The sequence below is a fragment of the Escherichia sp. KTE172 genome (genome assembly GCF_000408845.1).
GTDB classification, from domain to species: Bacteria; Pseudomonadota; Gammaproteobacteria; order Enterobacterales; family Enterobacteriaceae; genus Escherichia; species Escherichia coli.
In genome coordinates this window covers 3,331,414-3,389,084 of the sequence record NZ_KE137316.1, presented here as the reverse complement: position 1 = coordinate 3,389,084, position 57,671 = coordinate 3,331,414, and the positions used below count along the sequence as shown (strand labels likewise).

Sequence of the window (57,671 nt, the reverse complement as noted above, 5' to 3'; positions counted from 1 at the left end):
ACAGAGTGAGACTCATGACAAACGTACATCCGCCAGAGGCACGGCCTTCATAAGAGCATGAAAGAATATCAACTTATTGAATTGGTAGGATTTTATTGGCCGGATAAGGCATTCACGCCGCATCCGGCACAAACAATCAAATATTACAGAACGATTAATCCACGTATTTCATCGCGACCCTTGAAGTCAGGCGCGTAATAAGTTCGTAAGCGCTCACTTTTGTCATTTCAGCGATACGTTCTACGGGCAAACCTTCGCCCCACAAAATGACCGGGTCCCCGGCTTTATCCTGCGCCTGTGGACCTAAGTCTACGCAGATCATATCCATCGCCACGCGCCCGACAATCGGCACTTCGCGACCGTTTACCAGCACTGGCGTACCGGACGGCGCGGCGCGCGGATAACCATCGCCATAGCCCATCGCGACTACGCCAAGACGGGTATCACGTTCGCTTACCCAGGTTCCACCATAACCAACAGGTTCTCCGGCTTTATGCTCACGCACGGCAATCAGGCTGGAGGTTAGTGACATCACTGGCTGACAGCCAAAATCGGCACCGGTGGAGCGATCTTCCAGCGGAGATACACCGTAAAGAATAATGCCCGGGCGCACCCAGTCAAAATGCGACTGTGGCCAGAGTAAAATGCCACCCGATGCGGCAATGGAACGTTGACCTGGTTTGCCTTCGCAAAAGGTATTAAAGATAGCGAGTTGTTTCTCGGTTGCGTCGCATTTTGGTTCATCCGCGCGCGCAAAATGGCTGACGATATTCACCGGCTGACGAACGTTTTTGCACTGGGTCAGGCGATGATAAAACGCCTCAGCCTGTTCCGGCCTTACGCCCAGACGGTGCATACCGGTATCGAGTTTCATCCAGACGGTAACCGGCTCGTCCAGGCTGGCCTCTTCCAGCGCAGCAAGCTGTTCTTCGTTATGCACGGCGGTATGAAAATGTTGCGCAGAAATCGTCGGTAGATCTCTGGCATCAAAAAAGCCTTCGAGTAACAGTACAGGTTTGGTGATTCCCCCCGCACGCAGTCGCAGAGCTTCTTCGAGACGGGCTACGCCAAAGGCGTCAGCATCGGGGAGCGTTCGCGCGGTCTCAAGAAGACCGTGACCATAAGCGTTCGCTTTCACCACCGCAACCATTTTACTGGCAGGAGCCAGTTCACGAAGACGTTGCAGGTTGTGTCGCAGAGCGCGGCGGTTAATCACAACAGTTGCCGCTTGCATTTGTGTTCCTTGATAAGTGTTTGCTTTAATTACCTAATTCATAAAATAATTATTATTCGTCGTCGTACTGCGGCCCCGCATAGTTGTCGAAGCGCGACCATTGACCGTTAAAGGTCAGGCGTACCGTCCCGATTGGGCCGTTACGTTGTTTACCGATAATAATTTCCGCGATGCCTTTTAAATCACTGTTTTCGTGATACACCTCATCACGATAGATAAACATGATCAAGTCCGCATCCTGCTCGATAGAGCCAGATTCACGCAGGTCGGAGTTGACCGGGCGTTTGTCGGCACGTTGTTCCAGAGAACGGTTCAACTGGGACAGCGCCACCACCGGCACGTTCAATTCTTTCGCCAGTGCTTTCAGCGAGCGGGAGATTTCTGCAATTTCCAGCGTACGGTTATCGGAAAGCGCCGGTACGCGCATCAGTTGCAGGTAGTCGATCATGATAAGCCCGATGCCGCCGTGTTCACGGGCAATACGGCGCGCGCGGGAACGCACTTCCGTTGGCGTCAGGCCGGAGGAGTCATCGATATAGATATTACGTTTTTCGAGCAAAATACCCATGGTGCCGGAAATGCGCGCCCAGTCTTCATCATCGAGCTGCCCGGTACGGATTTTAGTCTGGTCAACGCGCGACAGCGACGCCAGAGTACGCATCATAATCTGTTCTGATGGCATCTCCAGCGAGAAGATAAGTACCGGTTTATCCTGCAACATCGCCGCGTTTTCGACGAGGTTCATCGCAAATGTCGTTTTACCCATCGACGGACGCGCGGCGACGATGATCAAATCCGACGGCTGCAAGCCAGCGGTTTTTTTGTTGAGATCGTCATAACCGGTGTTTACCCCGGTAACGCCATCGTGTGGCTGCTGAAACAACTGCTCAATACGCGCCACGGTTGCGTCGAGCACATCGGCGATGTTCTTCGGGCCTTCGTCTTTGTTTGCACGACTTTCGGCAATTTTAAAGACGCGGGATTCAGCCAGGTCCAGCAGATCTTCGCTGGTGCGCCCCTGCGGATCAAAACCGGCTTCGGCAATCTCATTCGCAACCGAAATCATCTCGCGAACAACGGCACGTTCACGCACGATGTCCGCATAGGCACTGATGTTCGCTGCACTTGGCGTATTTTTTGACAACTCTGCCAGATAAGCAAAACCACCGACGCTATCGAGTTGCCCCTGGCGTTCCAGCGATTCCGCAAGGGTAATCAGATCGATAGGACTACCGCTTTCCTGCAAACGCGCCATTTCAGTAAAGATATGACGGTGTGGGCGGGTGTAAAAATCGTCTGCCACCACACGCTCGGCTACATCGTCCCAACGTTCGTTATCCAGCATTAAACCGCCCAACACCGACTGCTCCGCTTCGATCGAGTGCGGAGGCACTTTCAGCCCGGCAACTTGTGGATCGCGTTCGCGGGGTTCAGCCTGCTGTTTGTTGAAGGGTTTATTTCCTGCCATAGTGAATGGAGTTACCGAGATAAAGAATGGGTCGAAACTTTACCATATGAAGCAGACCCTGACGATACGTTCTGGAGGACACATGGCAACACGAATTGAATTTCACAAGCACGGTGGCCCGGAAGTACTTCAAGCCGTAGAGTTCACTCCTGCCGATCCGGCGGAGAATGAAATCCAGGTCGAAAATAAAGCCATCGGCATCAATTTTATCGACACGTATATCCGCAGCGGCCTTTACCCGCCGCCATCGCTACCCAGCGGATTAGGTACCGAAGCGGCAGGCATCGTGAGTAAAGTCGGCAGTGGTGTAAAGCATATTAAGGCAGGCGATCGTGTAGTCTATGCGCAGTCGGCGTTAGGCGCTTACAGCTCTGTGCATAACATTAATGCGGATAAAGCGGCGATTCTGCCTGCGGCAATTTCTTTTGAGCAAGCTGCGGCATCCTTCCTGAAAGGCTTAACGGTTTATTATCTGCTGCGCAAAACCTATGAAATTAAACCCGATGAGCAGTTCCTGTTCCACGCAGCGGCTGGCGGCGTTGGCTTAATTGCTTGCCAGTGGGCAAAAGCCCTTGGGGCGAAACTTATCGGCACCGTGGGAACCGCGCAAAAAGCGCAGAGTGCGCTAAAAGCGGGCGCATGGCAGGTTATTAACTATCGCGAAGAGAATCTGGTCGAGCGGTTAAAAGAGATCACCGGTGGCAAGAAAGTGAGCGTGGTGTACGATTCCGTGGGCAGAGACACCTGGGAGCGGTCGCTGGATTGCCTGCAACGCCGCGGCTTAATGGTCAGTTTTGGCAACTCATCAGGTGCGGTTACCGGTGTGAACTTAGGCATTCTCAATCAGAAAGGCTCGTTGTATGTGACACGCCCTTCCCTGCAAGGCTATATCACCACGCGGGAGGAATTAACCGAGGCCAGTAATGAACTGTTCTCTTTGATTGCCAGCGGTGTGATTAAGGTCGATGTCGCCGAGCAGCAGAAATATCCGCTGAAGGATGCGCAGCGTGCGCATGAGATTCTGGAAAGCCGGGCGACGCAAGGTTCCAGCCTGTTGATTCCATAAAAGAAATAGGGCTTCCACCTGGGAAGCCCTTTCTTTTTATAGTTCGGCTGTATGTAGGGTACAGCACGATGAATCTGTTAGAGGCGCAATAGTGACAGATTTGATTATCAATTCCTATTTTGTTCTAAGGATAAAACCTTAGGTTGTGATCATCCGCACAATCCCTTAGTAACGCCAGCGGTCATAACGCTGATATTTCGGCACTTTTGGTGCTTTAATCGCCTTAATAACCCACACCACCGCAATCGCCAGGAGTAACCACGGCAGCAACTTAATCATCAATGCCAGCATACCGCCGAGGAACATAATGGCCGTCGCCACAACCAGCACGGCGATAATGCCCAGCAACGAAACGCCGGTGACCATCAACATGACAAAAAAGCCAATCACAAAAAGTAGTTCCAGCATGATGCTCTCCCAAATATGAAATCTCTTGCTGGCATTACAAGAATCATGCCAAAAATAATCTATTGATTTAACAGCAAAACGCCCCGCGACGGTGCGCAGGGCGTGGTGAATTTGACTATTTTTTGGTGAAAAGTTAACGCTTATCCGCCACCAGTTTGAGCGCGTGTTCCAGCACATTAATGTCTGCACCCGCTTTATGGGCATTTTCACTTAAATAACGCCGCCACTGCCGCGCGCCAGGAATACCCTGGAACAAGCCCAGCATATGCCGGGTAATATGGCCAAGATACGTCCCCTGGCTGAGTTCACGCTCAATGTACGGATACATGGCGCGCACTACCGCCACCGGATCGGCATCGGTATCCGAGGAACCAAAGATCTCTCGGTCTACCGCCGCCAGAATACCCGGATTCTGATACGCTTCGCGCCCGACCATCACGCCATCCATATGTTGCAAATGCGCTTTAGCCTCTTCCAGCGACTTGATGCCACCGTTAATCGACATTGTCAGATGCGGAAAGTCACGCTTCAGTTGATACACACGCGGATAATCGAGCGGCGGGATTTCACGGTTTTCTTTCGGGCTTAACCCCGAAAGCCAGGCTTTACGTGCGTGGATGATGAACATCTCACACTCGCCTTTGCCGGAAACGGTGTTGATGAAATCGCAGAGAAATTCATAGCTGTCCTGGTCGTCGATGCCAATACGCGTTTTCACCGTCACCGGAATCGACACCACATCGCGCATCGCTTTCACGCAGTCGGCAACCAGCTGCGCATTACCCATCAGACACGCCCCAAACATGCCGTTCTGCACCCGGTCAGACGGGCAGCCGACATTCAGGTTGATCTCATCATATCCGCGCGCTTCTGCCAGCTTTGCACACTGCGCCAGCGCCGCCGGATCGCTACCGCCCAGTTGCAATGCTACCGGATGTTCTTCTTCACTGTACGCCAGGTAATCACCTTTACCGTGAATAATCGCCCCTGTAGTCACCATTTCGGTATACAGCAACGTATTGCGGGAAAGCAGACGCAAGAAATAGCGGCAATGTCTGTCCGTCCAGTCGAGCATTGGTGCAACGCTAAACCGACCACTCCAGTGAACGTCAGTTTTTTCAGGCATTGCGCTGGTTTGGTTGATTTTTTGCATTTCAGAATTACCGTGCATTTTCAAATGTAGAGATTATTTTATCGATATATCATGGGGTTATGTTATTCAGCATCACTGTTCAGGAGGCTCAATAGCGGGGTACTATACCATAACAACAGGAAGCGCCTGTCTCATTGCAAAAGAAAATTGAGATCCTCTCAAGGCATGAAGTTCTCACGAAGTGATGGAAATAATCTTATTAGCCGTTAGCTTTGTTAAGGCCAATGATAAACAATCCAGGTTCGACGATAAATAAAAATCACACATTAAACTACGGTGATATCTCTCCCTGCTAATAGCACTGATAGAGAAAAAAAGAACCCAATAAGCATTGGGTCCTTTTATATAATGCCTTCCATACTATCGAAGAACTTCACATATTATTTCTCCGATTTAACCCCGAATAAATCATAAATTAATTTAGAAGTGTCTGTAAGTATTTTAATCTTTTCCTTTGAGTTTGGGTCAAACGACTTAGCAAAGTCAATTAATTTCGGTGCAGCATCTCGCATTTTGCTTAAAATATCAGGTTCGAGCTTTCCTTCATTCACCAGAAGTGACATTTTATCCAGATAGTCATCAAAATTCATTTCTCCCCCATCTGCCAGACGCTTCATCTCTCCCAGGTACTTCTTCATATCACGTTGAGATAATTCTTCAAACTGAGCTGTCAGATAGTTCTCATTATATTCATTAATCTTCACTCTTTCTGCTCCTGCTAAATCTACGTAGGCACTAGAATATGAAAGTGAAATTAACAGCGAAGCGAATAATTTTAAGCTGTTGTCATCATATTCCTGACATGCATTAACAAACGTTAAAAAACCAGAACCTATTGCTTGCAAATGTATATTCGCTAAAGGTTCATTATCTTTAGATTCCTCATAAAAAAGCTGAACCGTGGAGGGAAGGCCATTCTTAGTTTCTACGTCAAAAGTACATCGTTCTATGGGCGTCGCATCTTTATTATCCTCGGGATTACATATACTATTAATCGCGAAATGAAAAATAGCCCGGTCAACAACTGATGCAATAAATTCACGATCGTTTAATTCCTCATCAGTACAATCTCCAATATACTCATTGACACACATTTTGAGATCATTTATTTGCTTAATTAACGTCACATTTTTTTCACGTGCAGTCCATAAATTATGAGTGATTCTTTGAATAAACAAATCTATTTTTGCAATAATTATATCCCGATGACGCATCGCTGAATAATCAATAGATTTACCATATATACTATTTACTTTACCTTTGATTGCATCTTCATTATCGAATTGATTTGAATTGAGTGTTTTATTAAAGTATCCAGTTGCACCGGGTATTATCTTCAACATGATTCATCTACCTTTTTTGTCGTACCGTGTCCTCCTTATAATTCTTTTGCCATCTGCTCACTATCAAAAATCGCTCATAATTTCTGAAGTACAGGTATGCGATCAAACCCAGCTAAATAAATAGCGAGTTATCTTGAAGCAATTTATTTAAAAATGAATTATTAATTATTATCGTGTAGATAATGGTACTACCAGGCAACACAACACCTTACCGACAAATCAAAAAATCAACATTACGGCAACATTAAGGGTTCTCGGTGTTTTTCCTGGAACATGGTAAAGTAAGGACATTCTTAACCCCCACTTTGAGGTGCCCGATGGAAAAGACCACAACGCAGGAGTTATTAGCGCAGGCTGAAAAAATCTGTGCGCAGCGTAATGTGCGCCTGACCCCACAGCGCCTGGAAGTGTTGCGCCTGATGAGTCTGCAGGATGGCGCTATCAGCGCTTATGATCTGCTTGATTTGCTGCGCGAAGCTGAACCGCAAGCCAAGCCGCCAACGGTTTATCGCGCGCTGGATTTTCTGCTTGAGCAAGGTTTTGTGCATAAGGTGGAATCCACCAACAGTTATGTGCTCTGTCATCTGTTCGACCAGCCCACTCATACTTCAGCCATGTTTATTTGCGATCGCTGCGGCGCAGTGAAAGAAGAGTGTGCAGAAGGCGTGGAAGACATTATGCATACGCTGGCGGCCAAAATGGGGTTTGCCCTGCGGCATAATGTGATTGAAGCACATGGACTCTGTGCGGCATGCGTGGAAGTGGAAGCGTGTCGTCATCCTGAACAGTGCCAGCATGATCACTCTGTACAGGTGAAAAAGAAATCACGTTAAGAGGGCGTACATCCTTGTACACGTCGGGCAGGAGGGATTAATTACCAGCGATACTCATTGCGGGTTTCCCAATCCACGACCTCTTTTTCTGCCTGATCTTTCTGATAACCATAACGTTCCTGGATTTTACCGACCAGTTGATCACGTTTACCTTCAATGATCGTCATATCATCATCGGTCAGTTTGCCCCATTGCTCTTTCACTTTACCTTTAAACTGTTTCCAGTTACCGCCGGCTTCATCTTTATTCATAATCAAGACCTCATCGTTAGGTTGTGAATGAGAGTACGTTCACTTTTCTTCTGAACGTGAGATTAAGTGTAGTCAGCAATTTGGCTTAGGATTATTTATTCAGAATTTTTAACCGTCACGTTGCGGCAAACCAGGTACCGTTGCGCCAGTGACGCCGCCAGATAGCCGCCAGAGAAAGCCCGCGCAAAGCCAGAAAGACGGTTAATGCCAGCCACAAACCATGATTACCCAGCCACGGCAGCGTAAGGAGCGTCAGCGCAAAACCTGCGGCGGCCACCGCCATACTGTTACGCATTTCGGCGGCGCGCGTTGCACCTATAAACATGCCGTCGAGCAGATAACACCAGACGCCGACCAACGGCAAAATCACCTGCCAGATAAGATAGCGGTCGGCCAGCTGCTGAATCTGGGTTAACGACGTCAGCAATGCAATGATGTGTTCCCCTGCCAGCAAATAAACCACCGAAAACAGTAACGCTACAATCCCCGACTGGCGGCACGCTGCCCGCCAGACATCCAGTAACTGGCTACCGTCGCGCGCACCGTACGCCTGACCAGAATGTGCTTCAACCGCGTAGGCAAAACCATCCAGCGCATAGGCGGTAAAGGTGAGTAACGTCATCAGAACCGCGTTAACAGCGATAATGTCACTCCCCAGTCGCGCGCCAAGTACGGTGATCGCGCCGAAACAGAGTTGCAACAACAGCGAGCGCAGCATGATATCGCGGTTAAGCGCCAGCAAGCGACGGAAGTTTCCTCGCCAGGCAGTTTTCAGCATTTCGCCGGAGATTCCGCGTAGTTTGAGGATTTTACGCACCATTAGCAGACCAATCAGCAATGTTGCATATTCCGCAATAACCGTCGCCAGCGCCGCGCCCTGCACGTTCATATGCAGCCCCATCACCAGCCAGACATCCAGCACAATGTTGAGGATATTGCCGACCACTAACAAAATTACTGGTGCACGGGCATATTGCACGCCGAGTAACCAACCAAGTAATACCAGATTCGCCAGCGACGCCGGTGCGCTTAACCAGCGGATTTCAAGAAAGCGCCGCGCCTGTTCTAGCACCGCTTCGCTGCCGCCAACAATATGCAGCGCCAGATCGATAATCGGCGTACGCAGCAGCGCAATTAACGCCCCGGCCCCCAACGCCAACAGCAACGGTTGCACCAGCGCACGGGCTAATGCCTGAGGATTTTTGGCACCATAAGCCTGCGCAGTCAGCCCGGTAGTGCTCATGCGCAAAAAAAGCAACAGCATAAAGAGAAAGCTGGTCGCCGTTGCACCAACCGCCACGCCGCCCAAATAAACCGGGCTATCAAGATGACCAATTACCGCCGTATCGACCAGTCCCAGCAACGGAACGGTGATATTGGAGAAAATCATGGGTAAGGCGAGATGCCAGAGTGCTTTATCAGATGAAGTGAGGAATGCCATGCAGACAAGCCTGATGAAGAGAGATGAAAAACAAACCGCGACGCCAGGCGGCATCGCGGTCTCAGAGATATGTTACAGCCAGTCGCCGTTGCGAATAACTCCAACCGCCAGCCCTTCAATGGTGAAGCTCTGCTGACGAAGGTCAACGACAATTGGTTTAAACTCGCTATTTTCTGGCAACAGTTCGACTTTATTGCCCTGTTTTTTCAGGCGCTTAACAGTAACCTCGTCATCAATACGTGCGACAACGACCTGACCGTTACGTACATCCTGAGTTTTATGCACTGCCAGCAAGTCGCCATCCATAATGCCGATATCTTTCATCGACATCCCGCTGACGCGCAGCAGGAAATCAGCATTCGGCTTGAATAAGGAAGGATCGACCTGATAATGACCTTCAATATGCTGTTGCGCCAGAAGCGGTTCACCGGCAGCCACACGACCTACCAGCGGCAACCCTTCTTCCTCTTCCTGCAACAGACGAATCCCGCGTGATGCGCCGGAAACAATTTCAATAACGCCTTTGCGTGCCAGCGCCTTCAGATGTTCTTCAGCCGCGTTTGGGGAACGGAACCCCAAACGCTGCGCGATTTCCGCACGCGTCGGCGGCATACCTGTCTGGCTGATGTGATCACGGATGAGATCAAACACCTCTTGTTGCCTGGCCGTTAACGCTTTCATTCCGCCCCCTGGGTGTATATACAGTTATGCTGTGAGTATATACAGCAAAAGGCGATTTTGGAACCATAAACTGCACAATAAACCAGAGATTTATCGAAATCTGGAAGGGTTATCCAAAATGCGACCATAACAGGATGCACCAGGTAATCACGGCGACGATAATCGCAATCAGCACCGCGGCGGATCCCATATCTTTAGCGCGTCCGGATAGCTCATGGTATTCAGAGCCAATTCGGTCAACCACTGCTTCGATGGCGCTATTGAGGATTTCCACAATCATCACCAGCATCACGGAGCTGATAAGCAGCACGCGGGTAATTGCGTCCACATCCAGCCAGCAGGCGATGACCACCGCCAACAATACCGCTACGCCTTCCTGACGGAATGCCGCTTCGTTGATCCATGCAGCGCGTAAACCTTTCCAGGAATAGCCAGCAGCTTTGATAATTCGGGTGAGTCCAGTGGTATTATTGGCCATTGAAAGAACCTTTTTACATTATGAGCGTCAATATCAGTGTACCGTTAAATCCGATGATTCGGGTTTGCGTAACGCCGCGCGAAACATGAGCGGATACCACAGAATTTCCCATGACTTTCTGCTATCCTTGCCGCGCATTTGCATTATTAACCAGAGGCTTTACATCGTTTATGTCCGGCTGGCCACGAATTTACTACAAATTACTGAATTTACCATTAAGCATCCTGGTAAAAAGCAAGTCTATTCCGGCAGATCCTGCCCCGGAACTGGGGCTGGATACTTCTCGTCCAATTATGTACGTTTTACCGTACAACTCGAAAGCAGATTTGCTGACGTTGCGCGCCCAGTGTCTGGCTCATGACTTGCCTGACCCGTTAGAGCCGCTGGAAATCGACGGCACGCTACTGCCGCGCTATGTGTTCATTCACGGCGGGCCGCGTGTATTCACCTATTACACGCCGAAAGAAGAGTCTATTAAGCTGTTCCACGACTATCTCGATTTGCACCGTAGCAACCCAAATCTGGATGTGCAGATGGTGCCAGTATCGGTGATGTTTGGTCGCGCGCCGGGGCGTGAAAAAGGCGAAGTAAACCCGCCACTGCGTATGCTTAACGGCGTACAGAAATTTTTCGCCGTACTGTGGCTCGGTCGCGACAGTTTTGTGCGTTTCTCACCGTCAGTTTCGCTGCGCCGTATGGCGGATGAACACGGCACGGATAAAACTATCGCGCAAAAACTGGCGCGCGTGGCGCGTATGCACTTTGCCCGTCAACGTCTGGCTGCCGTAGGCCCACGTTTGCCTGCTCGTCAGGATCTGTTTAATAAGCTGCTCGCCTCCCGCGCCATTGCCAAAGCGGTAGAAGATGAAGCGCGCAGCAAAAAAATCTCCCATGAAAAAGCGCAGCAGAACGCGATTGCACTGATGGAAGAGATTGCGGCGAATTTCTCTTACGAGATGATTCGCCTGACTGACCGTATTCTGGGCTTCACCTGGAACCGACTTTACCAGGGTATCAACGTCCATAACGCCGAGCGCGTTCGCCAGTTGGCCCACGACGGTCATGAGCTGGTGTATGTGCCTTGCCACCGCAGTCACATGGACTACCTGCTGCTTTCTTACGTGCTGTATCACCAGGGGCTGGTGCCGCCGCATATCGCCGCCGGGATCAACCTGAACTTCTGGCCGGCCGGGCCGATTTTCCGCCGTCTGGGTGCGTTCTTTATTCGCCGTACGTTTAAAGGCAATAAGCTCTATTCCACCGTTTTCCGTGAGTATCTCGGCGAACTGTTCAGCCGTGGTTATTCCGTCGAGTACTTCGTAGAAGGCGGTCGTTCCCGTACGGGGCGTTTGCTGGATCCGAAAACCGGTACGCTGTCGATGACCATTCAGGCGATGCTGCGTGGCGGCACGCGTCCGATTACGCTGATTCCGATCTATATCGGTTATGAGCACGTCATGGAAGTGGGTACTTACGCCAAAGAACTGCGCGGCGCGACGAAAGAGAAAGAGAGCCTGCCGCAGATGCTGCGCGGTTTAAGCAAGCTGCGTAATCTCGGTCAGGGTTACGTCAACTTCGGTGAACCAATGCCGTTGATGACCTACCTTAACCAGCACGTACCAGACTGGCGTGAATCTATCGATCCCATCGAAGCGGTGCGTCCGGCCTGGTTAACGCCGACGGTCAATAATATTGCTGCCGATCTGATGGTACGCATTAACAACGCAGGCGCGGCAAACGCCATGAACCTGTGCTGTACTGCGCTACTGGCGTCACGTCAGCGCTCACTCACCCGCGAGCAGTTAACCGAGCAACTCAACTGCTACCTGGATCTGATGCGCAACGTACCTTACTCCACGGACTCTACCGTTCCTTCAGCCAGCGCCAGCGAGCTTATCGATCACGCGCTGCAAATGAACAAGTTTGAAGTTGAGAAAGACACTATCGGCGACATCATCATTCTGCCGCGCGAGCAAGCGGTGCTGATGACCTACTATCGCAACAACATTGCGCATATGTTGGTGCTGCCTTCGCTGATGGCGGCAATTGTCACCCAGCATCGCCACATCTCCCGCGACGTATTGATGGAGCACGTCAATGTGCTTTACCCAATGCTGAAAGCGGAACTGTTCCTGCGCTGGGATCGCGACGAGTTACCGGACGTTATTGATGCGCTGGCAAATGAGATGCAACGTCAGGGGCTGATTACCCTGCAAGATGATGAGTTGCATATCAACCCGGCGCATTCTCGCACGCTACAGCTGCTGGCCGCAGGCGCGCGCGAAACGCTGCAACGTTATGCCATCACTTTTTGGCTGTTGAGCGCCAACCCGTCGATCAACCGCGGTACGCTGGAGAAAGAGAGCCGCACCGTCGCGCAACGTCTCTCCGTGCTGCACGGTATCAACGCGCCGGAGTTCTTCGACAAGGCGGTGTTCAGTTCTCTGGTGCTGACACTGCGTGATGAAGGGTATATCAGCGATAGCGGCGACGCCGAACCGGCAGAAACGATGAAGGTGTATCAGTTGCTGGCGGAGTTGATTACATCAGACGTGCGTTTGACGATTGAGAGTGCGACGCAGGGCGAAGGGTAATCAGTGAGAATTGCCGGATGCGGCGCAAACGCCTTATTCGGCCTACCATGATCTGCAAATTCAATAAATTGCGATATGTTGTGTAGGTCTGAGAAGCGCAGCGCATCAGGCAGCCCAGAAGAAAGCCGGATGATCATCCGGCTTTTTTACATCATCAGAAATGCCAGTAACTCATTGCCAGCCCTAAAAACAGTACCAGACCAACATAGTTATTATTCATAAACGCTTTAAAGCAGGCTTCACGCTCGCGGTTGGCAATCAGTTTTTGTTGATAAACAAACAGCGCGCCAGCCACCAGAATTGACCAGTAATATCCCCAGCCTAAGCCATTTAACTCACCGATAATCGCCATCAACGCCAGTACGCCAATCTGCAATATACCAATAATCAATTTATCGTATTGGCCGAACAGGATTGCGGTGGATTTAATGCCAATCTTCACATCATCATCGCGGTCAACCATCGCATACTGCGTGTCGTATGCCACCGCCCAGAGAATATTGGCGAGGAACATTAACCAGCAACTCAATGGCACCGACTCACTCACAGCAGCAAAAGCCATTGGAATCGACCAGCCAAACGCCGCGCCCAGCACCACTTGCGGTAGATGGGTATACCGCTTCATAAACGGGTACACCCACGCCAGCGCTAGCGCGGCAATCGACAACAGAATGGTCATCGTATTCAGCGTCAGCACCAGTAAAAACGAAATCAGTACCAGCACGACAAACAGCGCGCGCGCCTCTTTCTCCGTTACCGCGCCGCTGGGAAGCGGTCGGTTCGCCGTGCGCTTAACATGACCATCAAACTTGCGGTCAGCATAATCATTCACCACGCAACCAGCAGCGCGCATCAGCCAGACACCCGCGACAAACACCGCCAGGATCCAGAGCTGGGGAACGCCCGGTGTCGCCACCCACAACGCCCATAATGTTGGCCAGAGCAGCAGTAACGCGCCAATTGGCTTATCCGTACGCATTAAGCGATGAAACGCCAGCAGCTTATTCTGCGTCAGACTCCACTCCATATTTTTTTCCTCTTAGTACAACGGTGACGCCGGTAAAAACAGTTCTGTTAGCAACAGCGGTTTACCGCTTAATCGCAGGCGGGAACGTCGCCCCCACAGTCCGGCATCACGGCCTATCTCAATAAAGTCCCGGGTTAATGTCGATGATGTGAACAGATAGCGTCCTAACGGCGTTTTACCCAATTTTTGTAACGCCAGCTCCGGCCCGCTTAACGTTGACACAGGAACGACGGTACGACCGGCAAGCCACGGTTCACCATCGGCACATAACAAAATTTCACGTAACCAGTAACGAGACTCTTTCGGCAGCAGCGGCAGTTCTTCGGGGATTTCATTCTGCTCGACAAACCCTTCGCGGATCATCGTCACGCTCACCGTTTTTCCCTGCTGTTCAAAACGTTTTGTCATGGAATCTTCCAGCAACAGCCAGTCGAGCAGTTGCGTATCCAGGGCAGGGATCTCTTTAAAATAGCGCAGCGCACGCAGTTGCGTTAACGCGGGGTGTGACATGCCGAACTCTCCGTTACATAACGTAAAGGCATTGTATCGCAGAAAAGTGTTTACGGGAGATGTAAAGCAAATTAAGTGATCTAATGCGCAACAAAAACGCAACAATCGCATGAAGTGGTAAAACGCTGTTGAACCTTACGCTTTGCCGATGCCCGTGCTGGCGAGGGCAACCATAGGGACATCACCGCCCAGGATGCCAGGAACGATGATGTTTTCCTTTACTTAAATACCTTTATTCTTTATACGATTAGCTCGCCAACTCGCAGTAAAAATTGGGAAAAGCGCATGTTTATCCTGAGATTTAGAGCCGAAAAGTGTTTCCGGAGTAAGATTAACAGGCAACATCTCATGTCTGGATTTGTAGATATACGTGGAATTCCAATTGGTATCTTTTGTAGGATTCAACATATCATGTAAGCGCTGGGAGCTTACCACCATAACTGGCCCATCATAGACAGAGGAGAACAGGATAAAGATATTATCGTTTCGTGTTAATTCATTCGTGTTAAAGGTTCTTAAATTATCTTCAACTTCTATAAATAAAGGTGAAACATCATCACTACGAATCCACTCTTTATAAAGATGCCAGGCATTTTCTTTGATCGTATCATTCGTTGATCGTAGAGCCTGATCGATAAGTTGGATAAAAAAATTGTTATTTTGATCAATCAGCCATTTATTCATATTAAATCTGTTAATAAAATCGATCATCTGTTGGGTATCGAAATTCATCTTACTGAATCGATTTTGACGCATAAAATTATCGAACTTGTTATCTTCATCAGGATGGATATAACTACGTATAATTGGATCTTTTATATAAGGACAATGGCTAAATATTTTCTTCATATTCTCAATAAAGTTTTTATTAACAATATTAAGAATTTTTAATTGCATCACCAGTTTTACTGCCAGAACGGATTTCAATATCGCTGGATCATCTGGCAATGTATCAATCATTTTTATAATGTTATTGATATAACCATCGAGATATTCATTTCCAAATATATCTGAGTAATCAATAGATAATACCATTCGTTGTGTAACGCTGTCTTTAAAATTCCCTGTCGATATTCGCACATGATCAAACACGACAGCTGTCAAATTCGATTTAATAAATGATATTTCTTTGTCAGAAAGAAATTCTGCTCTGGTGAAGTGCGAAGCATAAAGATAACAATTATTGAACTTTGAATTTCTAATCTGACATTCACGAAAATTACTATGAGTAAGCTGGCTCCGCGAGAAGTCAACTGTATCAAGAATACTTTGGCTAAAATCGACATATTCGCCACTCGCTTTGATAAAAATCACATTGTGTAAACGTCGACATTTAAATATGACATTATCAACTGTTGCAGTAGTAAAATTGCAATCCCCTATTTCTTTACATTCGAATGTTACATGTTGTAGATTTGACGATAAAAAAGACACCTTCGAAATAACGTCACCTTTAAAATGACAACTTGTTAAATCCAAATCAGACAGGTCAGTATACCCCTGCGCATCTTTATCCATCAGAAAATCACAAGCACATTCTATTTCTTCATTTCTATAGAATTTTACGCTTATAATATCATTACTGATTGAGACTTCACGAAACATATTTATTGCATGATTTTTTTCGTTCCGTTGTTTTATATTTAAAAATATATCACTAATATAAATAAAGTTATCTCTATTTAAACCTGGCACCCCATTAAAATTACGTAGTAAATCAAGATCTAATTTATTATTTCCTTGCACCACATCATGTTTTATCAAAGAGTTATTGCCGTCAAACTTTGAGATATGACCTAACATAAAACCTCTGCATTACAGAAATGAAATAACTGGAAAAAGTAGCCTGAGCGTCCAGACACTACCGGCGAAAGGAAAAGAATCTCTGATAATGCATTGAGATAATGGATATTCTTAGTGAAGAAGAAGTGAAGTACTATAAAAAATCGCTCATATCCCTGGAATGAAGCATAAAAAAAGGTGCGCCAGGAGACGCACCAGTTGTTGCAAAATCAGCACTGTGGGGCGTAATTACCCCTTGCCTTTTACACTGCTGATAAAGGTGGAACGGGCAGATGTTGACCCCAGGCGTTCAGCTTCATCAAGCAGTTTTAACGCCTTATCAACATCACCTTTCGCGACAGCGTTTTTGATCGCGGTATTAAAATAACTTTCCGTGTCATTGAGCATCGGCTCGCTTTTCTTCACCGGTGCCGGAGCGGGTGCAGCCACAGCTGGTGCCGCCGTGTTGCCTACCGTAACCGGAGCTGGAGCGGAAGAACCAAATAGTGGCCCGACCAACACGCTGGAACTGGAGTTCGTTTTGACTTTCAGTTTCAGTAAGCCATCGGTGGTATGACGAGCAACCGGGTCAGGAATATCCGGGATCGAGTTACCGACGCCTTTGGCATAGGCTTTAGCCGGGTCGAGCAGTTGGGTCGTCTGCTGGAGATCTTTTTCCGTGGTAAAGACCAGAACATAAAGTTTTTGCTGCCCCAACGCCGGTGTCAGGCGCATAACGCCTTCCAGACGATCTGCACTCATCACGCCTGGTTCCTGGTAGGTGAAATAACTGCTGGGGAAGAAGGCTGATGGGGTCATATTCTGATCAAGAATCAGCACGTTCGGCGCAAATACGCTAGTTTGTTTGTTCACTTCGCTGGTCAGCGTTAGGGTCAGTTCGCCAATGTTTGCCGGGACGCTGTACGCAGCAACCGGACCACTGATGCCGGGAACGTTCAGTTGTTGGCCGCCAGTCGCCAGTTGGGTGGTCTGGGTTTTAGATTGATCGACCGGTGTCCAGGTGAGTTGTTGCAGCGCGGCAGATGGAATGGCTGGCGCGTCGCTGGTGTTTTGCGGTACGTAGTTAACATCGGCAAGGCTGATTCCAGGCGCGCTTGCCAGCAACCCTGCTGATAAACAGAGGGCGATGAGACTTTTATTCATTTTCATTGTTTCACCTCAAAATCTGGAGCTCAGCGGTAGCCAGGCAATAGCGCGCTAAACCCGATAATCAGAGGGGCTTTCGCCCCTTTCAGATAATGACAACCTGTTTTATGCCGGATGCGGCGTAAACGCCTTATCCGGCCCAGGTTTTGCTATTACCACCAGATTTCCATCTGGGCACCGAAGGTCCACTCGTCGCTGTCACCACGGCCGAAGCTGCCGCCGTTGAAATCAGCAGGAACGGCTTTGCCGTAGTTCGGGTTAACCTTGCTATCGCCGTTGTAGTCATAACCCCATTTCTCATCCCACTTGGCGTAGGTTGCGAAGACACGAATAGCCGGGCGTGACCAGATGCTGTCGCCAGCCTGCCATTGTTGTGCAAGGGTAATTTTGTACTGATTGTTCTTGTCGCCGGTGCGCTGGGATTCGACGTTGTCGTAGCCGATTTCCATCACGGTGCTCATGATTGGCGTCCACTTGTACATCGGGCGAATACCGACGGTCCACCACTTGGTGCCGTTGTCGTTATCCCAGTTGATATCCTGGTACATACCCACGTACATCATGTCCCAGTTGTCGCCCATGGAGATCGCTCCGTGGTCGAGGATACGCAGCATGTGACCGTTGTTGTTGATATTGTAGGCAAATTTTTCGTTATCAAACGCGACGCCAGAACCCTGCGACAGACCTTTACCCTGCGAGGTCATCGAGTCAGTAGCGTACTGAACAACAAACTTGTTAAAGCCCTTCAGGACACTCTGAGTATGTTCAGCAGTGAATAACCAGCCGTCTTTCGATGCGCCATCAACCAGACGATAGTTATCACGCAGGTTGGCACGACCGTAGTCGACACCCAGTTCTAATGTGCCGCCCGGGTTGATTTCCATCTGCGCTAAACGCACATCGAAAACGTCGTTCGCGGTTTCGTTGGTATAGTCATAAATATTGTTGCTGGCGAAAGAGGAAGAACCACCTGCTTCAGAGGAGCGGGTTGCTGCCAGAGAGAGTTTACCGAAGCCAACATCGATGTTTTCCAGACCGGCACCAGGACCAGAAATATCCCAGTAGTAGAAGTCGATCATATGAACGTCATGACGTTGGTAGAAGCGCTTACCTGCCCAGATGGTGGAGCCTGGCAGCCATTCGATCAGGTTTTTACCCTGCACGTTTGCTTCACGGAAGGCCGGATCGGTAGCTTCCCAGTCATTCTGTTGTGCGACGGAATAGGCCACGTTAGTGTCGAAATAGAAGCTCTTATCGCCCTCTTTCCACACTTCCTGACCCAATTTTAATTCAGCATAAGTTTCACATTCGTTGCCAAGACGGTATTTACTTTGAGCACCGGTAGTCTGGAAACACTGTTGTTCACCGCCGCTACCTGTCCAGCCAATACCGGAACGTGCATAGCCGTGGAAATCAACAGCCATTGCCTGAGCAGACATTACGCCCGCTGCGACGGCAACCGCCAGAGGAAGTTTGCGCAGAGTAATCATCATTCTATCTCCTGAGTCATTGCTTTTCTTTTTTCACATCACCTGTGACAGGCTTTGTGTGTTTTGTGGGGTGCTTAAACGCCCGGCTCCTTATGCAGTCGACGACATGCAGTGCCATCCTCACGGAACAGATGGCAACGCTCTGGCGGCAGGCCGATAGCGAATGTGGCACCTTCTTCTACCAACACCACGTCGTTCTGGCGGTACACCAGGTTTTGACGAATGGAAGGGATCTGGATATGGATTTGGGTTTCGTTGCCGAGTTGCTCGACGACCTGAACTTCACCCTCAAGGATGACGTCAGCGATATCACTTGGCAGTAGATGTTCCGGGCGAATACCCAGCGACATATTGGCTCCAACCTGGACATCACGGCTTTCAACCGGCAGCCAGACTTGCTGACGATTTGGCATCGGCAGCTCCACCTGCACTTGATCGATTGCAGTGGCGGTCACTTTTACCGGCAGGAAGTTCATCTTTGGCGAACCGATAAATCCGGCGACAAAACGGTCTGCCGGATAGTGGTACAGCTCCAGCGGTTTCCCAACCTGCGCCACGCGACCAGCGTCCAGCACCACGATTTTGTCGGCCAGCGTCATCGCTTCGACCTGATCGTGGGTGACGTAAATCATTGTGCGGCCCAGGCGTTTATGCAGACGGGAGATTTCGATACGCATTTGCACACGCAGTGCAGCATCGAGGTTGGAGAGCGGTTCATCGAGCAAAAATACGCTTGGCTCGGCCACCAGCGTACGGCCAATCGCCACACGCTGACGCTGACCACCGGAGAGCGCTTTCGGTTTGCGATCCAGCAAATGCGCCAGTTGTAGCACTTCCGCCACCTGGTTGACGCGTTGGTTAATCACCTCTTTTTTTGCGCCTGCCAGTTTCAGGCCAAATGACATGTTTTCTGCTACTGACAGGTGGGGATAGAGCGCGTAAGACTGAAACACCATACCAACGCCGCGTTCTGCTGGCGGAGTGTCATTCATCCGTTTCTCACCGATGAACAGGTCGCCGCTGGTGATCGTCTCAAGCCCGGCAATCATGCGCAGTAAAGTCGATTTACCGCAGCCAGACGGTCCGACAAACACCACGAATTCACCTTCATGGATATCGAGATTGATATCTTTCGATACCACGACCTCGCCCCAGGCTTTCGTTACATTTTGCAGCTGTACGCTCGCCATGCCCTTCTCCCTTTGTAACAACCTGTCATCGACAGCAACATTCATGATGGGCTGACTATGCGTCATCAGGAGATGGCTTAAATCCTCCACCCCCTGGCTTTTTTATGGGGGAGGAGGCGGGAGGATGAGAACGCGGCTTCTGTGAACTAAACCGAGGTCATGTAAGGAATTTCGTGATGTTGCTTGCAAAAATCGTGGCGATTTTATGTGCGCATCTCCACATTACCGCCAATTCTGTAACAGAGATCACACAAAGCAACGGTGGGGCGTAGGGGCAAGGAGGATGGAAAGAGGTTGCTGTATAAAGAAACTAGAGTCCGTTTAGGTGTTTTCACGAGCACTTCACCAACAAGGACCATAGATTATGAAAATAAAAACAGGTGCACGCATCCTCGCATTATCCGCATTAACGACGATGATGTTTTCCGCCTCGGCTCTCGCCAAAATCGAAGAAGGTAAACTGGTAATCTGGATTAACGGCGATAAAGGCTATAACGGTCTCGCTGAAGTCGGTAAGAAATTCGAGAAAGATACCGGAATTAAAGTCACCGTTGAGCATCCGGATAAACTGGAAGAGAAATTCCCTCAGGTTGCGGCAACTGGCGATGGCCCTGACATTATCTTCTGGGCGCACGACCGCTTTGGTGGCTACGCTCAATCTGGCCTGTTGGCTGAAATCACCCCGGACAAAGCGTTCCAGGACAAGCTGTATCCGTTTACCTGGGATGCCGTACGTTACAACGGCAAGCTGATTGCTTACCCGATCGCTGTTGAAGCGTTATCGCTGATTTATAACAAAGATCTGCTGCCGAACCCGCCAAAAACCTGGGAAGAGATCCCGGCGCTGGATAAAGAACTGAAAGCGAAAGGCAAGAGCGCGCTGATGTTCAACCTGCAAGAACCGTACTTCACCTGGCCGCTGATTGCTGCTGACGGGGGTTATGCGTTCAAGTATGAAAACGGCAAGTACGACATTAAAGACGTGGGCGTGGATAACGCTGGCGCGAAAGCGGGTCTGACCTTCCTGGTTGACCTGATTAAAAACAAACACATGAATGCAGACACCGATTACTCCATCGCAGAAGCTGCCTTTAATAAAGGCGAAACAGCGATGACCATCAACGGCCCGTGGGCATGGTCCAACATCGACACCAGCAAAGTGAATTATGGTGTAACGGTACTGCCGACCTTCAAGGGTCATCCATCCAAACCGTTCGTTGGCGTGCTGAGCGCAGGTATTAACGCCGCCAGTCCGAACAAAGAGCTGGCGAAAGAGTTCCTTGAAAACTATCTGCTGACTGACGAAGGTCTGGAAGCGGTTAATAAAGATAAACCGCTGGGTGCCGTAGCGCTGAAGTCTTACGAGGAAGAGTTGGCGAAAGATCCACGCATTGCTGCCACCATGGAAAACGCCCAGAAAGGTGAAATCATGCCAAACATCCCGCAGATGTCCGCTTTCTGGTATGCCGTACGTACTGCGGTGATCAACGCCGCCAGCGGTCGTCAGACTGTCGATGAAGCCCTGAAAGACGCGCAGACTCGTATCACCAAGTAATGCTGTGAAATGCCGGATGCGGCGTGAACGCCTTGTCCGGCCTACAAAACTGAAACGCATGTAGGCCTGATAAGACGCATCAGTGTCGCATCAGGCAGTTGTTGTCGGATAAGGCGTGAAAGCCTTATCCGTCCTGGAATGAGGAAGAACCCCATGGATGTCATTAAAAAGAAACATTGGTGGCAAAGCGACGCGCTGAAATGGTCAGTGCTAGGTCTGCTCGGCCTGCTGGTGGGTTACCTTGTTGTTTTAATGTACGCACAAGGGGAATACCTGTTCGCCATTACCACGCTGATATTGAGTTCAGCGGGGCTGTATATTTTCGCCAATCGTAAAGCCTACGCCTGGCGCTATGTTTACCCGGGAATGGCTGGAATGGGATTATTCGTCCTCTTCCCTTTGGTCTGCACCATCGCCATTGCCTTCACCAACTACAGCAGCACTAACCAGCTGACTTTTGAACGTGCGCAGGAAGTGTTGTTAGATCGCTCCTGGCAAGCAGGCAAAACCTATAATTTTGGTCTTTACCCGGCGGGCGATGAGTGGCAACTGGCGCTCAGCGACGGCGAAACCGGCAAAAATTACCTCTCCGACGCGTTTAAATTTGGCGGCGAGCAAAAACTGCAACTGAAAGAAACGACCGCCCAGCCCGAAGGCGAACGCGCGAATCTCCGCGTGATTACCCAGAATCGTCAGGCGCTGAGTGACATTACCGCCATTCTGCCGGATGGCAACAAAGTGATGATGAGCTCCCTGCGCCAGTTTTCTGGCACGCAGCCGCTCTACACACTCGACGGTGACGGTACGTTGACGAATAATCAGAGCGGTGTGAAATATCGTCCGAATAACCAAATTGGCTTTTACCAGTCCATTACCGCCGACGGCAACTGGGGCGATGAAAAGCTAAGCCCCGGTTATACCGTGACCACCGGCTGGAAAAACTTTACCCGCGTCTTCACCGACGAAGGCATTCAGAAACCGTTCCTCGCCATTTTCGTCTGGACCGTGGTGTTCTCGCTGATCACTGTCTTTTTAACGGTGGCGGTCGGCATGGTTCTGGCGTGTCTGGTGCAGTGGGAAGCGTTGCGCGGCAAAGCGGTCTATCGCGTCCTGCTGATTCTGCCCTATGCGGTGCCATCGTTCATTTCAATCTTGATTTTCAAAGGGTTGTTTAACCAGAGCTTCGGTGAGATCAACATGATGTTGAGTGCGCTGTTTGGCGTGAAGCCCGCCTGGTTCAGCGATCCGACCACCGCCCGCACGATGCTGATTATCGTCAACACCTGGCTGGGTTATCCGTACATGATGATCCTCTGCATGGGCTTGCTGAAAGCGATTCCGGACGATTTGTATGAAGCCTCAGCAATGGATGGCGCAGGTCCATTCCAGAACTTCTTTAAGATTACGCTACCGCTGCTGATTAAACCGCTGACGCCGCTGATGATCGCCAGCTTTGCCTTTAACTTTAACAACTTCGTGCTGATTCAACTGTTAACCAACGGCGGTCCGGATCGTCTTGGCACGACCACGCCAGCCGGTTATACCGACCTGCTTGTTAACTACACCTACCGCATCGCTTTTGAAGGCGGCGGGGGTCAGGACTTCGGTCTGGCGGCAGCAATTGCCACGCTGATCTTCCTGCTGGTGGGTGCGCTGGCGATAGTGAACCTGAAAGCCACGCGAATGAAGTTTGATTAAGGGAGATAACAAAAATGGCAATGGTCCAACCGAAATCGCAAAAAGCACGTTTGTTTATTACTCACCTGCTACTGCTACTTTTTATCGCGGCGATTATGTTCCCGCTGCTGATGGTCGTCGCTATCTCACTGCGCCAGGGGAACTTTGCGACCGGCAGCCTGATCCCGGAGCAAATCTCCTGGGATCACTGGAAACTGGCATTAGGTTTTAGCGTGGAACAGGCTGATGGTCGCGTTACACCGCCGCCGTTTCCGGTACTGCTATGGCTGTGGAACTCGGTAAAGGTCGCCGGGATTTCCGCGATTGGCATTGTGGCGCTCTCCACCACCTGCGCCTACGCTTTCGCCCGTATGCGCTTTCCAGGCAAAGCGACGCTGCTGAAAGGAATGCTGATTTTCCAGATGTTCCCGGCAGTACTTTCACTGGTCGCGTTGTATGCGTTGTTTGATCGTCTGGGTGAGTACATTCCATTCATTGGCCTGAATACTCACGGCGGCGTAATTTTCGCGTATCTGGGTGGGATTGCGCTGCATGTCTGGACCATCAAAGGCTATTTCGAAACCATCGACAGTTCGCTGGAAGAAGCGGCGGCGCTGGATGGTGCGACACCGTGGCAGGCCTTTCGCCTTGTCCTGTTGCCGCTGTCAGTACCGATTCTGGCGGTGGTGTTCATCCTGTCGTTTATCGCTGCCATTACTGAAGTTCCGGTCGCGTCGCTGTTACTGCGTGACGTAAACAGCTACACCCTGGCCGTGGGGATGCAGCAATACCTCAACCCGCAAAACTACCTGTGGGGTGACTTTGCTGCCGCTGCCGTGATGTCTGCTTTACCGATCACCATCGTCTTCTTGCTGGCTCAACGCTGGCTGGTCAACGGCCTGACGGCAGGTGGTGTGAAAGGTTAAAGATGTTGTTCTGCCAATGTTATGCCGCTGCACCCTCAACTTACGTTATCCCAACTTGTGACTGTTATTCGGCGCTCCACGGAGCGCCTTTTTTTACTCCCGCTTCAGCCGTTTCGAATTACACAGCCACAGGGTGATCACCAGCAACAGGATCGCTGCCGAGTAGATCAACACATCCAGTGGCGATTTATGATCGACGATGATCAAGCGCACAATGGCGGTGATCCCAATATAGACAAAGTAACGTAGCGGGAAGTGAAAACCGGACTGAAAGTATTTCACAATCAGCGCGATAAATTCGAAATAGAGAAAGTAAACCACCAGCCCTTCTACCAGCTCATATTTACTGGTTTGTTCTGGCGCGAACAGCACATCAGCCAGATGTACCGTTTCTTTGCCGAGGAAGACAACCAAAATCAGGCCGAGGCACAACAGGCCAAGATTGAGTACGGTCTGCAAAATGGTGGAGATAAACTCCACGCACGGACGAGAGAGTGACGTCATAGCAGTACCTCCTTCACAGTGGCGAGCTTCCTGTATAACGCAAAAATGTGACGGAGATCTATATTTTTTGTGTATGTTTTGTTCAACCTGGATTAAGTGGCATCTCCCATCAACATCGTATCTGGCAAAACACACTGTCCAAAAAATCACCCATTCAGGTGATTCCCAGCCACCAGCAATGCGCGAAAAATCGACAATGTTCCTCTGGAACAAATGAAACGTAACCTGATAAAGGTGGTAAAAATGAAGCCTTATTTTGCTGCTTTGATGTTATCAGTCTCTGCTCTTCCTGCTTATGCTGGTCCGCTCGGTACTGCTGATAAAACCGACCTACCGCAAAGCAATGTCTCCAGCCCAATGATGGCCCAGTCGCTCAGGCAACCAGACCTGCAACCAATATCGACGGACAGGAAGACAGAATGTTTTCGCCTTTACACACCAGATCGCAAACCGGGGGTGAACTGCGTTCCTGATGGCTCGACAGGCCATTAAGAATGAGGGTGCCAGTGAGTGCGAAAACTGGCACCTTTTCCATGACTTAGCGGAAATTGACGCTACGGTCGCTGGTCATGTCATACAACTGGAACTTACGCCCAAGTTGCTGACCACCGTCACGCGTCAGCGGCGTCCAGCCAATTGCCGCACGGCTGCGTGTCGGGCCAGACGAGAAGAGATCCAGCGGTACAGAGACATACACGCCTTTGGTGAAGTCCCCTTCGCCGTACTCCTCTTTCGAAACATTCGTGATCGTGGCATAGCCACCCACCACCACGCCGCTATCAAAGCGTTTGGCGATCTCCAGCGTGCCGCCTTTATCCCCAGCCAGATACTGCCCGACGCTGGCTTTAACTAACACATCCTGAGCGAAAGATGGCGTCCAGTAGGCGGTCAGATGTCCGGTTTTCACGCTGTAGTCGGTGAATTTCATCATATCTTTTGCACTACGCCAGTCGCGCTGTTTAACGTAGTTGGCATCCACACCAAACGCCCAGTTGCTGTCCAGCGGGCGATACAACACTTCTGCCCCCGCACCGCCAAACATGGTTTCGAGATAACCTCCGTAGACCTGGCCGTAGAAGCCGTTACCCAGATGCTGGAAGTAGTTGGCTTGCAGGTTATTCACATAGACATCGTTCTGCACATACTCGCGCACATGGGTACGAACGCGCGGTAAGTGCGAGTCCTGCGGTGGATTAGTGTAGTTAAACTTGTCGTAGTTGTTGGCAAGATTTGCAAAAAGGCTTCCAGTGGTCAGCAGATGGTCCGTCAGCCACAAATCTGCCGTTCCCATCACGCCCAGCTGATACATGTAAAAGTTTTCCGGGCCACCGACCGACTGGTTCAGCACCGGATCGATATGGAAATCAAAGCGTGATTTGTCGATATACCAGCCCTGCTCGGTGGACTGCGGAACCACTGGCTCGACGCGTTTTTGCGCCAGCGTCGTTTCGTGGCCCAACGGCTCTCCGGCGAGATGATTTTTCAGGCTGGCGACATCGGTTTCCGTCGTCACCTGCGGCATGTTAAGGCGATTTTCCGTAATGCGGATCGTTTTGATCCCATCCGGCAGATCGTTCATCACGATCCGATTAGCACGGATGATCCCTTCACGCGAATCACGATATTTCACCTGCTCGCCGGTGACATACAGCGTATCGCCTTTCGCCTGGATCTGTGGATCGGCAAGTCCGGCATTGTATTTCAACAGCGTTAACTGATTCGCCACCACCGAATGCTGCAAAATGGCATCCTGCGGCTGCGGTTGATATTGCGGGCGGGCGTTATCGTTGTAAGACGGGCGCAGATCGTTAAAGTTGGTGCGCAACGTAACGCCAAACATAAAGGTGTTGCCACGTTCATAGCTAAGGTTAACGTCGGCCCAATCGGTAACGCGATAAATCGCCCCGACGTTAAACTTACTTTTTTGCTCCAGCTTCCCGGCAAAATCCTGCTGATAATTATTACCTTCATACTCCAGTTTCAGGCGCAGCGGTTGCCAGGGCGTCTGGTATTCCACGCCGCCAAACAGTGAGGCAGGACCGTGGAACATCTGGCTACCGTCGATAGATCCCGCCTGTTTGTAGCTGTTATCGCGATAGCAATATTTATCACTGGCTGAACAGAGCGGATTTTTCACATTACCGCTGGTGCCCAGATATCCCCATCCCAGGCCGAGCGTAAAATCGAACGGCCCCCAGGCTTTGCTGGCAACAAGATATTCCGCATCAAACAGCCCCGTACCGCCGATATCCCGCGCACCAACCGCCACTTGCGGCAGCCAGTAACTCTCTTCCCACAAACGCAGTTTGAGATCGAAGGCTTTATCTTTATACGTTTGATCGCCAGAGAATGCTTCGACGCTGCTGTACTGCCGGGTGCGCACGTCGGTGTAGCGCAGCGTTGTTTCCAGCCACGGGAAGAGTTGCACTGAAGCTGAGTAATAACGGTACTGATCGTTATCGCGATAGTTCAGGCTCAGCTCCCCTTCCCGTGCCATACGTGCGGTGGGCGTTTGTAATAATCCTACGCCACCGAAATCCGACTGCGACGGACCAATGGGCGCAGGATATGTTTCGCCGTAGCAAGCTGTGCTAATGCCCAGCGCCAGTAAGCTAAGCAGATGTCTTTTTTTCATTATTGAGGTATCCGCTGCGTCAGAGTCTGAAGAATGTCGGCGTTAAGGGCATCAGGCGTCTCACTCCAGACGGAGTCCGCGAGGCCAACATAAATAATGCTGCCGGGCATCGGCTCTACGTGACGCTTGTTCCAGTAAGCCACCGGCGCTTTTTGCGTGCGTCCGTCCGGGTAAACCACCCACGCGTAGCTGCGATCCGCACCGCTAAGCAGGTTCTGCCCGGAGAGATAGCTCGCCACGTCGCGACCTGGAGTGAATGGCTGCTTGCCAGGACGGCTGATAAGCCCGAACAACGTGACCGTGGACGGCGGTGGTCCGACCCACAGCGTGTAGTTGCCCTGCAACGGCGGGTTACCGCGTTCGGCAACGCGGACGATATCGGGATCAAGATTGATTTTTTGCCTGCCCGTCACTTTCAACGCCTGAATTTGCTGGCGTAAGGCGTTAATCGCAGCGGCATCGTCGGCGCTGGAATCTGCGCCCTGTTCTGCCAGCCGTGTCAGCAACGCCTGCTGCTGACGCAATGCTGCCGCCGTTGCCAGCTCTTCGCTAATCACCGCACCGGGCCACCAACTGTTTGCCAGCCGCGGTTGGCCTACCAGATCGATTAAATGCTCTGCCCCCGTCAGCGTTTTGGCCTCACTGCTGCCATTGCTGAATACCTTGACGGTTCCCGCCGCGAAGACCGATGACGCCCCCACACTCAAAATCAATGCGACAATAGTTTGTTTAATCATTGTTTTGCCGCCTTGATGAGAGTGGTTTTCACCGGGAAATAATCCGCGCCGAGATACTGTTCCGACTGGCGAATTTGCCCTTCGCTGTCGATCCAATAGCGGTTATGCCAGCGCGCCTGGTCGGTGGAGACGTCTTCGTCCAGCACGCGAACCGGAGTTTCATCGCTGCCGACTTTGACGGTATCGGTGCCATCCCATTTGAAGACTGAGCGTGCGGTGGCGTAGCGTACCTGCTGGTACTCGGTCCAGCCCATCGTGCGCGTCCATGTTGCACCATCAACAATTTGTGCGGGTTTAATCAGCGGGTCGGCGGCAAGGTTATTCACGTCAATCAGGTTGTCGCCGCCAAGCAAAGTCTTCACCAGACGACCATGTTGTGTGACGAGAGTGGCCTGATCCTGAGTGACCCATTTTTGTTGTCCGTCTTCAGCAAAGGCCAGCACCACAAACAATTGCGGCCCGCCATTAAGCTGCATGTACTGGCTGGCGTAGGGCATATTTTGAATATCATCGTCCGTCAGCTGTACGCCTGGCGTGCCGAACAGACTGTCCCACAGCGAATTGCCCAGCTCTTTAGTCGTGGCTGAACAGGCCTGTAATAGCAGGCAGATAAGAATGAGTGCAGGTCGCTTCACGACTCTTCTCCAGAGGGGCAGAATAACCACACCGGAGTGTGGTTATGGTAAATCCCTTCATACTTCAAGCCACAGATGCAATGACTCGAATTATTTTGGGGATACATACTTTATTACTGGGTACTGGTGGTCGTGGTTGTTGTGGTCCCGGTATTAGAACCATCACCGCCACCGGTTGCCGCGAGCGCGACACCCACCGCCGAGCTTACGGTGCTGACGCTGGTCGCGGAGGAACTCCCCGCCGAAACCGACGTTGCTGCCGACCCTGCCGCTTCGCCCACCTGTACAGGTGCAGCCCACGCAGAAGTCGCCGCAAGCGCAGATATGGCAAAAATGCCATACAGAACTTTTTTCATAACAATTTCCCTTCATTGAATGAATGGAGATTTACCCAAAAACATTTCGGGCGGGATCGAGTATACACAACTAAAGCATGCGAATTACGGTGTGGGGAATTAGCGATGGGGTTTTAGGATAATTGGAATGAATATCAAATATAAGTTTCAACTTATATATAAATAAGATTAAAAATCAAAAAGTTAAAATAGAATTAAAAATAATCAATCTACGTATTTTCCGAAATCAATCACGATTAAAAATTTATTTTAGGATTAACCTCACGGCATGATTTCCGTTAAATCACAGACAAGGGGATTTATCTGATAAAAAAATGCCGACATAACGTCGGCATTGTTATTAAGGTTATTTAATCAATCGTGCTATGTATTAATTGCCGAATACGATGTACATATCGGCATCGGTTGCCGGATGCGGCGTGAACGCCTTATCCGGCCTACATAGCGGCATCAGGCATGAACGATGATTAACCGCGCCACGCTTTATAGCGGTTAATCAGACCATTGGTCGAGCTATCGTGGCTGCTGATTTCTTTATCATCTTTCAGCTCTGGCAGAATACGGTTCGCCAGTTGTTTACCCAGCTCCACGCCCCACTGGTCGAAGGTGAAGATGTTCAGGATCACGCCCTGAGTAAAGATTTTGTGCTCATACAGCGCAATCAACGCACCCAGGCTGAACGGAGTGATTTCGCGCAGCAGGATAGAGTTGGTCGGGCGGTTACCTTCGAACACTTTGAACGGCACCACGTAGTCAAGGGTTGCCGGATCTTTACCCTGATCGCGATATTCCTGCTCAACCACTTCGCGGGATTTACCAAACGCCAGCGCTTCGGTCTGAGCGAAGAAGTTAGACAGCAGTTTCTGGTGATGATCAGAGAGCGGGTTATGGGTGATAGCCGGAGCGATGAAATCGCACGGTACAATTTTGGTTCCCTGGTGGATCAGCTGGTAGAACGCGTGCTGACCGTTAGTACCTGGTTCACCCCAGATAATCGGGCCAGTCTGGTAATCCACAACGTTACCGTTACGGTCAACATACTTACCGTTGGACTCCATATTGCCCTGCTGGAAGTACGCCGCGAAACGGTGCATATACTGGTCATACGGCAGAATCGCTTCAGTTTCCGCACCAAAGAAATTGTTGTACCAGATGCCAATCAGCGCCAGCAGTACAGGCAGGTTTTTCTCGGCAGGCGTGGTGGAGAAATGCTTGTCCATCGCGTGTGCGCCAGAAAGCAGTTCAACAAAATTATCAAAGCCGATGGAGAGAACAATCGACAGGCCAATCGCTGACCACAAAGAGTAACGACCGCCGACCCAGTCCCAGAACTCGAACATGTTGGCAGTATCAATACCAAACTCGCCAACGGCTTTGGCATTGGTGGAAAGCGCCGCAAAGTGTTTCGCAACGTGTTTTTCATCACCAGCCGCTTTCAGGAACCAGTCACGCGCACTATGGGCGTTGGTCATGGTTTCCTGAGTGGTGAAGGTTTTAGAGGCTACCAGGAACAACGTGGTTTCCGAGTTTACTTTTTTCAGCACTTCAGCGATGTGAGTCCCATCGACGTTAGAAACAAAGTGCATGTTCAGGTGATTTTTGTACGGACGCAGTGCTTCGGTCACCATGTACGGGCCGAGGTCAGAACCGCCGATCCCGATGTTCACTACGTCAGTGATTGCTTTGCCGGTATAACCCTTCCACTCACCGGAGATAATCGCTTCCGAGAAGGTTTTCATCTTCTCCAGCACCGCGTTGACTTCTGGCATTACGTCTTTGCCATCAACCAGAATCGGGGTATTGCTACGGTTACGCAGCGCTACGTGCAGCACGGCGCGGTTTTCAGTGCGGTTGATCTTCTCGCCAGAGAACATCGACTTAATCGCGCCCGCCAGATCGCACTCTTTCGCCAGATCTTGTAATTTCGCCAGCGTCTCTTCAGTGATGCGGTTTTTGGAGTAATCCACCAGCATCTGATCGTCGAAGGTTGCGGAGAACTTAGAAAAACGATCGCCGTCTTTAGCAAAAAGATCGGCGATCGTAACGTCTTTCATTTCATCGAAGTGTTTCTGTAGTGCCTGCCAGGCAGCGGTCTGCGTTGGATTGATGTTTTTCATTAGCAATACTCTTCTGATTTTGAGAATTGTGACTTTGGAAGATTGTAGCGCCAGTCACAGAAAAATGTGATGGTTTTAGTGCCGTTAGCGTAATGTTGAGTGTAAACCCTTAGCGCAGTGAAGCATTTATTAGCTGAACTACTGACCGCCAGGAGTGGATGAAAAATCCGCATGACCCCATCGTTGACAACCGCCCCGCTCACCCTTTATTTATAAATGTACTACCTGCGCTAGCGCAGGCCAGAAGAGGCGCGTTGCCCAAGTAACGGTGTTGGAGGAGCCAGTCCTGTGATAACACCTGAGGGGGTGCATCGCCGAGGTGATTGAACGGCTGGCCACGTTCATCATCGGCTACAGGGGCTGAATCCCCTGGGTTGTCACCAGAAGCGTTCGCAGTCGGGCGTTTCGCAAGTGGTGGAGCACTTCTGGGTGAAAATAGTAGCGAAGTATCGCTCTGCGCCCACCCGTCTTCCGCTCTTCCCTTGTGCCAAGGCTGAAAATGGATCCCCTGACACGAGGTAGTTATGTCTGAAATTGTTGTCTCCAAATTTGGCGGTACCAGCGTAGCTGATTTTGACGCCATGAACCGCAGCGCTGATATTGTGCTTTCTGATGCCAACGTGCGTTTAGTTGTCCTCTCGGCTTCTGCTGGTATCACTAATCTGCTGGTCGCTTTAGCTGAAGGACTGGAACCTGGCGAGCGATTCGAAAAACTCGACGCAATCCGCAATATCCAGTTTGCCATTCTGGAACGTCTGCGTTACCCGAACGTTATCCGTGAAGAGATTGAACGTCTGCTGGAGAACATTACTGTTCTGGCAGAAGCGGCGGCGCTGGCAACGTCTCCGGCGCTGACAGATGAACTGGTCAGCCACGGAGAGCTGATGTCGACCCTGCTGTTTGTTGAGATCCTGCGCGAACGCGATGTTCAGGCACAGTGGTTTGATGTACGTAAAGTGATGCGTACCAACGACCGATTTGGTCGTGCAGAGCCAGATGTAGCCGCGCTGGCGGAACTGGCCGCGCTGCAGCTGCTCCCACGCCTCAATGAAGGCTTAGTGATCACCCAGGGATTTATCGGTAGCGAAAATAAAGGTCGGACAACGACGCTTGGCCGTGGAGGCAGCGATTATACGGCAGCCTTGCTGGCGGAGGCTTTACACGCATCTCGTGTTGATATCTGGACCGACGTCCCGGGTATCTACACCACCGATCCACGCGTGGTTTCCGCAGCAAAGCGCATTGATGAAATCGCGTTTGCCGAAGCGGCAGAGATGGCAACTTTTGGTGCAAAAGTACTGCATCCGGCAACGTTGCTACCCGCAGTACGTAGCGATATCCCGGTCTTTGTCGGCTCCAGCAAAGACCCACGCGCAGGTGGTACGCTGGTGTGCAATAAAACTGAAAATCCGCCGCTATTCCGCGCGCTGGCGCTTCGTCGCAATCAGACTCTGCTCACTTTGCACAGCCTGAATATGCTGCATTCTCGCGGTTTCCTCGCGGAAGTTTTCGGCATCCTCGCGCGGCATAATATTTCGGTAGACTTAATCACCACGTCAGAAGTGAGCGTGGCATTAACCCTTGATACCACCGGTTCAACCTCCACTGGCGATACCTTGCTGACGCAATCTCTGCTGATGGAGCTGTCTGCACTATGCCGGGTAGAAGTGGAGGAAGGTCTGGCGCTGGTCGCGTTGATTGGCAATGACCTGTCAAAAGCCTGCGGCGTTGGCAAAGAGGTATTCGGCGTACTGGAACCGTTCAACATTCGCATGATTTGTTACGGCGCATCCAGCCATAACCTGTGCTTCCTGGTGCCCGGCGAAGATGCCGAGCAGGTGGTGCAGAAGCTGCATTTTAATTTGTTTGAGTAAACACAGTATGGCCCGGAAGCTATATTTCGGGCCGTATTGTTTTTCTTGTCATTATGCTTATCAATAAACGAGCCTGTACTCTGTTAACCAGCGTCTTTATCGGAGAATAATTGCCTTTAATTTTTTATCTGCATCTCTAACTAATTAGAGAAAGAGATAAATAGTTAAGAGAAGGCAAAATGAATATTATCAGTTCTGCTCGCAAACGAATTCCCGTACACTGAACTCTCTGGCTAACTGAGGGCACCAGCATGGCACTCCCCCGTATTACCCAAAAAGAGATGACTGAACGCGAGCAGCGTGAACTAAAAACATTGCTGGATCGCGCGCGGATTGCGCATGGTCGCGTGTTGACTAATTCGGAAACCAACAGCATTAAAAAAGAGTACATCGATAAGCTGATGGTTGAGCGTGAAGCAGCAGCAAAAAAAGCCCGCCAATTGAAGAAAAAGCAGGCTTATAAACCGGATCCTGAAGCGTCATTTAGCTGGTCAGCAAATACGTCGACGCGCGGCAGGCGCTGATTAACGCCCCTTCTTTTTACGCCCCGGCGAGGTAAAACGCTTACCGTTGGACGCCGGGCGACCGCCTTTTTCCGCCGTTTTTTCCATCTTAACGACTGGACGTTTGATGCCTACAGTTTTCGGTTTGGCCTTCGCTTTAGGTTTTGCCTCGGAAGAGGAATTTTCAATGAGCTTAAAGAGGTCGATTAACTCATCGTCAGTTAAATCACGCCATTCCCCCAGCGGAATGCCGCTTAAGCTAACGTTCATGATGCGCGTACGTTCCAGCTTTTTCACTTCATAGCCAAAGTACTCGCACATGCGACGAATCTGACGATTCAGCCCCTGCACCAGGGTAATGCGGAAGACAAACGGCGCTTCTTTTTTGACTTTGCACTTTTTCGTCACCGTCCCGAGGATCGGCACCCCCGCCCCCATACCACGAATAAATTCATCGGTAATCGGTTTATCGACCGTCACCAGATACTCTTTCTCATGATCGTTACCCGCACGGAGGATCTTATTCACCAGATCGCCGTGATTGGTGAGGAAAATCAGCCCCTGGGAGTCTTTATCCAGGCGGCCAATCGGGAACACGCGTTTGCTGTGGTTAACGAAATCGACAATGTTATCGCGCTCGCCATCTTCGGTGGTGCTGACAATACCGACGGGCTTGTTCAGGGCGATAAGTACCAAATCTTCGGCTTCCCGAGGCTCAATCAACTGACCGTTTACTTTCACAACGTCGCCGGGTTTCACCTGATCGCCAATGGTGGCTCGCTTGCCATTAAGGAACACATTGCCTTGCTCGATATAGCGATCCGCTTCGCGGCGTGAGCAAATTCCGCTTTCGCTGATGTATTTATTTAAACGGACTGATGAGTCGGGCAGCATAAATTCTCCTGTAAAACGCGGAATATACCGTACCTCTTAGCGGGGAAAAACAGGGTTATGCGGCAACGTCGAAATTAAATGTGATCTGCCACGCCTTTTATCACAAAAGTGTCTCCGGAAGTACGATGCAAATTTGCCTGGCAAAATAAGGATAATCAACATATTACGAATCGCTGCACACCTGTGCTGATGACTACTACGCAGAGAAACAAATGTGCAAGAGAAAGCGCTATTTCTCCCCATGCAAAGAGTGAAAAATCGCTTTGAAAGGCCATCATGATGGGGTTATATCAGATCAAGCGGTGAGAAAGCGTATTTGCACAAATGTGCAGAACCAGGAGGCGGCAATGGAAAACAGTGACGATATCCGTTTGATTGTGAAGATTGCCCAACTCTATTACGAACAGGATATGACGCAGGCGCAAATCGCGCGCGAACTGGGTATTTACCGCACCACCATCAGCCGCTTGCTTAAACGAGGCCGCGATCAGGGAATTGTCACCATCGCCATCAACTATGACTACAACGAAAATCTCTGGCTGGAGCAGCAACTGAAGCAAAAGTTTGGCCTGAAAGACGTTGTGGTGGTGTCGGGAAATGATGAGGATGAAGAGACTCAACTGGCGATGATGGGGTTACACGGCGCGCAACTGCTGGATCGCTTGCTGGAACCTGGCGATATTGTCGGTTTTTCCTGGGGTCGCGCGGTGAGCGCACTGGTTGAAAACTTGCCGCAGGCGGGGCAATCGCGGCAGTTAATCTGCGTACCAATTATTGGCGGACCGTCCGGTAAACTCGAAAGCCGCTATCATGTAAACACATTAACCTACAGCGCGGCAGCGAAGCTGAAAGGGGAATCGCATCTCGCGGATTTTCCGGCTCTGCTGGATAACCCATTAATTCGTAATGGGATCATGCAGTCTCAGCACTTTAAAACCATCTCTGCCTACTGGGATAATCTGGATGTCGCCCTGGTGGGAATTGGCTCACCGGCCATTCGCGACGGCGCTAACTGGCATGCGTTTTATGGTGGTGAAGAGAGTGACGACCTGAATGCCCGCCAGGTTGCTGGCGATATTTGCTCGCGCTTTTTTGATATTCACGGCGCAATGGTTGAAACGAATATGAGTGAAAAAACACTCTCTATCGAAATGAATAAATTAAAGCAGGCACGATATTCCATTGGCATTGCCATGAGTGAAGAAAAATACAGCGGAATAGTTGGTGCACTGCGTGGAAAATATATTAATTGTCTGGTAACGAATAGCAGCACAGCTGAACTATTACTGAAATAAAAATCTTCCCGATGTTTACCGTAATAAAAATTACGGCGGGTCCCTATTATCTAAAAACAGGAGTCTGTTATGCAAACGTGGTTAAATTTGCAGGATAAAATCATTATCGTCACCGGCGGCGCATCCGGTATAGGTCTGGCGATTGTAGAGGAATTATTAGCACAAGGCGCGAATGTACAGATGGTCGATATTCACGGTGGCGATGGACAATATGAAGGTCATAAAGGCTATCAGTTTTGGCCGACCGATATTTCCAGCGCCAAAGAGGTAAATCATACGGTAGCAGAAATTATCCAGCGTTTTGGTCGCATCGACGGTCTGGTTAACAACGCCGGGGTCAATTTTCCGCGTCTGCTGGTCGATGAGAAAGCGCCTGCCGGGCAGTATGAACTCAACGAAGCTGCATTCGAAAAAATGGTCAATATCAACCAGAAAGGCGTTTTTCTGATGTCGCAGGCGGTGGCGCGACAGATGGTCAAACAACACGATGGCGTGATTGTGAATGTTTCCTCAGAAAGTGGGCTGGAAGGCTCAGAAGGCCAAAGCTGTTACGCCGCGACCAAAGCCGCGCTTAATAGCTTCACGCGATCCTGGTCGAAAGAATTGGGTAAACACGGTATCCGTGTAGTCGGTATCGCGCCGGGGATTCTGGAAAAAACCGGGCTACGCACGCCGGAATATGAAGAAGCGCTGGCGTGGACGCGAAATATCACCGTCGAGCAGCTGCGTGAAGGCTATACCAAAAACGCCATTCCTATTGGGCGCGCCGGAAGATTAGCAGAAGTCGCTGATTTTGTTTGTTATCTGTTGTCTGAACGCGCCAGCTATATCACCGGAGTAACCACTAACATTGCGGGCGGCAAAACGCGCGGCTAAGGAGGCTTTATGGTCAACGCCATTTTTTGTGCCCACGGCAAATTAGCTTGCGCCATGCTGGAATCGGTTCAGATGGTTTACGGCGACGCCCATGTTGAGGCAGTGGAATTTGTACCCGGTGAGAACGCCAATGACATTGTGGCAAAGCTGGAAAAGTTAGTGAGCATTCACAATCAAGACGAATGGCTGATTGCCGTGGACTTACAGTGCGGCAGCCCGTGGAATGCGGCAGCGATGCTTGCGATGCGCAATCCTCGTCTGCGGGTAATCAGCGGCCTTTCTCTGCCGCTGGCGCTCGAACTGGTTGATAACCAGGACAGCATGAATGTTGATGAACTGTGTGAACACCTGACGCAAATCGCAAAGCAATCCTGCGTCGTCTGGAGACAGGTGGCAACGGCAGAGGAGGATTTCTGATGAACATTACGCTCGCCCGCATTGATGACCGCCTGATCCACGGTCAGGTCACTACCGTCTGGTCGAAAGTGGCTAACGCCCAGCGCATTATTATCTGCAATGACGAAGTTTATAACGATGAAGTTCGCCGGACATTATTGCGTCAGGCTGCGCCACCGGGAATGAAGGTTAACGTGGTCAATATTGAAAAAGCCGTCGCGGTTTATCACAACCCGCAATATCAGGACGAAACCGTTTTTTATCTTTTCACTCGCCCACAGGATGCCTTAGCGATGGTTCGCCAGGGGGTAAAAATAGACACCCTGAATATTGGCGGCATGGCCTGGCGGCCCGGTAAAAAACAGTTAACCAAAGCGGTTTCATTAGATGATGATGATATTAACGCATTTCATGAGTTAAATAATCTTGGCGTCATACTGGATTTACGCGTCGTAGCGTCAGATCCCTCAATCAATATTATCGACAAAATAAACGAACAGTTAATCGCAAATTAAATAATAGCGCCTGTGTACATATGCTTTAACAGGCAGGGATGACGACACTTAAAAGGTGACAAATCATGGAAATAAGTACCCTACAAATCATTGCTATATTTCTTTTTTCCTGTATTGCCGGAATGGGCAGCGTGCTGGATGAATTTCAGACTCATCGCCCGTTAATTGCCTGTACGGTGATTGGTTTAATTCTCGGTGATTTAAAAACCGGAATAATACTCGGTGGTACGCTGGAATTGATAGCTCTCGGCTGGATGAACGTCGGCGCGGCGCAATCTCCGGATTCTGCACTCGCCAGCATAATCTCCGCCATTCTGGTTATCGTTGGTCAGCAAAGCATCGCCACCGGAATCGCCATCGCGTTGCCTGTGGCTGCGGCAGGCCAGGTGCTGACGGTGTTTGCCCGTACCATCACCGTAGTGTTCCAGCACGCGGCGGATAAAGCAGCGGAAGAGGCGCGGTTTCGCACTCTCGATATTCTGCATGTCTCCGCGCTTGGCGTGCAGGCGCTGCGCGTTGCTATTCCGGCACTGATTGTCTCGCTGTTCGTCAGCGCCGATATGGTCAGCAATATGTTAAACGCCATTCCCGAATTTGTGACCCGAGGACTGCAAATTGCTGGCGGTTTTATCGTGGTGGTCGGTTACGCCATGGTGCTACGTATGATGGGCGTGAAATATTTGATGCCTTTCTTTTTCCTCGGTTTCCTCGCAGGTGGCTACCTCGATCTCAGTCTGCTGGCGTTCGGTGGCGTCGGCGTGATCATGGCCCTGCTCTACATCCAGCTAAATCCACAGTGGCGTAAAGCTGAACCTCAACTCCAGGCCACCGCCTCCACCGCCCTTGACCAACTTGACGATTAACGGAGCCATCATGGAACAGAGAAAAATTACACGCAGCGATCTGGTGAGCATGTTTCTGCGCTCCAACCTGCAACAGGCGTCCTTTAACTTTGAACGTATTCATGGGCTGGGTTTTTGCTACGACATGATCCCCGCCATCAAGCGACTTTACCCATTAAAAGAGGATCAGGTTGCGGCGCTCAGGCGACACCTGGTGTTCTTCAATACCACGCCAGCCGTATGTGGCCCGGTCATCGGCGTCACTGCCGCCATGGAAGAGGCGCGGGCCAACGGCGCGGAAATTGATGACGGTACCATTAACGGCATCAAAGTCGGTCTGATGGGACCATTGGCAGGAGTTGGCGATCCACTGGTCTGGGGAACGCTGCGCCCGATTACCGCCGCGCTCGGCGCATCTCTGGCACTTTCGGGCAACATTCTCGGCCCGCTTCTGTTTTTCTTTATTTTCAATGCGGTGCGTCTGGCGATGAAGTGGTATGGCCTACAGCTCGGCTTTCGCAAAGGGGTGAATATCGTCAGCGATATGGGCGGGAATGTGCTGCAAAAACTCACCGAAGGCGCGTCGATTCTCGGACTGTTTGTGATGGGCGTGCTGGTGACCAAATGGACGTCAATCAACGTACCGTTGGTGGTTTCACAAACGCATGCCGCCGATGGCTCCACCGTCACCATGACCGTGCAGAACATTCTCGACCAACTTTGCCCTGGTTTGCTGGCGCTCGGTCTGACGCTACTGATGGTTCGTCTGCTCAACAAAAAAATTAACCCGGTATGGCTGATTTTCGCCCTGTTTGGCTTAGGGATTATCGGCAATGCGCTGGGCTTCCTGTCCTGATTCTTCGCCCCGGCACGACTGCCGGGGCCATCGCTCAACATGAGGTGGTTTATGAAAACAACAGCTCTGCGTCTTTATGGTAAACGTGATTTACGCCTGGAAACCTTTGATCTTCCTGAAATGCAGGAGGATGAAATCCTCGCGACGGTGGTCACCGACAGCCTGTGCCTCTCTTCCTGGAAAGAGGCCAATCTGGGTGAAAACCATAAAAAAGTACCCGACGATGTGGCGACCAACCCCATCATCATCGGCCACGAGTTTTGCGGCGATATTCTGGCCGTGGGTAAAAAGTGGCAGCACAAATTCCAGCCGGGTCAGCGTTATGTGATTCAGGCCAACCTGCAATTGCCGGATCGCCCGGACTGCCCCGGCTACTCCTTCCCGTGGGTGGGCGGTGAAGCCACACATGTGGTTATCCCAAATGAGGTTATGGAACAAGATTGCCTGCTGGCATACGACGGCGAAACCTATTTTGAAGGCTCGCTGGTTGAACCGCTTTCCTGCGTGATTGGCGCGTTCAACGCCAACTATCATCTTCAGGAAGGTAGTTATAACCACACGATGGGGATTCGCCCGCAAGGGCGCACGCTGATCCTCGGCGGCACCGGACCAATGGGACTGTTGGCGATTGATTATGCGCTGCATGGACCCGTTAACCCGTCGCTGCTCGTCATTACCGATACCGACAACGACAAATTGAGTTATGCGCGCAAGCACTATCCATCAGAACCGCAAACACTGATTCATTATCTCAATGCCGCCGATGCAGCATTTGATACGTTAATGGCACTGAGTGGCGGTCACGGCTTCGATGATATTTTCGTCTTTGTGCCTAATGAAGGACTGGTGACTCTCGCCTCTTCCTTGCTGGCGACAGATGGTTGCCTGAATTTCTTCGCCGGACCGCAGGATAAACATTTCAGCGCGCCAATTAATTTCTACGATGTGCATTATGCATTTACCCACTACGTGGGCACGTCAGGCGGCAATACCGATGACATGCGCGCAGCAGTCAAATTGATTGAAGAGAAAAAAGTGCAGGCCGCAAAAGTGGTAACACATATTCTTGGGCTGAATGCCGCGGGCGAAACCACGCTTGAATTGCCTGCCGTCGGCGGCGGCAAAAAGCTGGTGTATACCGGGAAATACCTGCCGCTTATGTCACTCACGCAGATTCAGGATCAAGCACTGGCGGCAATTCTGGCGCGTCATCAGGGGATCTGGTCCGGTGAGGCGGAGCAATATCTGCTCACTCATGCAGAGGCAATTTCCCATGATTAATCGCGCTACTTAACTCTGCATGTCGCTGGCTGGTCGCCGCGGCAACTTCGCGACCGGATGTGCGGCTGATTGCTGAAGCAGCACAATTTGCATGAGAAGGATAAAAAATATCAGCGCCTTAAGGGGCGCTCAAATTGGTGGCAAAGTACACATTGTTTATGCCGGATGCGGAATGAAGCCTTATTCGGCCTACATAATCTCGAAAATTCAATATATTGCAGTTATCTGGTAGGACTGGTAAGCGTAGCGCATCAGGCAATGCTGTGTTTGTCATCAGTCTCAGCGCCCGGTGCAATACGTGACATCGTGAGCCATGTCAGTAAGTGGTTAAATTCGCAGTGGTAGCATTCCTTCCGTGTTTTCTTACTAACCGGAGAAGTAATGGAACTGCTTTTATTGAGTAACTCGACGCTGCCGGGTAAAGCCTGGCTGGAACACGCGCTGCCGCTAATTGCTGAACAGTTGCAGGGTCGCCGCTCAGCGGTGTTTATCCCTTTCGCTGGCGTAACGCAGACCTGGGATGATTACACAGCGAAAACGGCTGCGGTTCTCGCTCCGCTGGGTGTTTCTGTCACCGGTATTCATAGCGTTGTCGATCCCGTTGCCGCGATTGAAAATGCTGAGATCGTGATTGTCGGCGGCGGTAATACTTTCCAGTTGCTGAAACAGTGCCGCGAGCGCGGGCTGCTGGCACCAATTACTGACGTGGTTAAACGTGGCGCGCTGTATATTGGCTGGAGCGCTGGCGCTAACCTTGCTTGCCCAACCATTCGTACCACCAACGATATGCCGATTGTCGATCCACAAGGTTTCGATGCGCTGAATCTGTTCCCGTTGCAAATCAACCCGCACTTCACCAACGCGCTGCCGGAAGGCCATAAAGGTGAAACGCGTGAGCAGCGTATTCGCGAACTGCTGGTCGTCGCGCCAGAACTCACAATTATTGGTCTACCGGAAGGTAACTGGATCACAGTAAGTAAAGGTCACGCTACGCTGGGTGGCCCGAACACCACTTATGTGTTTAAGGCTGGTGAAGAAGCGGTTCCGCTGGAAGCGGGTCACCGTTTTTAAGTGAATTGCCGGATGCATGATCCGGCATCTTGTACATAGTGCCTGATGCGACGCTTTACGCGTCTTATCAGGCCTTCAGGGGCGCAGTATTAATACTCGTCCCGTCCTTCATCTTCATCAGGCTGTTCCAGCACACTGTAAGCGACTGAACAAAACAGCGAGTTCAGACGTTGCATATCTCCCAATAAGCCTAAATGTAGCGAACTGGTTTCAATACTCTGCACGTTTTGCTGATGCAGGCGATCGACGTGGGCGTGGGAATAGCGGCGATTAAGAATGCGAAAACGATGTTTGCTGCGGCGCAAACGACGGGCGCTGGTAACATCGCCAGAGAAGAAAACCGACATTGCCAGTTTTAAATTACTGAGCAATTGCTCATAGAGCGCATCCAGTTCCTTCAAGCCATCAAGCGAAAATGCTCGCCTTGCAGCCAGCGATTTGTCGGCAATTTCACTACCCATGCGCTCGACGATATCGGAGGCCTGTTCAAGGTTTAGCGACATTTCGATGATCTCCGCCCAGCGGCGCGACTCTTCTTCTGCCAGTTCCTCTTTTGGCATTCGCGCCAGATAAAGTTTAATCGCGGTATAGAGCACGTTGATATCATCCGCCAGCTTGCGCAGCTCTTTCTCCTGCCGTGGCTCGCCGTGCATCACTTTATTCAACCCTTCCATCATCTGTTCCATGGCGTCGCCAATGCGCAGGGTTTCGCGCGCGGCGTTCGCCAGAGCAAGCGTGGGCGTATCCAGCGCGCTGACATCCAGATGTTTAGGCCGTAGCTGGGTATCCAGTTCCGGTTCATCGCGAATAATCGTTTTGCAAAACCGTGCCATCGGGTCAACAAATGGCAGCATGACCAGGCAACGTACAAGGTTGTAGAAGACGTGGAAATAGATCACCAGTTCCGCTTTTGGCAATGACAACTTCCCCATTGTCTCTGCCAGCAAATGGACAAACGGCAGGATAATCAGGCTACCCACCAGCTTAAACAGCAGACTACCCAGCGCGACACGGCGGGCTGCGGCATTGGCGGCACTGTTGTTGAGCATCGCCAGCAGGCCGGAACCGAGGTTAGCACCAATCACCAGACAGAGCGCCACGGGGAAGGAGATAATGCCTGCAGCGGTCAGAGTCGCGGTCAGCAGTACAGCAGCAAGGCTGGAGTAGCTGATAATGGCGAACATCGCGCCAATCAGCGCATCCAGCAGAATATCGCCGGTCAGCGAGGCAAAGATCACCTGAACGCCGTTTGCCTGGGTGATCGGCGTTACGGCCTGCACAATCAACTCCAGCGCCAGCAAAATCAGCCCAAGACCAATACCGACGCGGCCCAGTTGCCCGGCGCGTGACTGTTTGCGTCCGAGGAAAAAAATCACGCCGATAAAAATAAGTAATGGTGACAGCCAGGTTAAATCGAAGGTGAGAATACGCGCCATTAGCGCCGTCCCGACATCTGCACCCAGCACAATCACCAGAGCCGGTGCGAGGGCTACCAGATCCTGAGCGACGAACGAGGTCACCAGCATGGTGGTGGCATTACTACTCTGCACCAGTGCGGTAACGCCGATCCCCGCGCAAAAGGCAAGCGGCTTTTTTTCGACGCTCCGGCTAAGGACAGTACGCAAACGCGCGCCGAAGACGCGCATTACGCCGGTTCGAACAATATGCGTCCCCCAGACCAGCAGGGCGACGGCAGAAAGCAGGTGAAGCAGCGTTAACACGAGTTCAGGTTCTCCTTATCGTTATATGTTCCTGAAGCAATTGAATGACCAAAGGACCGGAAACACGCTGACTGGCATCTTTACTGTGCCTTTTGACCTTCGTTTTTCCGGCTAAGATTATTCCAGCCTGATTCCAGTATAAGTGTTTCATATTAATAAAGAGACAGGGCACTCATTGAGCGCCCTGTTTGTTGTAAGGAAAAGTGACAGATTTGTGAATCAGTCCGCGTCATACCCCAGATTCGGTGCCAGCCAGCGCTCAACATCTGAGACGCTCATACCTTTACGGCGGGCATAGTCTTCCACCTGATCGCGCTGGATTTGCGCCACCGCGTAATACTTGCTGTCCGGGTGGCTGAAGTACCAACCCGAAACCGATGCACCAGGCCACATGGCGAAAGATTCTGTGAGTTTCATGCCAGTGTGTTTTTCCACTTCCAGCAGCTCCCAGATGGTGGCTTTTTCCGTATGTTCCGGGCAGGCCGGATAGCCCGGTGCCGGACGGATGCCCTGGTAGTTTTCGCGGATCAGCTCTTCGTTGCTGAGGTTCTCGTTCGGCGCATAGCCCCAGTAGACTTTTCGCACCCGCTCATGGAGATACTCCGCAAAGGCTTCCGCCAGACGGTCAGCAAGGGCTTTCACCATGATTTTGTTGTAATCATCGTGCTGCGCTTCAAAGGCATCAGCCAGTGCGTCCTCTTCCAGACCGCCAGTCACGGCAAATGCGCCGATGTAATCTGCTTTACCAGAAAGCTTCGGCGCAACGAAGTCAGCGAGACAGTAGTTAGCGAAGCCGGTTTTTTCGGTCTGTTGACGCAGATGGTGGCTGACGTTGATCACATGGGTACGCGTTTCGTCACGGTAGATTTCAATGTCATCGCCCACACGGTTTGCCGGGAACAGGCCCACCACGCCACGCGGATTCAGCGTTTTTTCGGCGCTTAATTTATCCAGCATGTCGTTGGCGTCTTTAAACAGCCGCTGCGCCTCAACGCCCACCACTTCATCTTCCAGAATGCGCGGATACTTCCCGGCCAGCGACCAGGTCATAAAGAACGGTGTCCAGTCGATGTAATTACGCAGCGTTTCGATGCTGGCTTCGACTTCCTGCACGCCGAGACGGTGCGCCACCGGCGGCGTATAAGCCTGCCAGTCAAAAGCGAAGTCGTTATCACGCGCCGCTTCCAGCGTGACCGGTGGTGTGCGCGGTTTCTTGCGCCCGTGCTGAATACGTACGGTTTCGTACTCCTTGCGGGTACGAGCGACAAAATCATCACGCTGAGTATCGGAAAGCAGCGCCGCCACCACACCAACGGTGCGCGATGCGTTCTGTACATACACCGTCGGGCCGCTGTAGTTCTGCTCAATTTTCACCGCCGTGTGCGCTTTTGAGGTGGTCGCGCCGCCAATCAGTAACGGAATGGTGAAGCCCTGACGCTCCATCTCTTTCGCCACGTTAACCATCTCGTCCAGCGACGGCGTGATCAATCCTGAAAGGCCAATCAAATCAGCATTCACTTCTTTGGCGGTACGGAGAATTTTTTCCGCAGGCACCATCACGCCGAGATCGACAATTTCGTAGTTGTTACATTGCAGCACCACACCAACGATATTTTTACCGATGTCGTGGACGTCGCCCTTCACGGTGGCGATCACCATCTTGCCGTTGGTTTTGCCCTGCTCTTTGCTGGCTTCAATAAACGGTTCGAGGTAGGCCACCGCCTGCTTCATCACACGCGCCGATTTGACCACCTGTGGCAGGAACATTTTCCCTTCGCCAAACAGATCGCCGACCACGTTCATGCCGTCCATTAGCGGGCCTTCAATCACCTGAATAGGGCGCTCCGCCTGCAGGCGGGCTTCTTCGGTATCCTGCTCGATAAACTCGGTAATGCCTTTGACCAGCGAGTATTCCAGACGTTTATTCACTTCCCACGAGCGCCACTCCGCCTGCTGGGCGTTAGCGGTGTCGTCGGTTTTGCTGCCGCGATATTTCTCGGCAAGCTCCAGTAAACGCTCAGTGCCATCGTCGCGACGGTTAAGAATCACATCTTCCACCGCGTCGCGCAGTTCAGCGGGTAGGTCGTCGTAAATCGCCAGCTGCCCGGCGTTGACGATCCCCATATCCATGCCATTGCGAATAGCGTAGTAGAGGAACACCGCGTGAATGGCTTCGCGCACCGGATCGTTACCACGGAATGAGAAAGAAACGTTAGATACGCCGCCGGAAATCAGCGCGTGCGGCAGTTCGCGTTTGATGTCTTCACACGCGCCGATAAAGTCCTGCGCGTAGTTGTTGTGCTCTTCAATGCCAGTTGCGACCGCGAAGATGTTCGGGTCGAAGATGATATCTTCTGGCGGGAAGCCAACCTCTTCGGTGAGGATTTTGTACGCCCGACGGCAAATCTCGATTTTCCGTGCGCGGGTATCGGCCTGCCCCTGTTCGTCAAAGGCCATTACCACAACTGCCGCACCGTAACGACGCAACAATTTCGCGTGATGGATAAAAGCGTCGACGCCTTCTTTCATCGAAATAGAGTTAACAATGCCTTTGCCCTGGATACACTTCAGACCTTTTTCAATGACATCCCATTTTGAGGAGTCGATCATAATCGGCACGCGAGCGATATCCGGTTCACCGGCAATCAGATTGAGAAAACGCACCATCGCCGCTTCGGCATCGAGCATCCCTTCATCCATGTTGATATCGATAATCTGCGCGCCGTTTTCCACCTGCTGGCGGGCCACATCCAGTGCCTCGCTGTATTTCTCTTCTTTGATCAGGCGCTTGAATTTAGCGGAACCGGTGACGTTGGTGCGTTCACCCACGTTCACAAACAGGCTATCTTCGCCAATGTTCAGCGGCTCCAGGCCGGACAAACGGCAGGCTACGGGGATTTCCGGCAGTTTACGCGGCGCTAATCCTTCTACTGCACGACTCATCGCGGCAATATGTTGTGGCGTGGTGCCACAGCAGCCGCCGACGATATTGAGAAAGCCCGCTTCTGCCCATTCACGTATCTGTTTTGCCATCGTGTCGGCGTCGAGATCGTATTCACCAAAGGCGTTGGGCAGTCCGGCGTTCGGGTGCGCGGTGACGTAGCATTCCGCAATCCGTGATAGTTCCTGTACGTACTGGCGCAGTTCATCTGGCCCCAGCGCACAGTTCAGGCCAAAGGTCAGCGCTTCGGCGTGGCGCAATGAGTTGTAAAATGCTTCGGTGGTCTGCCCGGAGAGCGTGCGCCCGGAGGCGTCGGTGATGGTGCCAGAGATCATAATCGGCAGCTCAACGCCCAGCGCTTCAAACTCCGTTTTCACCGCAAAGACCGCCGCTTTGGCGTTAAGGGTGTCGAAAACGGTTTCAATCAGGATCAGATCCGCACCACCTTCCACCAGCGCTTTGGTGGATTCGCGATAGGCCGCCACCAGCTGGTCAAAAGTGATGTTGCGGAATGCCGGATCGTTGACGTCCGGAGAAATAGACGCCGTGCGGTTGGTCGGGCCGAGAACACCGGCAACGTAGCGCGGTTTCTCCGGCGTGCGCGCGGTCCACTCATCAGCACAGGCGCGCGCCAGTTTCGCCGCCGCAAAGTTGATTTCCGCCGACAGGGATTCCATCTGGTAATCCGCCATCGCAATGGTTGTGGAGTTGAAGGTGTTGGTTTCGATGATATCCGCGCCCGCTTCAAAGTAGGCGTTGTGGATAGCGGCGATCACTTCCGGTTTACTGAGTACCAGCAGGTCGTTGTTGCCTTTGAGGTCGCATGGCCAGTCGGCAAAGCGTTCACCACGAAAATCGGCTTCGTTCAGTCGATAGCTCTGGATCATGGTGCCCATACCGCCGTCCAGCACCAGAATACGTTCATTTAACTGCGCACGCAGTTGTTCCACTTTGCTGCTCACACTTGCTCCCGACACGCTCAACCCAGATTTAATAAAAATTCAACAAACCATACTGGCATAAACGCATCTGTGGTAAAAGCGACCACCACGCAACATGAGATTTGTTCAACATTAACTCATCGGATCAGTTCAGCAACTATTGCATTAGCTAACAATAAAAATGAAAATGATTTCCACGATACAGAAAAAGGAGACTGTCATGGTCGCACCCATTCCCGCGAAACGCGGCAGAAAACCCGCCGTTGCCACCGCACCAGCGACTGGACAGGTTCAGTCTTTAACGCGTGGCCTGAAATTACTGGAGTGGATTGCCGAATCCAATGGCAGTGTGGCACTCACGGAGCTGGCGCAACAAGCCGGGTTACCCAATTCCACGACCCACCGCCTGCTAACCACGATGCAACAGCAGGGCTTTGTGCGTCAGGTTGGCGAACTTGGACACTGGGCGATCGGCGCGCATGCTTTTATGGTCGGTAGCAGCTTTCTTCAGAGTCGTAATCTGTTAGCCATTGTCCATCCTATTCTGCGCAATCTGATGGAAGAGTCCGGCGAAACCGTGAATATGGCGGTGCTGGATCAAAGCGATCATGAAGCGATTATTATCGACCAGGTACAGTGTACCCACCTGATGCGAATGTCCGCGCCTATCGGCGGTAAATTACCTATGCACGCTTCCGGTGCAGGTAAAGCCTTTTTAGCCCAACTGAGCGAAGAACAGGTGACGAAGCTGCTGCACCGCAAAGGCTTACATGCCTATACCCACGCGACGCTGGTGTCTCCTGTGCATTTAAAAGAAGATCTCGCCCAAACGCGCAAACGGGGTTATTCATTTGATGATGAAGAACATGCCCTGGGACTGCGTTGTCTCGCGGCATGTATTTTCGATGAGCACCGCGAACCGTTTGCCGCAATTTCAATTTCCGGACCGATTTCACGTATTACCGATGACCGCGTGACCGAGTTTGGCGCGATGGTGATTAAAGCGGCGAAGGAAGTGACGCTGGCGTACGGTGGAATGCGCTGACTTTTTCTGGCGGGCAGAGGCAATATTCTGCCCGTCATACCCGACTGGCAATAGAATAAGGGTGTCTGTTAATCGCATTGACGCCAAAATAACTTATTGTCATACACTTCACACGCTTTTATTACCTCAGCATTATTTTTAAACATCAAACCACTTAATTATTAACAAAATCGCAAGAACTCATTGCGCCGAAACTTTTACAGCTGCATTATGAGATTGAGCGATTTATGATATTTCTTTAGTTGTAATCATATTAAATTTTTTCACTGTTCTGATAGTTAAAATTCAAGACATCAATAAACAATGAGATATTTAAATGATTACTCGTATTCCTCGTAGTTCTTTCTCTGCAAATATTAATAATACAGCCCGGACAAATGAACACCAAACCCTGAGTGAATTGTTTTATAAAGAACTCGAGGATAAATTTTCTGGCAAGGACCTGGCGACGCCTCTATTAAAAAGCTTCTCAGAGAACTGTAGACAAAATGGTCGTCATATCTTTAGTAACAAGGATTTTGTCATTAAGTTTTCCACGTCCGTCTTACAGACTGATAAAAAAGAAATTACGATAATTAATAAAAATGAAAACACGACACTCACTCAAACCATTGCTCCAATATTTGAAGAATACCTGATGGAAATTTTACCTCAACGCTCAGACGCTCTTGATAAACAAAAATTAAATCTAAAATCAGATAGAAAAGAAAAAGAATTTCCAAGAATTAAACTTAATGGTCAATGTTATTTTCCGGGGCGACCCCAAAACCGTATAGTATGCCGACACATTGCTGCACAATATATTAATGATATTTATCAGAATGTTGACTACAAACCTCATAAAGATGATTACTCTTCAGTTGAAAAATTTCTCACTCACTTCAACAAAAAATGCAAAAACCAGACTTTGGCGTTGATTTCCAGCCGTCCTGAGGGGCGTTGCGTTGCTGCCTGCGGTGATTTCGGGCTAGTTATGAAAGCATATTTTGACAAGATGGCATCAAATGGCATCAGTGTTATGGCAGCCATATTATTGGTGGATAACCATGCTTTGACGGTCCGGCTAAGAATAAAGAACACAACTGAAGGATGTACCCATTACGTGGTTTCGGTTTATGATCCAAATGTAACTAACGATAAAATAAGAATCATGAGCGAAAGTAAAGAGGATATTAAACACTATTCATTGATGGACTTTATGAATGTAGATTATAGCCTCCTGAAATGGTCAAATGATCATGTTATTAACCAATCTGTTGCAATAATTCCAGCACTTCCGAAAGAACAGCTATTGATGCTAAAAGGATCTGTGGATGAAATAACCCCTCCATTATCACCTGCAACGATGAATTTGCTAATGGCAATTGGTCAGAATCATCAACTTACGCAACTGATGACTCAACTCCAGAAAATGCAAGAACTACATAGAACAGAAATGTTGACTGCCTATAATAGTATTAACCTCCCCGGTTTATATTTGGCTATAAATTATGGTAATGCGGATATCGTTGAGACTATTTTCAATTCATTGTCAGAGCCAGGATATGAAGGGTTACTCTCGAAAAAAAATCTCATGCATATTCTGGAGGCAAAAGATAAAAATGGTTTTTCTGGATTATTTTTAGCGATATCACGTAAGGATAAAAATGTTGTAACCTCGATTCTGAACGTCTTACCTAAACTGGCCGCAACACATCATTTAGATAATGAACAGGTGTATAAATTCCTGAGTGCCAAAAATAGAACGTCCAGCCATGTTTTATACCATGTTATGGCGAATGGTGATGCCGACATGCTGAAAATTGTTTTGGACGCGTTACCTTTGTTAATTCGCACATGTCATTTGACTAAAGAACAGGTACTCGATCTCCTGAAGGCAAAGGATTTTTATGGTTGCCCAGGACTATACCTGGCGATGCAAAATGGACATAGCGATATCGTGAAAGTTATTCTCGAAGCATTACCCTGTCTGGCCCAGGAAATTAACATTTCAGCTTCCGATATTGTCGATCTTCTGACCGCTAAAAGTCTTGCGCGCGACACGGGTTTGTTTATGGCCATGCAGCGCGGACATATGAACGTTATTAAGACTATTTTTAACGTATTACCCACTCTGTTTAATACGTTTAAATTCGATAAAAAAAATATGAAGCCCCTCCTCCTGGCAAATAACTCTAATGAATATCCCGGTTTGTTTTCAGCGATACAGCATAAACAACAAAACGTTGTAGAGACGGTTTATCTTGCTTTATCTGACCATGCACGCCTGTTTGGATTTACTGCTGAAGATATTATGGATTTTTGGCAACACAAAGCGCCACAAAAATACTCTGCCTTTGAGTTGGCTTTTGAATTGGATCACCGGGTTATTGCTGAATTAATCCTTAATACGATAAATAAGATGGCTGAAAGCTTTGGCTTTACGGATAACCCTCGATACATTGCGGAGAAAAATTATATGGAAGCTTTACTCAAAAAAGCATCTCCCCATACCGTACGCTAAATCTTTGCCTGCGCCGATACGCATAAACATCTTCCACATGCCCGTCACGGATACGGTTTTGTAGCGCGCGCCAGTAATCAGCGCGGAACAGGTCGGCGTGCATCTCTTCAAAGAGTGGCCCAATGCGGGGGTCAGCGCATAGCCAGTGGCGAAACTCTTCCGGGAAAACATCGCCCGGCGAGACGCTGTACCACGGTTCGCTGGCAAGTTCGTCCTCCGGGTAGCGCGGCGGCGGGATGTCGCGGAAGTTCACTTCCGTCATGTAGCAAATTTCATCGTAATCATAAAACACCACACGCCCGTGACGGGTGACACCGAAGTTTTTAAACAGCATGTCGCCAGGGAAAATGTTAGCAGCGGCAAGCTGGCGAATAGCGTTACCGTATTCTTCAATGGCATCGCGCAACTGCTGACCTTCCACTTGCTCCAGCCAGATATTGAGCGGCACCATCCGCCGCTCAATATAAAGATGGCGAATCACAATTTGTTCGCCGAGATCGGTGATTTTTTCCGCTGCTTCCTGGAGCAGTAATGCCATTAATGCCGGGGAAATATGCCGCTTCTCCAGCACAAAGTTTTCAAACTCCTGGGTGTCCGCCATTCGGCCCACGCGATCGTGCTCTTTCACCAATTGATAGCAGGCACGAACGTGAGCGGCAGACATCTCTTTCTGCGGCGCGAACTTGTCTTTGATGACTTTGAATACTCGATCAAAACCCGGCAACGTAAACACCAACATCACCATTCCACGAATACCCGGCGCTTCAATGAACTGCTCATTACAGCCCTGTAGATAAACGAGATATTCGCGGTAGCTCTCGGTTTTGGCATGCTTCTGGCAGCCGATAGCCATATACAATTCAGCGGTGGTTTTACCTGGCAGAATTTCCCGTAGCCACTCGACCAGTGCTGCGGGCAGCGGCGCGTAAACCATAAAATAAGAACGCGCAAAGCCAAAAACAATGCTCGCTTCGGCGGTCGTCGTCAGGCAGGTATCAATAAATAACTCGCCGTCGTCCGTCTGGTGGATCGGCAGCAAAAATGGCAATGTGCCGGAAGGCGTGATCAGTTTGCCTACCAGCCAGGCGGCTTTATTGCGGTAAAACAGTTCGTTCGCCACCTGTAAATGACTTTCCGCGAGGTTGTCTGTCCCCAGCGTTTCCGTCAGATGGCGAACGATGTAATGAATGTCACGGCTTTTATTCTGCCAGCGCAGGCGCAGCGGCAGGTCGCTGATAACGCGCATCAGCAGAGATTCCCAGCCGTGATCGGGGTGAAAGTCTTTCGCCAGCGGGCGGGGAATGGTACGAAAGCGGCGCTCTGGCTGGGAGCTAAAGATAAAAAGCCGCTCGGGAGTAAGCGAGCGGTGGTCAAATAACCGACAGTACACGGAGTTAAAAAAGCTCTCCGCAATCTCGAAGCGCGGGTAATCCGGCAACAGCCGGGTGTAATGCTCTTTGACGCGCAGTAAAAATGCCGCGTCCGTGCTTTGGCCGTTGGTAATGCAGCGCAGTTGCTCCACGACCAGACCCACGTGATGATCGTAAAGATGGATACGGTTTTTCATCGCCTGCTGGACAGCGTGCCAGTCGGCTTGTTCGAAACGCTGCTGCGCCCCGGAAGTCACTTCGAGGAATCGACCATACTGAGCGTCGAAACCTTGCAAAATGGTTTGTGCAATCAGTAATTCCAGGCCACGCGGCATCGCCTCTCCTTAATTCGCCCCTCGCCTTACGGAAAGGGGCGTTGGTTGTTAGAACTGCGATTCTTCGGTGGAGCCGGTCAGCGCGGTGACTGAAGACGTGCCGCCCTGAATAATGGTCGTCACTTTATCGAAATAACCTGTACCCACTTCCTGCTGGTGAGAAACGAAGGTGTAACCATCTTTCGCGGCGGCGAATTCCGGTTGCTGCACTTTCTCAACGTAGTGCTTCATACCTTCGCCCTGGGCATAGGCGTTTGCCAGGTCAAACATGTTGAACCACATGCTGTGGATACCTGCCAGGGTGATGAACTGGAACTTGTAGCCCATATCCGACAGCTGCTGCTGGAAGCTGGCAATAGTTTTGTCGTCGAGGTTTTTCTGCCAGTTGAACGACGGCGAGCAGTTATAAGCCAGCAGTTTGCCCGGATATTTCGCGTGGATGGCTTGTGCAAAGCGACGCGCCAGTTCCAGGTCTGGCGTGGAGGTTTCACACCATACCAGGTCAGCATATGGCGCATACGCCAGGCCACGGCTGATCGCTTGCTCAATGCCCGCATGAGTACGGAAGAAGCCTTCGCTAGTACGCTCGCCGGTAATAAATTCGCTGTCATATGGGTCGCAATCGGAGGTAATCAGATCCGCCGCGTCGGCATCGGTACGAGCAACCAGCAGGGTTGGAACGCCCGTCACATCAGCTGCCAGACGCGCCGCGACCAGTTTCTGAATAGCTTCCTGAGTTGGAACCAAAACTTTGCCGCCCATGTGACCGCATTTCTTCACTGATGCCAGCTGATCTTCGAAGTGAACTGCCGCTGCACCGGCTTCAATCATCGCTTTCATCAGTTCAAAGGCATTCAGGACACCACCAAAACCGGCTTCCGCATCAGCAACGATCGGCAGGAAGTAATCGACATAGCGCGGATCGCCCGGCTCAATGCCCGCGGACCATTGGATCTGATCCGCACGGCGGAAGGTATTGTTGATCCGCTCCACCACCGCTGGCACCGAATTTGCCGGATAGAGCGACTGATCCGGATACATGCTGGCCGCCAGGTTGGCGTCCGCCGCTACCTGCCATCCCGACAGATAGACCGCTTCAATACCCGCTTTCGCCTGTTGCAGCGCCTGACCGCCAGTCAGTGCACCGAGGCTGTTGATGTAGCCTTTTTTCGACTCGCCGTGCAGCAGACGCCACATTTTCGCCGCGCCCAGTTGCGCCAGCGTGCATTCAGGATTGACTGAACCGCGTAATTTCACCACATCTTCCGCGCTGTAAGGGCGAGTAATGCCTTCCCAACGCGGTTGAGTCCACTCTTTCTGTAATTCTTCAATTTGTTGTGTACGGGTTTTCATGTGCAGATGCTCCATAGTTATGTGGTGGTTTACGCTAACAGGCGGTAGCCTGGCAGGGTCAGGAAATCAATTAACTCATCGGAAGTGGTGATCTGTTCCATCAAGCGTGCGGCATCGTCAAAACGCCCCTGGGAGAAACGTTCTTCGCCCAGTTCGCTGGCAATGACTTTCATCTCTTCGCCCAGCATCTGGCGGAACAAGGCTTTGGTCACCGGTTTGCCATTGCTCAACGTTTTTTGATGATGGATCCACTGCCAGATCGAGGTACGGGAAATTTCAGCCGTCGCCGCATCTTCCATCAGGCCATAAATCGGCACACAGCCGTTGCCAGAGATCCATGCTTCGATGTACTGCACAGCCACGCGAATGTTGGCGCGCATACCTTCTTCGGTGCGTTCACCATCACAAGGTGCCAGCAGCTGATCGGCAGTAATCGGCGCGTCTTGTTCGCGCATCACTTCAAGCTGATTTTTACGGGAGCCGAGAATGTCGTTGAATACCGCCATTGCCGTATCCGCAAGGCCTGGGTGGGCAATCCATGTGCCATCGTGACCGTTATTAGCTTCCAGCGATTTATCCGCTTTTACTTTGTTGAGCACCTGGTTATTGCGCTCTTCATCTTTGCTCGGAATAAATGCCGCCATACCGCCCATCGCAAAAGCACCGCGTTTATGGCAGGTTTTAATCAACAGGCGTGAGTAAGCATTCAGGAAGGGTTTATCCATCGTCACTGCCTGTCTGTCTGGCAGGACGCGATCGGGATAGTTTTTCAACGTTTTGATATAACTGAAGATGTAATCCCAACGACCGCAGTTCAGACCAACAATATGGTCACGCAGCGCGTGAAGGATTTCGTCCATCTGGAACACGGCGGGCAGCGTTTCAATCAGCAACGTCGCCTTGATGGTGCCGCGCGGCAGATTAAAGCGATCTTCTGCATAGCTGAAGACTTCGCTCCACCAGGCCGCTTCCTGCCAGGACTGGGTTTTCGGCAGATAGAAATAGGGACCGCTGCCCTTTGCCAACAGTGCCTGATAGTTGTGGAAGAAATAGAGCGCAAAATCAAACAGGCTACCGGGGATTGCCTCACCACGCCAGGTGACATGTTTTTCCGGCAAGTGCAGACCGCGTACCCGACAAATCAACACCGCTGGATTGGGCTTGAGCTGGTAAATTTTGCCTGCTTCATTGGTATAGCTGATGGTGCCGTTAACTGCATCACGCAGGTTAATTTGCCCGTCGATCACTTTGTTCCAGTCCGGGGCCAGTGAATCTTCGAAATCGGCCATAAAGACTTTCACATTGGCGTTGAGCGCGTTGATCACCATCTTGCGCTCAACCGGGCCGGTAATCTCTACCCGACGATCTTGTAAGTCCGCGGGAATACCACGAATTTTCCAGTCAGCATCACGAATGGAAGCTGTTTCCGAAATAAAATCAGGCAACGTTCCGTTATCGATATCCTGCTGCTGCTGAATGCGCGCTGCCAGAAGTTTATTGCGTTGTGGCGTAAAATGCGTCACCAGTTCAGTCAGAAATTCTACCGCTTCGGCAGTAAGAATTTGCTTCTCCTGCTCGCCATACGGCCTTATGAAAGCCAGTTCATCGGTTGTTGTTGCCTGTTCAGTCATCGTGCAGCTCCTCGTCATGGATCCGAAAACTTCCCCACTGTGAACGAAGGATCGTTGTGCGCTTTTCGTTCAGCACAACTAAGACTACTCATTTAAAATGCAAAATCAAAAACAATTTCCATTTTAATTAAAAATACTTGATAACTTATTGATAACAATATGAATAAAATTTATTCACCTACTGAGGTGCGTTTCGGAAATAAAAAAGGCACCCGAAGGTGCCTGAGGTAAGGTGCTGAATCGCTTAACGATCGACTATCACAGAAGATTAATCCAGCGTTGGATTCATGTGCCGTAGATCGTATGGCGTGATCTGGTAGACGTAATAGTTGAGCCAGTTGGTAAACAGCAAATTACCGTGACTACGCCAGCTCGCTCGCGGTGTATTTTGCGGATCATTGTGCGGGAAATAGTTATACGGTACTTCCGGGTCTAGTCCGGCTTCCACATCGCGGAAATATTCCTGCGCCAGCGTTTGCGCATCATATTCGGGATGGCCCGTCACAAAGGCAATGCGCTTATCTTTGCTGGCAAACAGATAGGCATCCCCTTCTTCTGTCTCCGCCAGAATTTCCAGATCGGTATAATCACGAATCAACGCTGCCGGAAAGTCAGCATAGCGCGAATGCGGTGCCAGGAATGAATCATCAAAGCCACGCGTCAGAAGCGCATGAGGATGGAGAATATGATGCTCGTAAACGCCAGAGAGTTTGTCGGTGCGAGTTTGCTTAGGAATGCCGTAGAGGATATTGAGCGCGGCCTGTACCGCCCAGCAGACAAACAGCGTCGAGGTGACGTGATCTTTCGACCACTCCAGCACCTGTTTGATCTGCGGCCAGTAAGCGACATCATTAAACTCTACCAGGCCCAGCGGCGCGCCGGTAACTATCAGACCGTCAAAGTTTTGTTCCTGAATATCTTCAAAGTTACAGTAGAAGTTATTCAGATGCTCTGCGGGCGTGTTGCGCGATTCACGGGAATCGATGCGCAACAGCTGAATATCGACCTGCAAAGGTGAGTTTGAAAGCAGGCGCAGAAACTGATTTTCAGTTTCGATCTTCTTCGGCATCAGGTTAAGGATAAGCACCTTTAGCGGACGAATTTCCTGACCAGACGCGCGAGAAGTTGTCATCACAAAGACGTTTTCTTCACGCAAGAAATTGACGGCGGGTAGCTCGTCCGGCACACGAATCGGCATAACCTGATTACCTCACTACATACGCTTATACGTTTAGACATCCAGATAGCTGAAGATAACCAGAAAATTTGCCAATGTCGAGCCTGCATGTTGAAGGTGAGAAAGTTTCAAGGAAAAGGCTACGTTAGAATATAAGAATGACGAAAAGGAGAGAAAATGGTTATTAGTATTCGCCGCTCACGGCATGAGGAAGGGGAGGAACTCGTTGCGATTTGGTGTCGTTCTGTCGATGCCACTCACGATTTTTTATCAGCAGAGTATCGGGCCGAGCTGGAAGAGCTGGTGCGTTCCTTTCTGCCGGAAGCACCGTTGTGGGTCGCGGTTAATGAGCGGGATCGGCCGGTTGGGTTTATGTTGTTAAGTGGGCAGCATATGGATGCGCTGTTTATCGATCCTGATGTGCGCGGCTGCGGCGTGGGTCGGATGCTGGTGGAACATGCGCTCTCGATGGCACCGGAAATGACAACCAATGTTAATGAGCAAAATAAGCAGGCTGTTGGGTTCTATAAGAAGATGGGTTTTAAGGTTACGGGACGCTCTGAGGTGGACGATTTGGGGAAACCGTATCCGTTGCTGAATCTGGCGTATGTGGGGGAATAAGCTGCCCCTGCCGTGCCTGCCCAGGCTGGAGAAGACGCGCCAGCGTCGCATCCGGCATTTTTTTTGCACCAACGCAAAAAGGCCATCCTGACGGATGGCCTTTCGCTTAATTTGATGCCTGGCAGTTTATGGCGGGCGTCCTGCCCGCCACCCTCCGGGCCGTTGCTTCGCAACGTTCAAATCCGCTCCCGGCGGATTTGTCCTACTCAGGAGAGCGTTCACCGACAAACAACAGATAAAACAAAAGGCCCAGTCTTTCGACTGAGCCTTTTGTTTTATTTGATGCCTGGCAGTTCCCTACTCTCGCATGGGGAGACCCCACACTACCATCGGCGCTACGGCGTTTCACTTCTGAGTTCGGCATGGGGTCAG

Annotated in this window: 48 protein-coding genes and 1 riboswitch; of the genes, 20 read left to right on the top strand and 28 right to left on the bottom strand. The window is 50.6% G+C overall.

Annotation, left to right across the window (positions count from 1 at the left end):
* Window positions 1-154: 154 nt before the first annotated feature.
* The gene (alr, locus tag G434_RS08015) at window positions 155-1,234 is read right to left on the bottom strand and encodes an alanine racemase (RefSeq protein ID WP_001147321.1); all 1,080 of its coding nucleotides are present in this window, start codon (window positions 1,232-1,234) and stop codon (window positions 155-157) included.
* Between the two features lie 52 nt (window positions 1,235-1,286).
* Complete coding sequence (gene dnaB / locus G434_RS08020; protein ID WP_000918364.1) at window positions 1,287-2,702, bottom strand: replicative DNA helicase; 1,416 nt, start codon at window positions 2,700-2,702, stop codon at window positions 1,287-1,289.
* A gap of 82 nt (window positions 2,703-2,784) precedes the next feature.
* On the opposite strand from dnaB, the gene G434_RS08025 reads away from it, so the two are divergent.
* Window positions 2,785-3,768, top strand: a complete 984-nt coding sequence (locus tag G434_RS08025) for a quinone oxidoreductase (protein WP_000235525.1) — start codon at window positions 2,785-2,787, stop codon at window positions 3,766-3,768.
* Window positions 3,769-3,933: 165 nt separating this feature from the next.
* On the opposite strand, the gene pspG is transcribed toward G434_RS08025, so the two are convergent.
* The 3 genes from pspG to G434_RS08040 form a co-directional block, all read right to left on the bottom strand.
* Entirely contained in the window at window positions 3,934-4,176 is a 243-nt protein-coding gene (gene pspG, locus G434_RS08030) for an envelope stress response protein PspG (RefSeq protein ID WP_000891411.1), read from the bottom strand.
* A gap of 133 nt (window positions 4,177-4,309) precedes the next feature.
* Window positions 4,310-5,347 (bottom strand): tRNA dihydrouridine(20/20a) synthase DusA, encoded by a 1,038-nt coding sequence (gene dusA, locus G434_RS08035; RefSeq protein ID WP_001298868.1) that lies wholly within the window; start codon window positions 5,345-5,347, stop codon window positions 4,310-4,312.
* Window positions 5,348-5,709: 362 nt separating this feature from the next.
* Window positions 5,710-6,672 carry a DUF2713 family protein gene (locus G434_RS08040; protein WP_000912582.1) on the bottom strand — a complete coding sequence of 321 codons (963 nt, stop codon included), beginning with the start codon at window positions 6,670-6,672 and terminating at the stop codon, window positions 5,710-5,712.
* Window positions 6,673-6,989: 317 nt separating this feature from the next.
* Between G434_RS08040 and zur the strand changes: the two genes are divergently transcribed.
* Window positions 6,990-7,505, top strand: a complete 516-nt coding sequence (zur, locus tag G434_RS08045; RefSeq protein ID WP_000416263.1) for a zinc uptake transcriptional repressor Zur — start codon at window positions 6,990-6,992, stop codon at window positions 7,503-7,505.
* 41 nt (window positions 7,506-7,546) lie between these two features.
* Here the strand turns inward: zur and G434_RS08050 are convergent, their stop codons facing one another.
* The 4 genes from G434_RS08050 to dgkA all read right to left on the bottom strand — a co-directional run bounded on the left by G434_RS08050 (window position 7,547) and on the right by dgkA (window position 10,356).
* Window positions 7,547-7,756, bottom strand: coding sequence for a CsbD family protein (locus G434_RS08050; protein ID WP_001030593.1), 210 nt, complete (start codon window positions 7,754-7,756; stop codon window positions 7,547-7,549).
* 115 nt (window positions 7,757-7,871) lie between these two features.
* The gene (dinF, locus tag G434_RS08055) at window positions 7,872-9,197 is read right to left on the bottom strand and encodes an MATE family efflux transporter DinF (RefSeq protein ID WP_001301116.1); all 1,326 of its coding nucleotides are present in this window, start codon (window positions 9,195-9,197) and stop codon (window positions 7,872-7,874) included.
* 72 nt (window positions 9,198-9,269) lie between these two features.
* Entirely contained in the window at window positions 9,270-9,878 is a 609-nt protein-coding gene (gene lexA / locus G434_RS08060; protein WP_000646078.1) for a transcriptional repressor LexA, read from the bottom strand.
* A gap of 109 nt (window positions 9,879-9,987) precedes the next feature.
* A complete protein-coding gene (gene dgkA / locus G434_RS08065; RefSeq protein ID WP_000002913.1) occupies window positions 9,988-10,356 on the bottom strand; it encodes a diacylglycerol kinase in 369 nt (122 codons plus the stop codon).
* A 170-nt stretch (window positions 10,357-10,526) separates the two neighbouring features.
* Here dgkA and plsB point away from each other — a divergent pair, with 170 nt between their 5' ends.
* Window positions 10,527-12,950 carry a glycerol-3-phosphate 1-O-acyltransferase PlsB gene (gene plsB / locus G434_RS08070; protein WP_000017354.1) on the top strand — a complete coding sequence of 808 codons (2,424 nt, stop codon included), beginning with the start codon at window positions 10,527-10,529 and terminating at the stop codon, window positions 12,948-12,950.
* 154 nt (window positions 12,951-13,104) lie between these two features.
* Here plsB and ubiA read toward each other — a convergent pair whose 3' ends face one another.
* The 6 genes from ubiA to malK form a co-directional block, all read right to left on the bottom strand.
* Window positions 13,105-13,977 (bottom strand): 4-hydroxybenzoate octaprenyltransferase, encoded by an 873-nt coding sequence (gene ubiA, locus G434_RS08075; RefSeq protein ID WP_000455227.1) that lies wholly within the window; start codon window positions 13,975-13,977, stop codon window positions 13,105-13,107.
* Window positions 13,978-13,989: 12 nt separating this feature from the next.
* The gene (ubiC, locus tag G434_RS08080; protein ID WP_001305723.1) at window positions 13,990-14,487 is read right to left on the bottom strand and encodes a chorismate lyase; all 498 of its coding nucleotides are present in this window, start codon (window positions 14,485-14,487) and stop codon (window positions 13,990-13,992) included.
* 222 nt (window positions 14,488-14,709) lie between these two features.
* On the bottom strand, window positions 14,710-16,290 hold the full coding sequence (locus G434_RS08085) for a SopA family protein (protein ID WP_000900533.1): 1,581 nt from the start codon (window positions 16,288-16,290) through the stop codon (window positions 14,710-14,712).
* A 228-nt stretch (window positions 16,291-16,518) separates the two neighbouring features.
* Window positions 16,519-17,439 carry a maltose operon protein MalM gene (gene malM / locus G434_RS08090; protein WP_000783444.1) on the bottom strand — a complete coding sequence of 307 codons (921 nt, stop codon included), beginning with the start codon at window positions 17,437-17,439 and terminating at the stop codon, window positions 16,519-16,521.
* Window positions 17,440-17,588: 149 nt separating this feature from the next.
* The gene (gene lamB, locus G434_RS08095) at window positions 17,589-18,929 is read right to left on the bottom strand and encodes a maltoporin LamB (protein ID WP_000973658.1); all 1,341 of its coding nucleotides are present in this window, start codon (window positions 18,927-18,929) and stop codon (window positions 17,589-17,591) included.
* Between the two features lie 71 nt (window positions 18,930-19,000).
* Entirely contained in the window at window positions 19,001-20,116 is a 1,116-nt protein-coding gene (gene malK, locus G434_RS08100; protein WP_000179165.1) for a maltose/maltodextrin ABC transporter ATP-binding protein MalK, read from the bottom strand.
* Between the two features lie 364 nt (window positions 20,117-20,480).
* Here malK and malE point away from each other — a divergent pair, with 364 nt between their 5' ends.
* From malE to malG, 3 genes are all read left to right on the top strand, one after another.
* A complete protein-coding gene (malE, locus tag G434_RS08105; protein ID WP_000695381.1) occupies window positions 20,481-21,671 on the top strand; it encodes a maltose/maltodextrin ABC transporter substrate-binding protein MalE in 1,191 nt (396 codons plus the stop codon).
* 153 nt (window positions 21,672-21,824) lie between these two features.
* Complete coding sequence (malF, locus tag G434_RS08110; protein WP_001297290.1) at window positions 21,825-23,369, top strand: maltose ABC transporter permease MalF; 1,545 nt, start codon at window positions 21,825-21,827, stop codon at window positions 23,367-23,369.
* A gap of 14 nt (window positions 23,370-23,383) precedes the next feature.
* Window positions 23,384-24,274: a maltose ABC transporter permease MalG gene (malG, locus tag G434_RS08115; RefSeq protein WP_001252069.1), complete on the top strand. Its 891-nt coding sequence runs from the start codon at window positions 23,384-23,386 to the stop codon at window positions 24,272-24,274.
* A 93-nt stretch (window positions 24,275-24,367) separates the two neighbouring features.
* On the opposite strand, the gene psiE is transcribed toward malG, so the two are convergent.
* The gene (gene psiE, locus G434_RS08120) at window positions 24,368-24,778 is read right to left on the bottom strand and encodes a phosphate-starvation-inducible protein PsiE (protein WP_001309131.1); all 411 of its coding nucleotides are present in this window, start codon (window positions 24,776-24,778) and stop codon (window positions 24,368-24,370) included.
* A 213-nt stretch (window positions 24,779-24,991) separates the two neighbouring features.
* On the opposite strand from psiE, the gene G434_RS29240 reads away from it, so the two are divergent.
* Window positions 24,992-25,270, top strand: a complete 279-nt coding sequence (locus G434_RS29240; RefSeq protein WP_001323121.1) for a hypothetical protein — start codon at window positions 24,992-24,994, stop codon at window positions 25,268-25,270.
* A 46-nt stretch (window positions 25,271-25,316) separates the two neighbouring features.
* Here the strand turns inward: G434_RS29240 and G434_RS08125 are convergent, their stop codons facing one another.
* From G434_RS08125 to pgi, 5 genes are all read right to left on the bottom strand, one after another.
* Window positions 25,317-27,413: a YjbH domain-containing protein gene (locus G434_RS08125; protein ID WP_000745778.1), complete on the bottom strand. Its 2,097-nt coding sequence runs from the start codon at window positions 27,411-27,413 to the stop codon at window positions 25,317-25,319.
* Entirely contained in the window at window positions 27,413-28,150 is a 738-nt protein-coding gene (locus G434_RS08130) for a capsule biosynthesis GfcC family protein (protein WP_000595531.1), read from the bottom strand. The genes G434_RS08125 and G434_RS08130 overlap by 1 nt, the downstream gene beginning before the upstream one ends.
* A complete protein-coding gene (locus tag G434_RS08135) occupies window positions 28,147-28,785 on the bottom strand; it encodes a YjbF family lipoprotein (protein WP_001305725.1) in 639 nt (212 codons plus the stop codon). Before G434_RS08135 ends, G434_RS08130 begins: the two co-directional genes overlap by 4 nt.
* Window positions 28,786-28,898: 113 nt before the next feature.
* The gene (gene yjbE / locus G434_RS08140) at window positions 28,899-29,141 is read right to left on the bottom strand and encodes an exopolysaccharide production protein YjbE (RefSeq protein WP_000757333.1); all 243 of its coding nucleotides are present in this window, start codon (window positions 29,139-29,141) and stop codon (window positions 28,899-28,901) included.
* Window positions 29,142-29,608: 467 nt separating this feature from the next.
* Window positions 29,609-31,258 carry a glucose-6-phosphate isomerase gene (pgi, locus tag G434_RS08145; protein WP_000789993.1) on the bottom strand — a complete coding sequence of 550 codons (1,650 nt, stop codon included), beginning with the start codon at window positions 31,256-31,258 and terminating at the stop codon, window positions 29,609-29,611.
* A 236-nt stretch (window positions 31,259-31,494) separates the two neighbouring features.
* Window positions 31,495-31,691, top strand: a riboswitch (Lysine riboswitch).
* A 91-nt stretch (window positions 31,692-31,782) separates the two neighbouring features.
* On the opposite strand from pgi, the gene lysC reads away from it, so the two are divergent.
* Together lysC and G434_RS08155 are read left to right on the top strand one after the other, a co-directional pair.
* Window positions 31,783-33,132, top strand: coding sequence for a lysine-sensitive aspartokinase 3 (gene lysC, locus G434_RS08150; RefSeq protein ID WP_001290321.1), 1,350 nt, complete (start codon window positions 31,783-31,785; stop codon window positions 33,130-33,132).
* 251 nt (window positions 33,133-33,383) lie between these two features.
* Window positions 33,384-33,656, top strand: a complete 273-nt coding sequence (locus tag G434_RS08155) for a YjbD family protein (protein ID WP_001207635.1) — start codon at window positions 33,384-33,386, stop codon at window positions 33,654-33,656.
* On the opposite strand, the gene rluF is transcribed toward G434_RS08155, so the two are convergent.
* The gene (gene rluF / locus G434_RS08160; protein ID WP_000936374.1) at window positions 33,657-34,529 is read right to left on the bottom strand and encodes a 23S rRNA pseudouridine(2604) synthase RluF; all 873 of its coding nucleotides are present in this window, start codon (window positions 34,527-34,529) and stop codon (window positions 33,657-33,659) included.
* A 347-nt stretch (window positions 34,530-34,876) separates the two neighbouring features.
* On the opposite strand from rluF, the gene G434_RS08165 reads away from it, so the two are divergent.
* The 8 genes from G434_RS08165 (at window position 34,877) to pepE (ending at window position 41,661) form a co-directional block, all read left to right on the top strand.
* Window positions 34,877-35,824: a sugar-binding transcriptional regulator gene (locus G434_RS08165; protein WP_000431660.1), complete on the top strand. Its 948-nt coding sequence runs from the start codon at window positions 34,877-34,879 to the stop codon at window positions 35,822-35,824.
* A gap of 69 nt (window positions 35,825-35,893) precedes the next feature.
* Window positions 35,894-36,700 (top strand): SDR family oxidoreductase, encoded by an 807-nt coding sequence (locus G434_RS08170; protein ID WP_001195423.1) that lies wholly within the window; start codon window positions 35,894-35,896, stop codon window positions 36,698-36,700.
* A gap of 9 nt (window positions 36,701-36,709) precedes the next feature.
* Entirely contained in the window at window positions 36,710-37,117 is a 408-nt protein-coding gene (locus G434_RS08175) for a mannose/fructose/sorbose PTS transporter subunit IIA (RefSeq protein ID WP_000245616.1), read from the top strand.
* On the top strand, window positions 37,117-37,611 hold the full coding sequence (locus tag G434_RS08180; protein WP_001027849.1) for a PTS sugar transporter subunit IIB: 495 nt from the start codon (window positions 37,117-37,119) through the stop codon (window positions 37,609-37,611). The genes G434_RS08175 and G434_RS08180 overlap by 1 nt, the downstream gene beginning before the upstream one ends.
* A 65-nt stretch (window positions 37,612-37,676) precedes the next feature.
* Window positions 37,677-38,474: a PTS mannose/fructose/sorbose transporter subunit IIC gene (locus G434_RS08185; RefSeq protein WP_000406313.1), complete on the top strand. Its 798-nt coding sequence runs from the start codon at window positions 37,677-37,679 to the stop codon at window positions 38,472-38,474.
* 10 nt (window positions 38,475-38,484) lie between these two features.
* Window positions 38,485-39,309 (top strand): PTS system mannose/fructose/sorbose family transporter subunit IID, encoded by an 825-nt coding sequence (locus G434_RS08190; protein WP_000437902.1) that lies wholly within the window; start codon window positions 38,485-38,487, stop codon window positions 39,307-39,309.
* 51 nt (window positions 39,310-39,360) lie between these two features.
* Entirely contained in the window at window positions 39,361-40,590 is a 1,230-nt protein-coding gene (gene sorE / locus G434_RS08195; RefSeq protein WP_000858557.1) for an L-sorbose 1-phosphate reductase, read from the top strand.
* Between the two features lie 381 nt (window positions 40,591-40,971).
* Window positions 40,972-41,661, top strand: a complete 690-nt coding sequence (gene pepE / locus G434_RS08200; RefSeq protein ID WP_000421763.1) for a dipeptidase PepE — start codon at window positions 40,972-40,974, stop codon at window positions 41,659-41,661.
* An 89-nt stretch (window positions 41,662-41,750) separates the two neighbouring features.
* On the opposite strand, the gene G434_RS08205 is transcribed toward pepE, so the two are convergent.
* On the bottom strand, window positions 41,751-43,382 hold the full coding sequence (locus G434_RS08205; protein ID WP_000956839.1) for a Na/Pi cotransporter family protein: 1,632 nt from the start codon (window positions 43,380-43,382) through the stop codon (window positions 41,751-41,753).
* Between the two features lie 219 nt (window positions 43,383-43,601).
* Entirely contained in the window at window positions 43,602-47,285 is a 3,684-nt protein-coding gene (gene metH / locus G434_RS08210) for a methionine synthase (protein ID WP_000096036.1), read from the bottom strand.
* Window positions 47,286-47,484: 199 nt separating this feature from the next.
* Between metH and iclR the strand changes: the two genes are divergently transcribed.
* A complete protein-coding gene (gene iclR / locus G434_RS08215) occupies window positions 47,485-48,309 on the top strand; it encodes a glyoxylate bypass operon transcriptional repressor IclR (RefSeq protein WP_000226403.1) in 825 nt (274 codons plus the stop codon).
* A gap of 316 nt (window positions 48,310-48,625) precedes the next feature.
* On the top strand, window positions 48,626-50,812 hold the full coding sequence (gene espL4, locus G434_RS08220) for a type III secretion system effector EspL4 (RefSeq protein WP_000632935.1): 2,187 nt from the start codon (window positions 48,626-48,628) through the stop codon (window positions 50,810-50,812).
* Here the strand turns inward: espL4 and aceK are convergent.
* The 4 genes from aceK to metA all read right to left on the bottom strand — a co-directional run bounded on the left by aceK (window position 50,781) and on the right by metA (window position 56,699).
* Window positions 50,781-52,517, bottom strand: a complete 1,737-nt coding sequence (gene aceK / locus G434_RS08225; protein WP_001137230.1) for a bifunctional isocitrate dehydrogenase kinase/phosphatase — start codon at window positions 52,515-52,517, stop codon at window positions 50,781-50,783. The genes espL4 and aceK overlap by 32 nt on opposite strands.
* A gap of 48 nt (window positions 52,518-52,565) precedes the next feature.
* Window positions 52,566-53,870, bottom strand: coding sequence for an isocitrate lyase (aceA, locus tag G434_RS08230; protein WP_000857856.1), 1,305 nt, complete (start codon window positions 53,868-53,870; stop codon window positions 52,566-52,568).
* Window positions 53,871-53,899: 29 nt separating this feature from the next.
* Entirely contained in the window at window positions 53,900-55,501 is a 1,602-nt protein-coding gene (gene aceB / locus G434_RS08235; RefSeq protein WP_000138870.1) for a malate synthase A, read from the bottom strand.
* A 268-nt stretch (window positions 55,502-55,769) separates the two neighbouring features.
* A complete protein-coding gene (gene metA / locus G434_RS08240) occupies window positions 55,770-56,699 on the bottom strand; it encodes a homoserine O-acetyltransferase MetA (RefSeq protein WP_001122787.1) in 930 nt (309 codons plus the stop codon).
* A gap of 156 nt (window positions 56,700-56,855) precedes the next feature.
* Between metA and G434_RS08245 the strand changes: the two genes are divergently transcribed.
* On the top strand, window positions 56,856-57,299 hold the full coding sequence (locus G434_RS08245) for an acetyltransferase (RefSeq protein WP_000236986.1): 444 nt from the start codon (window positions 56,856-56,858) through the stop codon (window positions 57,297-57,299).
* Window positions 57,300-57,671 lie beyond the last annotated feature (372 nt).

Bases quoted from the DNA above. Each gene is read 5' to 3' on its own strand.
- alr (WP_001147321.1), bottom strand. From the start codon at position 1,234: ATGCAAGCGGCAACTGTTGTGATTAACCGCCGCGCTCTGCGACACAAC.
- dnaB (WP_000918364.1), bottom strand. From the start codon at position 2,702: ATGGCAGGAAATAAACCCTTCAACAAACAGCAGGCTGAACCCCGCGAA.
- G434_RS08025 (WP_000235525.1), top strand. From the start codon at position 2,785: ATGGCAACACGAATTGAATTTCACAAGCACGGTGGCCCGGAAGTACTT.
- pspG (WP_000891411.1), bottom strand. From the start codon at position 4,176: ATGCTGGAACTACTTTTTGTGATTGGCTTTTTTGTCATGTTGATGGTC.
- dusA (WP_001298868.1), bottom strand. From the start codon at position 5,347: ATGCACGGTAATTCTGAAATGCAAAAAATCAACCAAACCAGCGCAATG.
- G434_RS08040 (WP_000912582.1), bottom strand. From the start codon at position 6,672: ATGTTGAAGATAATACCCGGTGCAACTGGATACTTTAATAAAACACTC.
- zur (WP_000416263.1), top strand. From the start codon at position 6,990: ATGGAAAAGACCACAACGCAGGAGTTATTAGCGCAGGCTGAAAAAATC.
- G434_RS08050 (WP_001030593.1), bottom strand. From the start codon at position 7,756: ATGAATAAAGATGAAGCCGGCGGTAACTGGAAACAGTTTAAAGGTAAA.
- dinF (WP_001301116.1), bottom strand. From the start codon at position 9,197: ATGGCATTCCTCACTTCATCTGATAAAGCACTCTGGCATCTCGCCTTA.
- lexA (WP_000646078.1), bottom strand. From the start codon at position 9,878: ATGAAAGCGTTAACGGCCAGGCAACAAGAGGTGTTTGATCTCATCCGT.
- dgkA (WP_000002913.1), bottom strand. From the start codon at position 10,356: ATGGCCAATAATACCACTGGACTCACCCGAATTATCAAAGCTGCTGGC.
- plsB (WP_000017354.1), top strand. From the start codon at position 10,527: ATGTCCGGCTGGCCACGAATTTACTACAAATTACTGAATTTACCATTA.
- ubiA (WP_000455227.1), bottom strand. From the start codon at position 13,977: ATGGAGTGGAGTCTGACGCAGAATAAGCTGCTGGCGTTTCATCGCTTA.
- ubiC (WP_001305723.1), bottom strand. From the start codon at position 14,487: ATGTCACACCCCGCGTTAACGCAACTGCGTGCGCTGCGCTATTTTAAA.
- G434_RS08085 (WP_000900533.1), bottom strand. From the start codon at position 16,290: ATGTTAGGTCATATCTCAAAGTTTGACGGCAATAACTCTTTGATAAAA.
- malM (WP_000783444.1), bottom strand. From the start codon at position 17,439: ATGAAAATGAATAAAAGTCTCATCGCCCTCTGTTTATCAGCAGGGTTG.
- lamB (WP_000973658.1), bottom strand. From the start codon at position 18,929: ATGATGATTACTCTGCGCAAACTTCCTCTGGCGGTTGCCGTCGCAGCG.
- malK (WP_000179165.1), bottom strand. From the start codon at position 20,116: ATGGCGAGCGTACAGCTGCAAAATGTAACGAAAGCCTGGGGCGAGGTC.
- malE (WP_000695381.1), top strand. From the start codon at position 20,481: ATGAAAATAAAAACAGGTGCACGCATCCTCGCATTATCCGCATTAACG.
- malF (WP_001297290.1), top strand. From the start codon at position 21,825: ATGGATGTCATTAAAAAGAAACATTGGTGGCAAAGCGACGCGCTGAAA.
- malG (WP_001252069.1), top strand. From the start codon at position 23,384: ATGGCAATGGTCCAACCGAAATCGCAAAAAGCACGTTTGTTTATTACT.
- psiE (WP_001309131.1), bottom strand. From the start codon at position 24,778: ATGACGTCACTCTCTCGTCCGTGCGTGGAGTTTATCTCCACCATTTTG.
- G434_RS29240 (WP_001323121.1), top strand. From the start codon at position 24,992: ATGAAACGTAACCTGATAAAGGTGGTAAAAATGAAGCCTTATTTTGCT.
- G434_RS08125 (WP_000745778.1), bottom strand. From the start codon at position 27,413: ATGAAAAAAAGACATCTGCTTAGCTTACTGGCGCTGGGCATTAGCACA.
- G434_RS08130 (WP_000595531.1), bottom strand. From the start codon at position 28,150: ATGATTAAACAAACTATTGTCGCATTGATTTTGAGTGTGGGGGCGTCA.
- yjbE (WP_000757333.1), bottom strand. From the start codon at position 29,141: ATGAAAAAAGTTCTGTATGGCATTTTTGCCATATCTGCGCTTGCGGCG.
- pgi (WP_000789993.1), bottom strand. From the start codon at position 31,258: ATGAAAAACATCAATCCAACGCAGACCGCTGCCTGGCAGGCACTACAG.
- lysC (WP_001290321.1), top strand. From the start codon at position 31,783: ATGTCTGAAATTGTTGTCTCCAAATTTGGCGGTACCAGCGTAGCTGAT.
- G434_RS08155 (WP_001207635.1), top strand. From the start codon at position 33,384: ATGGCACTCCCCCGTATTACCCAAAAAGAGATGACTGAACGCGAGCAG.
- rluF (WP_000936374.1), bottom strand. From the start codon at position 34,529: ATGCTGCCCGACTCATCAGTCCGTTTAAATAAATACATCAGCGAAAGC.
- G434_RS08165 (WP_000431660.1), top strand. From the start codon at position 34,877: ATGGAAAACAGTGACGATATCCGTTTGATTGTGAAGATTGCCCAACTC.
- G434_RS08170 (WP_001195423.1), top strand. From the start codon at position 35,894: ATGCAAACGTGGTTAAATTTGCAGGATAAAATCATTATCGTCACCGGC.
- G434_RS08175 (WP_000245616.1), top strand. From the start codon at position 36,710: ATGGTCAACGCCATTTTTTGTGCCCACGGCAAATTAGCTTGCGCCATG.
- G434_RS08180 (WP_001027849.1), top strand. From the start codon at position 37,117: ATGAACATTACGCTCGCCCGCATTGATGACCGCCTGATCCACGGTCAG.
- G434_RS08185 (WP_000406313.1), top strand. From the start codon at position 37,677: ATGGAAATAAGTACCCTACAAATCATTGCTATATTTCTTTTTTCCTGT.
- G434_RS08190 (WP_000437902.1), top strand. From the start codon at position 38,485: ATGGAACAGAGAAAAATTACACGCAGCGATCTGGTGAGCATGTTTCTG.
- sorE (WP_000858557.1), top strand. From the start codon at position 39,361: ATGAAAACAACAGCTCTGCGTCTTTATGGTAAACGTGATTTACGCCTG.
- pepE (WP_000421763.1), top strand. From the start codon at position 40,972: ATGGAACTGCTTTTATTGAGTAACTCGACGCTGCCGGGTAAAGCCTGG.
- iclR (WP_000226403.1), top strand. From the start codon at position 47,485: ATGGTCGCACCCATTCCCGCGAAACGCGGCAGAAAACCCGCCGTTGCC.
- espL4 (WP_000632935.1), top strand. From the start codon at position 48,626: ATGATTACTCGTATTCCTCGTAGTTCTTTCTCTGCAAATATTAATAAT.
- aceK (WP_001137230.1), bottom strand. From the start codon at position 52,517: ATGCCGCGTGGCCTGGAATTACTGATTGCACAAACCATTTTGCAAGGT.
- aceA (WP_000857856.1), bottom strand. From the start codon at position 53,870: ATGAAAACCCGTACACAACAAATTGAAGAATTACAGAAAGAGTGGACT.
- aceB (WP_000138870.1), bottom strand. From the start codon at position 55,501: ATGACTGAACAGGCAACAACAACCGATGAACTGGCTTTCATAAGGCCG.
- metA (WP_001122787.1), bottom strand. From the start codon at position 56,699: ATGCCGATTCGTGTGCCGGACGAGCTACCCGCCGTCAATTTCTTGCGT.
- G434_RS08245 (WP_000236986.1), top strand. From the start codon at position 56,856: ATGGTTATTAGTATTCGCCGCTCACGGCATGAGGAAGGGGAGGAACTC.